Below are 57,671 nucleotides of genomic sequence, written 5' to 3'. Positions count from 1 at the left end.
CTACGACACCCTGGCCAAGCAGGGCCTGGACGAACCCTTCACTGAATATGGCCTGGTCGCCGAAAAAATCGAGAAAGCCCCGGATAACGCTTGGGTACGTTTCTACCTGCGCCCCGAAGCCCGCTTCAACGACGGCCATCCGATGCGCGCCGAAGACGTGGTGTTCAGCTTCCAGACGTTGACCAAGGACGGCGCGCCGATGTTCCGTGGCTATTACAACGACGTCGCCGAAGTCATCGCCGAAGACCCACTCAAGGTGCTGTTCAAGTTCAAGCACACCAACAACCGGGAATTGCCGTTGATCCTCGGCCAATTGCCGGTATTGCCCAAGCATTGGTGGGCCAGCCGCGACTTCAGCAAGGGCAACCTGGAAATCCCCCTGGGCAGCGGCCCGTACAAGGTCGCCGAAGTGAAGGCCGGACGCTCGATCCGCTACGAGCGGGTCAAGGATTACTGGGGCAAGGACTTGCCGGTCAATCGCGGCTTCTACAATTTCGATGTGCTGGTCACCGACTACTACCGCGACAACACCGTGGCAGTCGAGGCGTTGAAAGCCGGGCAGTTCGATTACTGGCTGGAAATGACTGCCAAGAACTGGGCCAACGCCTACAACATCCCGGCCGTGACCGAAGGCCGGCTGATCAAGGAACAGATCCCCAACGGCAATCCTACCGGCATGCAGGGTTTTATTTACAACCTGCGCCGGCCGGTCTTCCAGGACATACGAGTGCGCAAGGCCCTGAGCCTGCTGTTTGACTTCGAATGGACCAACAAGCAGCTGTTCAACGGTGCCTACGCCCGCACCCGCAGTTATTTCGAAAATTCTGAGATGGCCGCCACCGGCCTGCCTGGCGAAGATGAACTGAAGATTCTCGAACCCCTGCGCGGCAAGATTCCCGAGCAGGTGTTCACTGAAGCCTTCCAGGCTCCGATCTGCGACGGCAGCGGTATGATCCGCGACCAACAGCGCAAGGCCTATCAACTGCTGCAAGAAGCCGGCTGGCGCATCGTCGACGACAAGATGGTCGATGCCCAAGGCAAACCGGTGGTGCTCGAATTTTTGCTGGCTCAAACCGACTTCGAGCGGGTCTTGCTGCCGTTCAAGCGCAACCTGAGTGACTTGGGCATCGAACTGGTGATCCGCCGCGTCGATGTATCCCAGTACATCAACCGTGTACGCTCCCGGGATTTCGACCTGGTGGTGGGCAGCTTTCCGCAATCCAGTTCGCCGGGTAATGAACAGCGCGAATTCTGGATGTCTGCCGCGGCCGACAAGCCAGGCAGCCGCAACACCATGGGCCTGAAGGACCCGGCCGTGGATCAATTGGTGGAACAACTGATCAACGCCGACTCGCGCAAGAGCCTGGTGGCGAACGCCCGGGCACTCGACCGGGTGCTGCAGTGGGGCTACTACGTGATTCCCAACTGGCACATCAAGACGTGGCGCGTCGCCTACTGGAACCACATTGGTCATCCGAAAATCACGCCGACCTATGACATCGGCACGACCACCTGGTGGGTCAAGCCGGAGGTCAAGCCGGCCGATGAAGTAGAGAGGCAGGTCATCGAGCAGCAAATCGCCGCCCCTGCGAGCGTGGAGTAACGAAATGCTGGCTTACATTTTTCGGCGACTGTTGCTGATCATCCCGACCCTGTTCGGCATTCTGTTGATCAACTTCGTGATCATCCAGGCCGCGCCCGGCGGGCCGGTCGAGCAGATGATCGCCAAGCTCGAAGGCTTCGAAGGCGCCACCAGCCGAATCGCTGGCGGCGGCGCCGAAGTGTCGGTGGCCGGTTCCTCCTACCGTGGCGCCCAGGGCCTGGATCCGGCGCTGGTCAAGGAAATCGAACGTATGTACGGCTTCGACAAGTCGGCCCCCGAACGCCTGTGGATCATGATCAAGAATTACGCCCACCTGGATTTCGGCGACAGTTTCTTCCGCGACGCCAAAGTCATCGACCTGATCAAGGAAAAGATGCCGGTGTCCATCTCCCTCGGGCTGTGGAGCACGCTGATCATGTACCTGGTGTCGATTCCGCTGGGGATCGCCAAGGCGACGCGCCACGGCAGTCATTTTGATGTGTGGACTAGCTCGGCGATCATTGTCGGCTACGCCATCCCATCGTTCCTGTTCGCCATCCTGCTGATCGTGGTGTTTGCCGGGGGAAGCTATTTCGACTGGTTTCCCCTGCGAGGACTGACCTCCAACAATTTCGACGAGCTGACCCTGGGCGGCAAGATCCTCGATTATTTCTGGCACCTGGCGTTGCCCGTGACAGCGCTGGTGATCGGCAACTTCGCCACCATGACCTTGCTGACCAAGAACAGCTTCCTTGATGAGATCAACAAACAGTACGTGGTCACAGCCAAGGCCAAGGGCCTCACGCGCAACCGAGTGCTGTACGGCCATGTGTTTCGCAACGCAATGCTGCTGGTGATCGCCGGGTTCCCCTCGGCGTTCATCGGGATTTTCTTTACCGGCTCGCTGCTGGTGGAAGTGATCTTCTCCCTCGACGGCCTCGGCCTGATGAGTTTCGAAGCGGCCATCAACCGCGACTACCCGGTGGTGTTCGGCACCCTGTTCATCTTCACCCTGCTGGGGCTGGTGGTGAAGCTGGTCGGCGACCTGACCTACACCCTTGTCGATCCCCGCATCGACTTCGAAAGCCGGGAGCATTGAGATGAACCTGTCCCCACTCAATCGCCGCCGTTTCGAACTGTTCAAGGCCAACAAGCGTGGCTGGTGGTCGCTGTGGCTGTTCCTGATCCTGTTCGGGCTGAGCCTGGGCGCCGAGTTGATCGCCAACGACAAGCCGCTGGTGGTGCATTACGACGGCGGCTGGTACTTCCCGGCCCTCAAGCGCTACCCCGAGACCACCTTCGGCGGTGAGTTCCCGCTGGAGGCCAACTACAAGAGCCCGTACATTCGTGAGTTGCTCGCTGCCAAGGATGCCTGGGTGGTGTGGGCGCCGATTCCGTTCAGCTACCAGAGCATCAACTACGACTTGAAAGTCCCGGCCCCGGCGCCGCCCTCCTCGGTGAACTGGCTCGGCACCGACGACCAGGGCCGCGATGTGCTGGCGCGAGTCATCTATGGCTTTCGTATCTCGGTGCTGTTCGCGCTGACGTTGACGATACTCAGCTCGATCATCGGCGTGATCGCCGGAGCCCTGCAGGGTTTCTATGGCGGCTGGGTGGACCTGGCCGGCCAGCGTTTCCTGGAGATCTGGTCCGGGTTGCCGGTGCTGTACCTGCTGATCATCCTCGCCAGTTTCGTCCAGCCCAATTTCTGGTGGCTGCTGGGCATCATGCTGCTGTTTTCCTGGATGAGCCTGGTGGACGTGGTCCGCGCCGAGTTCCTGCGCGGGCGCAACCTGGAATACGTGCGCGCCGCACGGGCGCTGGGCATGCAGAACGGTGCGATCATGTTCCGCCACATCCTGCCCAACGCCATGGTCTCGACCATGACGTTCATGCCGTTCATCCTCACCGGCGCCATCGGCACCCTCACCGCCCTGGATTTCCTCGGCTTCGGCCTGCCGGCGGGCGCGCCCTCCCTGGGCGAGCTGGTGGCCCAGGGCAAGTCCAACCTCCAGGCGCCGTGGCTGGGCATCAGCGCGTTCGCCGTGCTGGCGGTCATGCTGAGCCTGCTGGTGTTCATCGGCGAGTCCGCTCGCGATGCCTTCGATCCGAGGAAGTGATATGAACCAGGACAATCTGATCGAAGTGCGCGACCTGGCGGTGGAATTCATCGTCGGCGAACGCCGCCAGCGGGTGGTCGAGGGCGTCAGTTTCGACATCAAGCGCGGCGAAACCCTGGCCCTGGTGGGCGAAAGCGGCTCCGGCAAGTCCGTGACGGCCCACTCGATACTGCGTTTGCTGCCCTACCCGCTGGCCCACCACCCCACCGGGACCATCCAGTATGCCGGCCAGAACATGTTGGGCCTGAAGGAAAAAACCATCCGCCACATCCGCGGCAACCGGATCGCGATGATTTTCCAGGAACCGATGACCTCCCTTAATCCGCTGCACTCCATTGAAAAACAGATCAATGAGGTGCTCGGCATCCACAAGGGCCTGACCGGCAAAGTCGCCACTCGGCGGACGCTGGAGCTGTTGGAGCTGGTCGGGATTCCCGAACCTCACAAGCGCCTCAAGGCCCTGCCCCATGAGCTGTCCGGTGGCCAGCGGCAACGGGTGATGATCGCCATGGCCCTGGCCAACGAGCCGGAACTGTTGATCGCCGACGAACCGACCACGGCACTGGACGTCACCGTGCAGCTGAAAATCCTCGACCTGCTCAAGGATTTGCAGGCGCGGCTGGGCATGTCGCTGCTGCTGATCAGCCACGATTTGAACCTGGTGCGAAGAATTGCGCATCGGGTATGTGTCATGCAGCGCGGTTGCATCGTCGAACAGGCATCGTGCGTAGAGTTGTTCCGCGCGCCGCAACATCCGTACACTCGGGAATTGCTGGCCGCCGAGCCCAGCGGCAACCCGGCAGACAACATCGTCGGCCCGCCGCTGTTGCAGGTCGAGGACTTGAAAGTCTGGTTTCCGATCAAGAAAGGCCTGTTCAAGCGCACGGTCGATTACATCAAGGCCGTGGACGGCATCCGCTTCAACCTGCCCCAGGGCCAGACCCAGGGCATCGTTGGCGAAAGCGGTTCCGGCAAGTCCACGTTGGGCCTGGCGATTCTGCGGTTGATCGGCAGCCAGGGTGGGATCCGCTTCGAAGGCAAGGATCTGGACAGCCTGACGCAACAGCAGGTCCGGCCGCTGCGCCGGGAAATGCAAGTGGTGTTCCAGGACCCGTTCGGCAGCCTGAGCCCACGGATGTGTGTGAGCCAGATCGTCGGCGAAGGGTTGCGGATCCATAAGATCGGCACCCCGGCCGAACAGGAACAAGCGATAATCGCGGTATTGAAGGAGGTAGGCCTGGACCCGGAAACCCGGAACCGCTACCCCCATGAATTTTCCGGAGGGCAACGGCAGCGTATCGCCATTGCCCGGGCCCTGGTGCTCAAGCCGGCGTTGATTCTATTGGATGAACCGACGTCGGCCCTGGACCGTACCGTGCAACGCCAAGTGGTGGAGCTGTTGCGGTCGCTGCAAACCAAGTACAACCTGACGTACCTGTTTATCAGCCATGACCTGGCTGTCGTCAAAGCGCTGAGCCACCAGCTGATGGTGGTCAAGCATGGCCAAGTGGTCGAACAAGGTGATGCCCGCAGCATATTCGCCGCGCCGCAACACCCCTATACACAGCAGTTGCTGGAGGCCGCCTTCCTGGCCCCAACAACTGCCGAATAACCTGAAAGAGGAGCAACACATGGGTTTTCTCGCCGGTAAGCGCGTACTGATCGTCGGTGTCGCCAGCAAGCTGTCCATCGCATCCGGCATCGCCGCCGCCATGCATCGCGAGGGCGCTGAGCTTGCCTTCACTTATCAGAACGACAAACTCAAGGGTCGTGTCGAAGAGTTCGCGCAAGGCTGGGGTTCGAGCCCTGAGCTGTGCTTCCCGTGCGACGTGGCCAGCGATGAAGAAATCGCCAAGGTCTTCGAAGAACTGAGCAAGAAGTGGGACGGCCTGGACTGCATCGTGCACTCCGTGGGCTTCGCCCCGGGCGACCAGTTGGACGGCGACTTCACCGAAGCCACCACCCGTGAAGGTTTCCGCATTGCCCACGACATCAGCGCCTACAGCTTCGTGGCCCTGGCCAAGGCCGGTCGCGAAATGATGAAAGGCCGCAACGGCAGCCTGCTGACCCTGTCGTACCTGGGCGCCGAGCGCACCATGCCGAACTACAACGTCATGGGCATGGCCAAGGCTTCCCTGGAAGCCGGCGTTCGCTACCTGGCCGGCTCCCTGGGCCCGGATGGCACCCGCGTGAACTGCGTATCGGCCGGCCCGATCCGCACCCTCGCCGCCTCCGGCATCAAGAACTTCCGCAAGATGCTGGCCGCCAACGAAGCGCAAACCCCGCTGCGTCGCAACGTCACCATCGAAGAAGTCGGCAACGCCGGCGCCTTCCTGTGCTCGGACCTCGCGTCGGGCATCAGCGGTGAAATCATGTACGTGGACGGCGGCTTCAACACCACCGCCATGGGTAATATCGAAGAGTAATCTTCGCGCTTCAACAAAAACGCCGCTTGCCCTGAAAGGGACAAGCGGCGTTTTTAGTTTGCCTTGTGTGGAATGGCTAACAACACCCCGACGAAAGAGAGTAAAAACAACAACGCCGCCAGTACTCCCGAAATACTGTCATACATATAGGCCACTGAAACCAACATCCCTAGAAGTGAAGTTATAACAAACGGAGCATTGGAAAATACATACAGACCTATATGCAGCCTGAACGAGCCGTGCTTGAGAAGCTTACGCGCAATACTACCTAATCCCGTCAGAGCCACTGATGTCACGGCCAGTATGATCAATACGACCAAATAGATCGAAACAGGGGGCAACCCATAGGTGTCATTGAGATCTCCACGATTCTCCACCACACCGTCTGACGGAAAGAAAAACAGCATTGCACAGGCTGCCAGAATGCTAATAACAGCCGCTACCAACCTCTTCTCTCTGCGAATCATAGTGGGTTACCTTGAAAAATTGATGGGGAGCTCACCCGTAATCCGTATCTCATAATCCTGTGCTCGGGCCACGCGTCCCACTTGACGCAGCGCGCTGGTCGCGCCCTCGTCAAATATCGCACGATGGTTGCTGGCATTGGCGTCATAGCGATCCGAAAAAGCCTTGGCGGTACCGGCAAATTTCAGGCTACCCGATGTATTGCGGATTACCTCACCGGTAATTTGAAGCGTGATATTTCCAAGATATATTCTCGCGATGTTCGAGTCCTGAGCTGTGGAGTAGGGAACCCTTAGATTAACGGTGGTTACGCCAATTCCAGCCGTGTTGATAATCGCCATCAAGTCAGGAATTTTTTTCGGCGCTGGGCTGATCCCAGTTCTGTCGAGTCGAACGCTGACAGCGTTTGCCCTTCCCCAGCAGCCAATGACCGATAGCCCTGAAAGGGGTAAAAATACCTCCAGAAAATTCCTGTTCGACTGCCAGTTGTTCAGTATTTTTTATTTTGGCTCCTTCTTTTATTCCAAGTTTCCAAGCGTTAGCGGTATCAAGCTTGGGATTTTTTAGCATTAGCAGATCTGCTCCGTGTGCAACCTTCAAATCACCTATGATGAAGCCATCCAACCCATAACGGATGGGTCGATTATTACGCATGGCTTCAAGGTGACGCCCGAGCATTTGCGGCCAATGACCTCGTTCGTAAGCCACGTTGCGCTCTTGGATCATTTTTCCAATCATCGCCATTGGAGCGGGAGATGGGAGACCTCCTCCGCTTCCGCGGGACGTACCATATGTTTCGGGATAAACATATGTCAGGGGAAGTTCGTTGTTCATGGGGACACCTAATCAAGTCAAATAGGTGTAACGCTGCGGTTGTGACTCAGCATTACGGGATGCAAAACCCATCTTGCATATTCCCCGTGCCCATCGTGCGGTACATATTTATAGCGTTGCACCTATTATCAAATTGGCACGTTGCGCAAAACTCGCCGTCCTACGTTGCGGTCTTTGAAATGAGTCAAGATTTCCGTTGCAAATGCCCCCTTGGATTTAGCGCCTATAATTGATCTTCAGGTTGCAGAAAAACGCCGCTTGCCCAGGAAAGGACAAGCGGCGTTTTTTTGCCCTGCACAATACTTGTGGGAGCGGGCTTGCTCGCGATTGCGGCGGATCAGCCGATGGTGATGAGCGCCAACTGACCCACCGCTTTCGCGAGCAAGCTCGCTCCCACAGGGTACTGTGGCCAGGGCTATCGGCGCTGTGCCTGCTTCTGCCGGTACATCGCCGCATCCGCCTCCGCCAGCAGGCTGTCGATCGATGCATGCCGCTCGGGGTCGTATTCGATCTGGCCAACGCTGAAACCGATGTCGTAGCCGCGCTGCAACGTCGCGTTGCGCTCGTCGAGAATTTCCCTGAGCCGCGCCATGATCGCGGTCGTCTCGACATGGGAGGACCCGGTGAGCAACGCCACGAACTCATCACCGCCAAGACGGCCGATGACGTCACTTTCGCGGAAGGCGATGCGCAGCACGTCGGCAAAGGTCTTCAGCGCGCAATCGCCCTCGGCATGCCCGAAGCGATCGTTGATGGGTTTGAAATCGTTGAGATCAAAAAACAGCAGCGTGGCCGGCCGTGAAAGCCGATCGCAAACGTTCAGCGCATGCTGGGCCAACGTCTTGAAGCCGCGCCGATTCGACAACAGCGTCAGTTCATCCATGCTGGCCATCTGCACGGCGATCAATTCCTGCTCGGCCATGCTCGCCAGATCCCGCAGCAGCTCGCGCTCTTCGTCATTGAGCTTGCGCGGCTTGGTGTCCAGCAGGCACAAGGTGCCCATCTTGCTGCCATCGCCCAGGCCCAACGGGTGTCCGGCATAAAAGCGGATGCCGGGCTGGTCGGTAACCAGCGGGTTGTCATGAAACCGCTCATCCTGCTCCGCGTCGCAAATCTCCAGGAGCTCGTCTTGCAGAATGGCGTGCCCGCAGAACGATATCTCTCTCGGGGTTTCACTGGCATCCAGGCCGGCGCTGGACTTGAACCATTGCCGGTTGGCATCCACCAGTGAAACCAGGGCAAAAGGCACGTTGAACAGGCGTCGGGCGAGACGGGTGAGGCGGTCAAACCGCTCCTCGGGGGCGGTATCGAGCAACTTCAGCGATTGCAGGTTTTTCAGCCGGACGGCTTCGTTGTCAGGTTTGCCGGGCGCAAGCATCGGAAACTCCGTTGGCGAGAGTCCTTGCATTCTAGTCCAGGCCCGTGCCGAACTCGAACGGGCATTTTGCGGCACAGGCGAATACACTCAAGCAGCCAACAAAAACAGGACACTCATCGATGAAGCCCGCCAACCACGACGCCGCCCCACGCTTCTGGCGCGACGCGGCGCTGCCCTTTATCGAGGCCCGATCCATCGCCGATGGCCGCAAGGTCTGTTATTCGCGCCACGCCCACGACCATTTTTCCATTGGCGCGATCACGGGCGGACGCAGTACCTATCTGCACGAACAGTCGCGCTTCCAGGTCCAGAGCGGCACGGTGGTGCTGATGAACCCGGGCGATGTCCACGCCTGCAACCCGATCAACGATCAACCCTGGTCCTACGTGATGCTGTATGTCGACACGCAGTGGCTGCGGGACCTGCAACGGCGGATCGGCTTTGATCCGACGTTGGACTTCCAGGCATTCGACACGACGCACAGCCGGGACGTCGTGCTCTATTCCGGCCTGTGCGCGCTTTACGAAGTATTGGTGGACGAGCAGATCGATGCCGATGACAAGACAGGCGCCGCCATGGCGTTTTTCACTGACCTGCAGCATCGGCTCAACCCGGCGGGACGCCCGGATCGGGGCAGTCATCCGGCGCTGATGCGGGCCGCGCAGTTCATTCATGATCATTGCACCGAAGCCCTCAAGCTTGAAGACATCTGCGCCTTCGCCCAGCTTTCCCCATCCTATTTGAGCCGGGCGTTCAAACGTCACTACGGCATGACGCCCCATGCCTTCCTGATCAACCGGCGAATCCAGTTCGCCCGACGCCAATTGCGCGAGGGCAAGTTGATCGCCGACGTGGCGCTGGAGAGTGGGTTTGCCGACCAGGCGCATTTCCAGCGGGCCTTCAAGCAACACCTGGCGGCGACGCCCGGGCAGTATCGCGGCTGATGCCTGCGGTAGGAATCGTGGCGAGGGGATTTATCCCCGCTGGGCTGCGCAGCGGCCCCTATGAAGCTGTGGTTAGACCAATAGAAACCGGAATCAGCTTTTCAAAGGGATGCTGCGCATCCCAGCGGGGATAAATCCCCTCGCCACAACAGCGTTTCAACCGCAAGGATGGGTCGCTCAAGGCAACAACAGATACACCGCACTCGCCACCAGCAACGCCGCCATCGCCCGATTGAACAGGCGCATGGTCGCCGGATTCCCCAGCCAGGCACGTAGGAAGCTGCCGGCGTACGCCCAGCAGCCCACGGACAGGTAACAGATCACCAGGTAAATCGCCGCGAACTGCCACACCAGCGATGCCTCGCCATCGGCCACAAAAGCGCCCATCCCCGCGACGCAGGCCAGCCAGGCCTTGGGGTTGAGCCACTGCATCAGCGCGCCATGGAACATCGACGGCGCGCGCCCCTCGTCCCGGTCCCCCAGCGCGCCGTCGTCCATCGCCAGTTTCCAGGCCATGTACAACAGGAACGCCACACCCGCCAGTTGCACCACTCGCGTGAGGCCCGGCCAGCGCTGCAATACTTCGTGCAACCCCAACCCCATCAACACCAGCAGCAGGACAAACCCCAGGGTCGCACCAGCGACATGACGCAAGGTGGCGCGAAACCCATAGCGGGCCCCGGCGCTGAGGGCCACGATATTGACCGGCCCCGGGGTAATGGAAGCCACCAGCGCGAAGGTTGCCATGGAAAATATCAAGCTCATCACATAATCTTCTTCAGTTCAGGAAAGAGGCCCCAAAGGTAAACGGGCCTGCTCCGGGGGTATTGAAGAAAACTGCCTTGTCATCGAGCGCCACCGCTCATTTTTTTACGCAAACTTTACGCGGTAGGCGATTCACCAAAATCGATACTGTGCGGCTCATTGGATCAGGCGTTTCTCATGTCAATTGCGGTTCTGCGTCTCATCGGTTTCATCCTTGGTATTTTCCTGATCACCCTCGCGATCAGCATGGCGATTCCGCTGTTCACGCTGATGTTCTACGACCGCAACGATGACTTGTCGGCGTTTCTCTGGTCGAGCCTGATCACCTTCGTCTGCGGCATCGCACTGGTCGCCCGTGGCCGTCCGGAACACGCCCAGATGCGCCCCCGGGAAATGTACCTGCTGACCACCGCGAGTTGGATGTTCGTCTGCGCGTTCGCCGCCCTGCCCATGGTGTTCATCCAGCACATCAGCTACACCGATGCCTTCTTCGAGACCATGTCGGGCATCACCACCACGGGCTCGACCATCCTGACCGGGCTGGACACTGCATCCCCGGGCTTGCTGATCTGGCGCTCGATGTTGCACTGGCTCGGCGGAATCGGTTTTATCGGCATGGCCGTGGCGGTCCTGCCGTTGCTGCGGGTCGGCGGCATGCGGCTGTTCCAGACCGAATCATCGGACTGGTCGGAGAAAGTCACGCCGCGCTCTCACGTCGCGGCCAACTACATCCTGTGGATCTATGTCGGCTTGACCGCCCTCTCGACCCTGGCGCTGTGGCTGGCTGGCATGACGCCCTTCGAAGCGATCAACCATGCGATGTCGCTGATTTCCACCGGCGGCTTCTCCACCTCCGATGCATCACTTGCACACTGGCCGCAACCGGCGGTTCATTGGGTGTCGGTGGTCGTCATGATGGCCGGATCGCTGCCCTTCACGCTGTACGTAGCGACGCTGCGAGGCCACCGGCGCGCCTTGCTCAAGGATCAGCAAGTCAGGGGGTTCGTCGGGTTCCTGGTAGTCACCTGGCTGGTGGTCGGTACCTGGCTGAGCCTGAACAGCGACAACAGCTGGTGGGACGCGGTCCGTATCGTAGCGGTCAACGTCACGTCTGTTGTCACCACCACAGGCGTGGCACTGGGTGACTACACGCTGTGGGGCAGTTTCGCCCTGTTGCTGTTCTTTTACCTGACCTTCGTCGGCGGTTGTTCAGGGTCTACGGCCGGGGGCCTGAAGATTTTTCGCTTTCAGGTCGCCAAGGTCCTGCTGATGGGCAGCTTGAAGCAACTGATCCACCCCCGGGCGGTGATCCAGAAGAAATACAACAACCACCCCATCGACGAGGAAATCGTTCGCTCGCTGCTGACCTTCTCGTTCTTCTTCACCATCACGATCGGCGCCATTGCCCTGGGCCTCGCGCTGATCGGCCTGGACTGGACGACCGCCTTGACCGGCGCAGCCACTGCCGTGTGCAATGTGGGCCCGGGCTTGGGCAATATCATCGGCCCGGCCGGCAATTTTTCGACCTTGCCCGATTCGGCAAAATGGCTGCTGACCATCGGCATGCTCTTGGGGCGATTGGAAATCCTGACGGTGCTGGTGCTGTTCACGCCGGTGTTCTGGAAATACTGACCCTTCGCCACGGCCGATTGGCAGACGAAAAAAAGCCGCGATACCTGCAAACAGGCATCGCGGCTTCCTTCAAGCAATCAGCGGTCGTTCTTTATCGAAGAGCGGGTCGCGTTGGTCAGGCCCTTGGTGTTGTGAGTGCCTGGCGTGGCAGTGGAAATTGCCGACGCCTTGGTCAGGCCGCGCGCATCACGATCCTTGGCAATGGCTGAGGTCACGGAAGACTTGCTGGCACGATCGGTGCGGGTGGTACCGGTGTGCTTGCCGCTCAGGCCATGATCGCGGGTGCGGGTGCCGGTGTGGTCGCTGGCCAGTCCCTTGCCATGACCGCTGGAATCGCCCGACTTGTCATGGCCCTGGCCACCGCCAATGCCGCCCCCCATGCCACCACCGTGGCCGCCACCATTGCCGCCGCCGTTTCCGCCGCCGTTACCACCCCCACCCCCATTGCCACCGCCTGCGGCGTAGCTCGAACCGATTGGCGACAGGTCGGCAGGCAACAATGCCGAGGCACCGAACGCCAAGGCACAGACAGCGACGGCAATCAGGGTTTTCTTATGTTTGGACATGATGTCTCCGAAAGACAAAAACAGCGGGTGAACCTCTAAGACTCAAAGGTTCAATTTTTGTTCGTGAGCGTCCGACCAAATGACAGGAAAATTCCCTGTCGATTTTTCGGTGGAGTCGTCCCGGACGCGGTTCTATGCTCTGCCACATGAACCTACATGACTCGCTGCTCCCGCCCCACGCCGAGATGGTCCGCGCCATGCTCGAACGAGACACCGCCTATGAGGGGGTGTTTTTCACTGCGGTCAAGACCACCGGCATCTTCTGTCGCCCCAGTTGCACCGCGCGCAAGCCGAAACCGGAGAACGTGGAATTCTTTGCCCACGCCGACGAAGCCATGTCCGCCGGTTATCGAGCCTGCCTGCGCTGCAAGCCGCTGGACGCCGCGGCCATTGCGCCGCACTGGATCCAGGCGCTGCTCAAGGCCGTGGACGCCGAACCCGACCTGCGCTGGACCGACGCCCTACTACTGGAACAAGGCATCGAACCGCTGACATTGCGCCGCTGGTTCAAGCAGCATTTCGGCATGACGTTTCACGCCTACCTGCGCACCCGACGCCTGGGCATTGCCTTGGGCGGCATCAAGGACGGCGCTTCGATCGACAACGCAGCGTTCGATTCCGGCTATGAATCCCTGAGCGGTTTTCGTGATGCCTTCGTGAAATCCTTCCATATCACGCCCGGCCGGGCCGGCCTGAGTGAACCCTTGTTGTTCACTCGCCTGACCACGCCGCTGGGACCAATGCTGGCAATGGCCGAGCGCCGAGGCCTGGTGCTGTTGGAATTCCTCGACCGCCCGGCCCTGACCAAGGAGCTGGAGGAATTGCAGCAACGCTACGGCTACACGGTCGCACCGGGGCACAACGCTCATCTGCAACAGATCGAAACCGAACTGGCGGAGTATTTCGCCGGCAAACTCACGGTGTTCAACGTCCCGCTGCACATGCCCGGCAGTGCGTTCGCGGTCCGGGTCTGGGCCGAACTGCAGACAATCCCCTACGGTGAAACCCGCAGCTACGGTGCAGTCGCCTCCGCCCTGGGCAGCCCTGGCGCCAGCCGCGCCGTGGGCCTGGCCAACGGGCAGAATCGCCTGGCCATCGTCATCCCCTGCCACCGGGTGATTGGTGCCGATGGCTCGCTGACCGGCTACGGTGGCGGCCAGCCACGCAAGGCTTTTCTGTTGCGGCTGGAAAAAGCCAAGGTGCAGGTTTCACTGCCGCTGGCGTTTTGAACGTTCCGGAGGACCATCACCGGATGCCTGCGCCCTACCACGACGCCAGTGTCTTCCTGGCGAATCTCGACGAAGACTGGCGACGGCACGTCGAGGCGATTGGCCCTTGCCTGCTGCTGCCCAAGCCGGCCCGTGATCCCTATGAAGCCCTGGTCAGGGCGATCGCCTACCAGCAACTGCATGCCAAGGCAGGCGATGCGATCCTCGGTCGCCTCCGGGCGTTGTTCCCGGCGCAGGCGTTTCCCCGCCCCGAGCAGATCCTGGCGACAGACGTGGCGCAACTGCGCGGTTGCGGATTTTCCGCCAGCAAGATCACAACCCTCCAAGGCATCGCCCAGGCGACACTGGACGGCATCGTTCCCGATTACGCCACGGCGCGAGACATGGACGACGAAGCGCTGATCGAACGCCTGGTCAGCTTGCGCGGCGTCGGGCGTTGGACCGTGGAGATGCTCTTGATCTATAGCCTGGAGCGGCCCGATGTGCTGCCGGCGGATGACTTTGGGGTTCGCGAGGGGTATCGGCGGCTCAAGGGACTGGAGGCTCAGCCAAACCGCCGACAGATGATCGCTATCGGCCAGGCCTGGAGCCCTTATCGTACGGTGGCAGCGTGGTATTTGTGGCGGGTGCCGAAGTGATGCTGGCTGTACCGGCCTCTTCGCGAGCAAGCTCGCGAAGGCGTCCGCACATTCAACATAAATCCAACCGGCAAAAAACGCCGACCGTCTAGGCTGTACTGAACCATTTCCAATCCACTGGAGGTTCCCATGCACCTCGAAGGATCTTGCCACTGCGGCGCCGTGTCATTCAGCCTGGACAGCCGCCATCCCTACCCTTATCAGCGCTGCTATTGCTCGATCTGCCGCAAGACCCAGGGCGGCGGCGGTTTTGCGATCAACCTGGGGGGCGACGCGAAGAGCCTGAAGGTGCAAGGCCGCAAGCACATCACGGTCTATCACGCGCGACTGAAGGATGAAGGCGATAAACGCGCCCACCGCAGCAGCGCCGAACGACACTTTTGCTCGTTATGCGGCTCGGGGCTGTGGCTGTTCAGCCCGGAATGGCCGGAGCTGATTCATCCATTTGCCTCAGCCATCGACACGCCGTTGCCGGTACCGCCGGAGCACACTCATCTGATGCTGGGCTCCAAGGCCCCTTGGGTTGAGGTCGAGGCGCATCCGGGCGACCAACAGTTCGAGGTGTATCCCGAAGAGTCGATTGCCCAATGGCATGAGCGGTTGGGTTTGAGCCGTTAGGCCGGCACCCCACTGTGGAACCGGAATTCCACGTCCGGCGACTCGATCAGCTCCCGCTCGGCGGCGCGCACCTTGTCGATCACCTGGGCGATGTCCTTGGCGTCGCCGTACTGATAGGCCAGCTTCAAGTAACCCTGGAAATGCCGGGCCTCGCTTTTCAACAGGCCGAAGTAGAACTTACCGAGCTCCTCGTCCAGATGCGGTACCAAGGCCTCGAAACGCTCGCAGCTGCGGGCTTCGATAAAGGCGCCAACCACCAGGGTATCCACCAGTTTCACCGGCTCATGGCTGCGCACCACTTTGCGCAGGCCCGAGGCGTAGCGCCCGGCGGAAAGCTGGCGCAGGCCGACCTTGCGCTTTTTCATCAGGCGCATGACCTGTTCGTGATGCACCAGTTCTTCCCGGGCCAGGCGCGACATCATATTGATCAAGTCAACATGGGAATGGTACTTGGCGATCAGGCTCAGGGCAGTGCTGGCGGCCTTGAACTCGCAGTTCTTGTGGTCGATCAGCAAGGTTTCCTGATCGGCCAGCGCAGCCTGGACCCAGGCATCGGGCGTGCGGCAGCCAAGGAATTCGTGGATTTCGGGAAGGATCATGGGGCTCACGGGAAAAGGTAGTCGAGCAAAGGGCGCCGATTATACCGGGCTGCCTCCAGACCACCAGCCACCGCCGTTGATATGCATCAAGTCGACGGGCCATCCACAGCAACTATAGTTGAGCAACGCCATGCCTCTTTATTGCTGGAGACGCCGATCATGCAAGCCATTCGCAGCATCCTGGTGGTCATCGAACCCGAACATTCGGAAAGCCTGGCGCTCAAGCGCGCCAAGCTGATCGCCGGAGTGACCCAAGCCCACCTGCACTTGCTGGTGTGCGACAAGCACCATGACCACGCGGGCTTGCTCAGCGTGCTCAAGAGCGCGCTGCTGTCGGACGGCTACAGCGTCACCACCGAGCAAGCCTGGAACGATAGCCTCCACGAAACCATCATCGACGTGCAACAAGCCGAAGGCTGTGGCCTGGTCATCAAGCAACATTTCCCCGACAGCCCGTTGAAAAAAGCCCTGCTGACCCCGGCGGACTGGAAACTGCTGCGCCATTGCCCGACCCCGGTGCTGCTGGTCAAGACTACCGGTTCCTGGAAAGACAGGGTCATCCTCGCCGCTGTCGACGTCGGCAATGCCGATGGCGAGCACCGGCACCTGCACTCGACCATCATCGACCATGGCTATGACATCGCCCTCCTGGCCAAGGCGCATCTGCATGTCATCAGCGCCCACCCGTCACCCATGCTCTCGTCGGCCGACCCGACGTTCCAGCTCAAGGAAACCATCGAGGCCCGTTATCGCGAACAGTGCCGGGCGTTCCAGGCCGAATTCGACATTGACGACCAGCACCTGCACATTCAGGAAGGCCCGGCGGACGTGTTGATTCCCTACATGGCCCACAAGCTCCAGGCCGCGGTCACGGTGATCGGCACCGTGGCGCGCTCCGGTTTGTCAGGCGTGTTGATTGGCAACACCGCCGAAGCCGTGCTCGATGCGCTGGAAAGCGACGTGCTGGTACTCAAGCCGCAGGAGGTCGAGGATCACCTGGTGGAATTGGCGGTCAAGGAGTGAGGTTGTTGTCCTTAAGATCGCCATCGCGAGCAAGCTCGCTCCCACAGGGGTGTGGACTCCCAAGTCCAGTGTGGGAGCGAGCTTGCTCGCGATGGCCTTTAAGGCTCAGCCGCCAATCGCATCCTTCAGGAACCCCGGCGCGATATAGCGCTGGTAATGCGCTTCGGACAGCAGGAAAAATTCCCGATCAATGGCATCGCGCAGGTCCGGCAGCTCCCAATCGCGGAATTCGGGCAGCAGCACCATGCCGTAGGCTTCCAGATTGTTGATCACCCGCGCACCACGGGCGATCAACTGGTAGGCCCAGCAATATTCGGACTGGTGCGGCACGAAGCGGATCTTGCGCGCTTCCAGTTGCTGGCGCAGCAGCGCCGGGTCGAAAACCTCCAGCTTCGCCACAATCACCTGCACCAGCAGTTGCTCGAGCCGCATCCATACCGCGCGTTTTTCGTCCTCGTTGTAGCCGTTCCAGTGAATCACTTCATGGTGGAACCGCTTGCAGCCACGGCACACCAGGTCACCATAGACAGTGGAACAGAGGCCGACGCAGGGCGTCTTGATGAGCTGGTTGGGCATAAGGCAACGCACACGCAAAAACAGGACAGGCGGGCATGTTAGCCCTTTGTCTAAGATTGATCACCCCTCAAACCTGGAAGCCCAACTTACCTTTAATTTTTTTTTCCCGTAGAATCAGCCAGCCTTTTAAGGCGCCAATGTCCGTTAGAAGCTGTTTTCAAAGCGTCACGAGCACAGTCGTTCCTTCAGAGCGGTGTTGGCGAAGGGTCTTTCCAGCGGGGAAAGCCCAACGCCAACCCTCATCAGCTCCCGTTCTGCAGGCGTAAAACTTTGAAAGCAGCTTCTGTGAGGAACTCCGGCCATCCTGGCGCGGCGGCTCAAAAAGCCCCCTGCGCGCATGAATGCCGTGAGTTTCTGGATGAGCGTCCCGGACACCCATTTGGGACCACTGATGAGGGTAATAACTGTGCTTGAAGCCTACCGCAAACATATCAAAGAGCGCGCAGCACTGGGTATCGTTCCCCAGCCGCTTAACGCCGAACAAACCGCAGGCCTGATCGAGCTGCTGAAGAATCCTCCGGCTGGCGAAGAAGCTTTCCTCGTTGACCTGATCACCAATCGCGTTCCGCCTGGAGTCGACGAAGCCGCCTACGTCAAGGCCGGCTTCCTGTCCGCCCTGGCCAAGGGCCAGGCCCAATCCCCTCTGCTGGACAAGAAGCGCGCCGTCGAACTGCTCGGCACCATGCAGGGCGGCTACAACATCGTGACCCTGGTCGAGCTGCTGGACGACGCCGAACTGGCGCCAGTCGCCGCCGAAGAACTCAAGCACACCCTGCTGATGTTCGATGCCTTCCACGACGTGGCGGAAAAAGCCAAGAACGGTAACGTCCACGCCAAGGCCGTGCTGCAATCCTGGGCTGACGGCGAGTGGTTCAAGAAGCGCCCGGTACTGGCCGACAAGATCAGCCTGCGCGTGTTCAAGGTCACCGGCGAAACCAACACCGACGACCTGTCCCCTGCCCCGGATGCCTGGTCGCGTCCTGACATCCCGCTGCACGCCCTCGCCATGCTGAAAATGGCCCGTGACGGCATCGTTCCGGACGAGCAAGGCAAGACCGGCCCGATGAAGCAGATCGAAGAAATGCGCGGCCAAGGCTTCCCGATCGCCTACGTCGGTGACGTGGTTGGTACCGGTTCCTCGCGTAAATCGGCCACCAACTCGGTGTTGTGGTTCTTCGGCGACGATATCCCGTACGTGCCGAACAAGCGCGCTGGCGGTTTCTGCTTCGGCAGCAAGATCGCCCCGATCTTCTACAACACCATGGAAGATGCCGGCGCACTGCCGATCGAGTTCGACGTGTCGAACATGAACATGGGCGACGTGATCGACCTGTACCCGCACGCTGGCAAGGTCTGCAAGCACGGTACCGACGAAGTCATCACCACCTTCGAAATGAAGACCCCGGTGCTGTTGGACGAAGTCCGCGCTGGCGGCCGTATTCCGCTGATCATCGGCCGTGGCCTGACCGAGAAGGCTCGCGCCGAACTGGGCCTGCCACCGTTCGACCTGTTCAAGAAGCCTGAAGCGCCAGCCGAAAGCACCAAGGGTTTCACCCTGGCGCAGAAAATGGTCGGCAAGGCTTGCGGCCTGGCAGAAGGCCAAGGCGTTCGTCCTGGCACCTACTGCGAACCGAAAATGACCACCGTAGGCTCCCAGGACACCACCGGTCCAATGACCCGTGACGAACTGAAAGACCTGGCGTGCCTGGGCTTCTCGGCTGACCTGGTGATGCAGTCCTTCTGCCACACCGCGGCCTATCCGAAGCCGATCGACGTGACCACCCACCACACCCTGCCTGACTTCATCATGACCCGCGGCGGCGTTTCCCTGCGTCCGGGCGACGGCATCATCCACTCGTGGCTGAACCGCATGCTGCTGCCAGACACCGTGGGTACCGGTGGTGACTCGCACACCCGTTTCCCGATGGGCATCTCGTTCCCGGCCGGTTCCGGCCTGGTCGCGTTCGCCGCTGCCACCGGCGTCATGCCGCTGGACATGCCGGAATCGATCCTGGTGCGCTTCAAAGGCAAGATGAAACCTGGCATCACCCTGCGTGACCTGGTTCATGCCATTCCGTACTTCGCCATCCAGAACGGTCTGCTGACCGTCGAGAAGAAAGGCAAGAAGAACGCCTTCTCCGGCCGCATCCTGGAAATCGAAGGCCTGGAAGGCTTGACCCTGGAACAGGCGTTCGAACTGTCCGACGCCTCGGCCGAACGTTCGGCTGCCGGTTGCACCATCAAGCTGTCGAAAGAGTCGATCACCGAGTACCTGCAGTCGAACATCACCCTGCTGCGCTGGATGATCGGCGAAGGCTACGGCGATGCACGTACCCTGGAACGTCGCGCCCAAGCGATGGAAGCCTGGATCGCCGATCCGCAACTGATGGAAGCCGATGACGACGCCGAATACGCCGAAGTCATCGAGATCGACCTGGCCGACATCAGCGAGCCTGTGCTCTGCGCGCCGAACGACCCGGACGACGCCCGCCTGCTGTCCAGCGTTGCTGGCGAGAAGATCGACGAAGTGTTCATCGGCTCGTGCATGACCAACATCGGTCACTTCCGCGCCGCCGGTAAACTGCTGGATCAGGTCAAGGGTCAGCTGCCAACCCGTCTGTGGCTGTCGCCGCCGACCAAGATGGACGCTCACCAACTGACCGAAGAAGGCTACTACGGCATCTACGGCAAGGCCGGTGCACGGATGGAAATGCCCGGCTGCTCGCTGTGCATGGGTAACCAGGCACGCGTCGAGCCGAACTCCACCGTGGTCTCGACTTCGACTCGTAACTTCCCGAACCGTCTGGGTGACGGCGCGAATGTCTACCTGGCTTCGGCCGAACTGGCATCCGTAGCGTCCATCCTGGGTCGCCTGCCGACCGTCGAGGAGTACATGGAATACGCCGGCAAGATCGATAGCATGGCAGCGGACGTGTACCGCTACCTGAGCTTCGACCAGATCGCCGAGTTCCGTGAAGCGGCTGCAAACGCCAACATCCCGGTCGTCCAAGCCTAACGCTTAAGACGCCCAACTAAAAACGCCGCCCTTCTTGCGAGGGGCGGCGTTTTTTTATGCCTGGGATTTCACTGTCGGATGAAACTGTGGGAGCGGGCTTGCTCCCACAGGGATTGAGCATGAACACAAATTTTGAGAACACCCCAAAACCAATGTGGGAGCGAGCTTGCTCGCGATGGCGGCGGCACAGCCAACATCCCTGCCGACTGACCCACCGCTTTCGCGAGCAAGCTCGCTCCCACAGGGTTTATGCCGGACGCAATGCCATAAACACCCACAAAAACGCAGGTCAGGCCAGGAGGGAATAGACCAACGCAGTGATCGCCACCAACCCCACCAACACCACAAAGACATTCGACGCCTGGCCTCGATAGCGGGCCATGGCCGGGACCTTGCGAATGGCGTACATCGGCATCAGGAACAGGATCGCCGCGATCACCGGACCGCCCAAGGTTTCGATCATCCCTAGGATGCTCGGGTTGAGCGTGGCGACGACCCAGCACACCACCAGCATGAACGCCGCAGTCAGGCGATCGAGGGTCTTGGGGGCTGGGCGGCGGCCGCTCTTGACGATCAGGCCCTTGAGGCCTTCGCTGGCGCCGATGTAGTGCCCCAGGAACGACTTGGAGATGGCGACAAACGCGATCAACGGCGCGGCAAAGGCGATGGTCGGGTTGCTGAAATGGTTGGCCAGGTACGACAGGATCGACAGGTTCTGCGCCTTGGCCTCGGCCAGTTGTGCCGGGGACAAGGTCAGCACGCAACTGAACACGAAAAACAGCACCATCACCACCATCAGCACATGGGCACGCGACAGGATTTGTGAGCTGCGCTCTTCGGCATTGTTGCCGTAGCGCCGTTTCTGGTCCACCGCGAATGCCGAGATGATCGGCGAATGGTTGAACGAAAACACCATCACCGGAATCGCCAACCACAAGGTCTGCAGCAACGCCGAAGGCTGCGGCAGCGTCGACGCGGTGCTCAGGATGCCGCCGTTCCAATGGGGCACGAGGAATACCGCGAGGAACAGCAGCGCCACGATAAACGGATAAACCATCAGGCTCATGGCCTTGACGATCGCCTGCTCGCCGCAACGGACCACGGCCAACAAGCCGAGGATAAGCATCAACGACAACACAACCCGAGGAGGCGGCTGCAAATGCAACTGATGTTCCAGGAAGCTGCCCACCGTATTGGTCAGCGCCACGCTGTAAATCAACAGAATCGGGAAGATCGCAAAGAAGTACAACAGCGTGATCAGCGCGCCAGCCTTGATACCGAAATGCTCCTCCACCACCTCGGTGATGTCCGCCCCTTCGCGACCGGACAGCACGAAACGGGTCAGGCCCCGGTGCGCATAGAACGTCATGGGAAATGCCAGCACCGCCAGGACCAGCAGCGGCCAGAAACCGCCAAGGCCAGCATTGATCGGTAAAAACAGCGTGCCAGCGCCAATGGCGGTACCAAACAGGCCCAGCATCCACGTCGTGTCGTGGCGACTCCATTGGCTGAGGGTGGCTGGGGCTGTCGTTTCAAAGCGCTCTTCGACGCTGTTGGCCTGATCATTCATCCGGTCGGATCTCCGCTTTCCGGTCACATGCACCCGGCCGGGACGAGTCGGAAAACCCCGACAGGCAGCGCCCTGGCCGAAACAGGGGCGCGATTGTCCGGGATTAGCGAGCAGAAGCAAAGGCTTAGCTGAGGAGTGGTTTTGCGGAGCAGGCTTTGGATATACCGCATTCGCCGGATTTACGGCTGCTTCGCAGCCGAGCGGGAGCAAGCTCCCTCGCCACGGGGTCGTCGTTTTTCTTGAGTGAACTGCATTACCATAAAGCATTGTATTTTCAACAATACGAACCCACGCCAATTACGAAGAAACTCGACCTGTTTAATTGTTGTAAACATGCCTCGCACAGACACGTTTAAATACATTCCAAAATACGCGCTAAAGGCTACGAAACCTTGCGTCCTTACTTACGCATGCTTCAGAATCCGCTGGCTTGTGCGCTTTGCCCCCGGCCTCTATCGTTGACCTGCCACTGCTCATCAGTGGTCGGGTTTAGTCGCCTGGATGGTTTTAGTAGGTGCATAAGCACCATTCAGTCAGGGCATTTCTATGTCTGCACTTGATGGTGGTTGTGCGCAGGGCGCCCTTGGGCGCGCCGGGCTTGCTAATTCCACCGGTCGACTAACCTGCGCACAGCCGCCACCCTTCTTTTAGTCGAGAACGGTTGCGGCCCTAGCTGAGGGAATTAGTTATATGTTCAAGGTTACTCCCAACCCCCCGGATATCTATTCGGTACTCTACGACGACGCTTTCGATCCCGATAAGCTGAAAGAGGCGGCAGACCGCGCACTTAAGTTCTACCTCAACCCCGGGACGCCGAAAACGCAGATACGGCCCTACAAACCCGGCTCGATCTTCACCATCGACCCAGCGGTGGATGACGAAACGTTGCTCGTTGAGGCGTGCGAAAACCTGGCATCCGCCAATGTGCTGATCAGCGAACTCGCCGACATCACGGACGGCCCTCGACGCCAGACGATGCTGGTGCTGCAGCGGGTCATCATGTTGGGGGAGTTAGCGGTCAATCGAGTACTGGATAACCACAAGCCTGGGTAGTTGCCAGGTAGTTGTGGGGGCGCCGCAAGCGCCCTCACAACAAACAAGCCAGCAAACGCTACAGCGTCTCTTGCTTATTCTGTTCAGCAGCCCAAGAACAACCGATCTCAAAATACCCCTAAAAAGCCCAAGCTACCCCTCCCTTCGGCTCCTACAATCAGGTTGAATACCTGAGATCAAAAAATCGCCCACAGGAGCCCAGCATGACCGCAACCGTTCTGGTACTGGTTGAAACCGTCAACGAATACCTGCCGATCCTCGAGCGCCAGGGCTATCACCTGGAGTTGGCGCCCACGCCCGCCGAACGCAAGGCAGCGATCTTCGAACACGGCGACCGATTCAGCGCGGTGTTGACCCGTGGCCCGCTGGGTTTGACTTCTGAAGAAATGGCGGCCCTGCCCAACTTGAAGATCATCTGCGTGATCGGCGCCGGTTATGAACAAGTGGACCTGCAAGCCGCCAGCGACCGAGGCATCGTTGTCACCAACGGTGCCGGGGTCAACGCCTCGTCGGTGGCCGACCATGCCATGGCGCTGTTGCTGGCATTGGTGCGCGATGTGCCTCGATCCGACGCCGCCCTGCGCCGGGGCGAATGGCCGCGAAGCACGCGCCCTTCCCTCGCCGGCAAGCACCTGGGCGTGCTGGGACTCGGCGCCGTGGGCATGGCGATTGCCAAGCGGGCCGCCCTCGGTTTCGACATGAGCGTCAGCTACCACAATCGCCGCGTGCGCACCGACGTGCCCTACACCTTCTGCGCCACGCCCACGGAACTGGCGCGGGTTTCCGATTTCTTGATCGTTGCGACGCCTGGCGGCCTGGATACCCGGCAACTGATCAACAAACAGGCCCTCGATGCGCTGGGACCCAACGGCTTCCTGGTGAATATCGCCCGGGGCAGCGTGGTCGCCACCGCCGACCTGATCAGCGCTCTTGAACATCGGCGAATTGCCGGGGCTGCGCTGGACGTATTCGACCATGAGCCCGAAGTACCCGACGCCCTCAAGCATCTACCCAACGTCGTACTGACCCCCCACGTCGCCGGGCTGTCGCCGGAAGCGACACGCGCCATGGTGGAGCTGGTCGGCGATAACCTGAACGCGTTCTTTTCCGGCAAACCGGTACTGACGCCGGTGGGGCGGCCCGACGCACAGCATTAAAGCACCCCGAGCAGTGTCCACAGCCGTCGGGACTCGGCATCGGCGCTGATCAGTTCGCCCAGCAGTTCGCTCAGCGGTTTGTTGCCCCACTCCACACCGCGCCGGATCAGATAGGGCACGGGACTGTGGGGTTCGGTGCGCGCCAGATAACCGGCGATGACCAATAGTTGTCGATAGGCCTCTTCCCGATTGGCCGGCTCCAGGAAGACCTGGGCAGGTGCCGCCGTCGGCTGGGTCATCGGCGTCGCTGCCACCGCGGACGTTTGCGCGGGCGCGACAGCGGGTTGCTGTGGATGCATCGCGATGAACTCCTCTACCAATGCCAACATGGCTTGCATCACGTCCTGCAAGGATTTGTAGCCCGGGGCCAGGTTGCCCAGGTACGCGTCGCTCCAGGCTTCGAGTCGTTGCAGATGCTGCAGGCTCAACATCAGGCTGCCCTGGCGATGCAACCAGAAAGACAAGGGCGTGCCGCGAATCAGTTCGCTGAGTTTCTTTTGCTCGTTGCGCGCCGCCTCCGCCGAGGCCTTGGCGTTCTTGCTGTCGTTGCCCTGCACTTGCTGGCGCTGCAGGCGCTGCCAATCGTCCAGGCTGAAACCGGCGAAGGTCGGATCGCGGCCATCAAGCAAAGGCACCCGCGTCAGCAACACTTCGCTGTAGCGACGGGCCAGCCATTCCAGCGGAATCACCCGCCACGACTGATCGCCGTCCTCGGCAAGGGGATGCAGCTGTTCCGGATAGCGTTCGCACAGCCCCGCCACCAGCGCCAGGCTGCCCGGCAAGCCGTCCAATCCGACCAGGTGCAGCCAGGCCTCCCCCAGCCAGGCGCTGATCATCAGGTCCTTGCTGCGCTCAAGCAGCAACGTGGTCGCGAGCCGCTCCAGGTCCGGCCAGAGCGCGCGCTTGATTGAAGACTGCCACACGCCGGTGGGTAGGCTGGTGTCGTCTTCCCGGCGCAGTTCGCGTAGCTGGTCGTACTCTGTTTCGTAGCGCAGGTCCTGGCCACAGGGCGACTCGGCGCTGATCGGTTCGAGCAGTTGGCTGACCAATTCGGGCAACGGGGTTATCGGCAAACTCACAGGCCCTCCTCACGGGTGGCAATGGCAGGCCTCGACGCAGGCGCGAGGAAAGGTGAACGAGGCGCCTGTGTCGGCAGCGGCGGGATCGACAGCGGCAATTTGGAACCCTGGCTCATCAACGACAGGCGCACGAACATCAAGGTCTGTTGCGCCGTGCGTGCCTGGGTCTGGGCGGTCACCGGCAGTTGCAGGGCCAGGGGGAAATCGGTGTAGTCGACATTCGGCTGGCGTTGGGCCGACACCAGCGAACGCATCAGGCGCAACAATGACCACGGCCCCTGGTATTCCCAGCCGGCTTCGAGGTCGCGCACCACCAGGTTCGGCTGCAACGGATCGTTGGCCGGACGCTGGTAGCCGTTGCGGGCCCAGCGCAAGGTCAGGCGCACGGGCTGGCCGACCATCCAGCGCAGGTTCTGCTGGCCTTCACCGGGGTAGTTGATCTGCTGGTTGCCGGCGTCCAGGCTCCAGGCGATCACTTGGTCGGCGCCACGCTCCTCATCGCGATCGGTACGCCAGCGCACGTCCATCTCCACGCCCAGGATGCCGCTCTTGTCCCGCACGAACAGCGGCCCGAGCCAGACACCGGCCTGCTTCAAGCGGTTGAGGAAATCCGCGGCCGCCAAGCGCTCGGGCGTCTGGCTCAGCGTCAGCCCGGCCTGGGCCAGGGGCACGCGCGTCTCGATCAATTCCAACAGGTGCTGCACCCGCGCCGGGTCAGCATCGCTGGCCCGCACGTCCTGGGAAAACGGAAAGCGTCCCGCCAAGTACTGATTGAAATAATTGGCCAGGTCATTCCAGGCCATCGCCGCCTGGTTCTGTTGCAGGTACAAGCAACGCTGCAGCGCACCCTGCTGCAACGCGACGGCGCGCCGAGCCAGGTCGCCGCGCCCACCGGACAGGCTGGAGGTCTGCAAGATCTGCGCGCAGGACGCGATGTCCATCGCATTGAAATCCCGACTTACCAATTGCTCCAACTGGGCAGCCGAGCTGGCCGGGTTCTGATTCTTGTACTTGAGCAATTCGTCGTTGAGGGCCATGAACCGCGCCACCTGGTCATGCTCCAAGGCGGACAGGTCGTCCTGTTGGACGATCAGCCATTCCAGGGCAGGCATGCGCTGTTCGGCGATCTGCAGCATGGCGCTGAATTGCTGGTTCAGGTTCAGCTTCAGTTCCTGTGGATCGTTGGCGCCATACAGCTGCAAGCCGAAGTTCTTCGAACCGTCCCAACGCTCGATATCGGCGCGCTGGCTGAATAACGGCTGGGCATCAATTTCGGCCAGGCCACTGTTGATCTGCGCCAATGCCCGGCGATTGAGCAGGCGCTGGAAACGTATCGCCAGGTCGCCCCGGTTCACATCCATGAAGGCTTTTTGCAGTGCAACCGCCTGGGTCGTTTGCACATTGAAGCCGGTGCCGGGCAGCGGCTGGTCATTTTCGTCCAGGCTCAACCACATGGCCCGCGCCGCAGCGTTTTCGGCGGCCTGCATCAGCGCGTCACGGTAATCCGGCGGAATCCGCGACAGCTCTTCGCTGGCATAGCTTTTGTAGCTGGCGAAATAATTCAGGGCGACGCTGAAATCATCACCGCCATCGCCCCGGCCGATTGAATCCGGATTGCCGGGCGACGGATCCTTCTGCATCGCCAACGCCACGAAATCGCGCTTGAACAGCGCTTGCACCGCACCGTCCAGGGCCGTGACATGGTCCTGCAATATCAGCAAACCGCTGCCCTGCTGCACCAGCAGATTGTCTCGGGAACCACTCTGGACGATCCACTGGTCGCGAAAGTTCTGCTGCAACTTCGCCGCCTGGCTCTCCAGGTCCTGCGTAATGTCCGGGCCGAGCAAAGTGCTGTGGCTGACTTTGTCCAGCATCTGGGTGTAGCCGGGCACCAGGTCCTGGCCCTTGCCCCGGCCCCAGGCGGAGTTGGTCAGGCTGACCAGCGTCTGCAGGTCATCGATCAGCGCCGTCAGGTCTTCCAGTTCACTCAATGAATTGCCGCTGCCGGCCTCCAGTCGTTGCAGGTGCAACTTGAGATAACCAGCCTGGCGAACGAAGTTGTCCGCCAGGAAGTAATGGTCCAGCCAACGTTGCATCAGGCCGGTGAAATTATCGGCGATCACCGGGCGCGCGGCGTTCAGGTCCAGCCCTTGCAAATCACTGTTACGCGCATCGAACAGGACCCGGTTGTAAAACTGTGGGCGACTCAAAGTCCCGGTGTTGAGGCCCAAGGACAACGCGGCGTTGCTCAACTGCACCAGTTCGTCCAGTGGCGCCTTGGGGTCGTTCACCACTTGGCTGAACATCTGGTTGTGCTGCTCGAGGCGTGCCGCCAGATCCACCAGCGCCTTGGCCTTCAGGTAGCTTTGCCACTGCGCCGGGTCGTCGTTCTCGACGTTGCCCCGCCGCTCGGTGTTGCGGATGGACTTGAGTTGTTCCAGGTCGGAATTGAGCAAGTCTCGCAGCGGTAATATCCAATGGTGCCGGGCGGTCAGGCGCAAGCCATCCTCCAACTGCGTGTCCACGGAGGAAAACCAGGATGTGGGGAAGACGACCGAGACATAACGCCAGCGCGGGGCTTTTTCCAAGACGTTCCAATAGTTCTGCACGTTATGCCGGGTCGGTTCCAGTTGCGGCTGGTCCGGGTCGACGACGATGTGGTTCTTGTGGGCGCTGAGGACCAACCGCGACAGCTCCTCGGCGTTTTCCACCGAATCGCGCCAGACCCAGAGCATGCTCCCGAGCCAGACCAGGCCCACCACCAACGCCACCGCTCCGGCCAGCCGATGCCCGCGTTGGCGCACGCGCAGCAAGCGAGGCACCGGCTGGGCCAGGCCGCGTTCGGCTATCAGACGTCGCGACCACAATTGCCGGGCGAACACCGTTTGCCGCTGGCCATTGTGATGGGCGTTCAAACTGTCGCCGCTGATGGCCGGTGCTTGACTGGCGGTGAAGTACACGCCGCGAAATCGCGGCGCTTCACCTTGGGCGTTGCCCTGGAACACCGGCTCCAACAATATCTGCAAGGCTCGTCGCAAGCCTTCGAAGCGTTCCGGCAGGCCATAGAGATCGGTGCTCAGTTGCCCCGACAGCGCGCCGATCTCGATGATCGATTGGGCCAGCGCGGCGTTGATCTCATCCAACGCCTGGTCACTCCAGTGCGACTGCCACGCCGCGTCCGGCAAGTAAGGCGACGACCAGCCCAGCATCGACTCTCGCGCCTTGGCAGGCAGCGCGCCGACCAATTCCTGGAACCCGGGCAACTCTTCCATCCCGGTGATCACCACGTACACCGGCAGGCTAAGGCCAAACCGTTGCAGCAGGTCAATAAAAACCCGCCGGACCTTGAGGCTCAGCTCAGTGGTGTGCTCGATGTCATCGAGCTTGCTGAACGGTACTGTCCAGATCACTCCGTCCAACGGCCGCTTGCTGCGCAGCCGCAACAGCAGGCCCAGCAGTCGCCACCAATTGCCCCGTTGCCGGCTCATGCCTTCATCGGGCAGGAACAACGCCTGGGGCACCACCAGTACGGCGCCTTCGGCATCGCAAAACCAGCGCCCGAACCAGCCCGCCTTGTCCGTGGGTTGCAAACGCCATTGGCTGCACAGCTGGGCACCGTCGGTTTCGTTGCCGAGCATCATCAACCAAGGCGTCTGATAGCGGTCGCGGGTGCCCTGCTCCTGCTCCATTTGGCGCACCGCGCCGTAGAAATTGCGAATCGCCGCCCCGCCCTGGGTTCGCAACCACCAGACCGCTGCCGCGATCACCAGCACCCCGACAATGGCGAGCAGCACCAAGGCGACGATGCTCAGGGTGTTCATGAATCCTGCTCCTGGACTGACGACTCGTTCAATTGCAACACCGGTTCGAGCTCCAGGCGGATGTCACGCCAGAGGACTTGCCCCAAGCCAGTCAACAACAGCACCATCGCCACGATCGCCAACCCCAGGCGAAAGCCGTCCGGCAAGGATTGCTGCGCTGGCATCCGCGCGGGCGTCGCCGCCGCAGACATCGCCAGGCGCTGGCTGACATCGACGTAATCGGGTTCGTGCTGCCAGGCAAAGGTGAACAACGCCACACGCCATTTTTCGTGCTGGACCTGGCCAGGCTCGCCGCGCAAGCGCCCTTGGAACCCCAGGATCAGGCATTGCAGGTAGACATTCGCCAGATCCCGAGTACCGGGCATCTGCTCATCCAGCAATTTCTTGATCGCTGCGGGCAAGCGCTCGCCGGCCTGGCGGCTGGCGTACATGCGTGACTCGAGGGGATGCTGCTGCCAAGCCAGTTGGCCGGGCCAGGTGCAGAACAGCAACGTCTCGTCCACCAGCGCGACGAAGGCATAGACCAGCGCCTTGACCTGCTCGGAAGCGGCATCGCCGACGGTGGCGTAGGCCACCCGCCAGAGACGCTGGGCACCGCGACCGGAAAACTCCACGACCCGATTGAGCACGATTGCCGGATCACTGTCCTTGGGCAGGTCTTGCCACTCCTGGGACCACTTCAACCAGGCTTGACGAAACGCGCTGCTCAGCGGCGCCTCGTGCAGACTCCGAACCACCCCGCCACTTCCGTCAGGCATACAGCTCCCCTTTTGCGATCAGGCACTTTCACTGGCTTGCGCCACGAACAACACCACTTGCCACGGACTGCTGGCCTGGGCCGAAGCCGGCGCCACGATGTGCAGCGGCAGTTGGCCGTCGAACCATTGCCCGCTCGCGGCCACCACAAACAAACGGGTGTCGTCACCGACGCTGTAGGCCACCTGCTCGTTGCGGCTCATGGCCTGGTGCGGCAAACCGCTCATGCGTTGGCGGCTCAGCAGCGCAATGTGGGGCGCCGACGCGATGATCGCGCCGCGCAACCATTCGGCCGCCGCTTGTTCGCCGGCGCCGTTGGGCATGCGCAAACCGATCACCAGGCGTTGATTCGGCTGGTCGTCAGGCAACTGGATCGAGAAGACCTGCTCGTTGCGCTCGAACGCCAGGCTTCGGTAACCGGCGCGGACCAGTTCCAGGGTGGTTTCCAGCCAGTCGAGCAGCGGCTCGTAGCCGCGCTGCAACTCGACAAAATCCAACGGTGCGAAAGCCGGGACGCCCGCCAGCGGATCCAGCGCCGACCAGCTCCCCGCCAGCCCCAGCAACAAACCGTAGAGCGCCTGGGGCGTCGCCACCCGGGTATTCAACATGCCTTCGACCTCCGGCAAGCGCGCCCACAGGGCCGTCAACTGCCGACGGATCTCCATGGCATCGTCCTGATTGCCAGCCGCCTGGGCCTGACGCAAGCGACCGGCGAGGAACATGCACTTTTCCCTGGCCCTCGCGCACACCCCGGCCACCCGCCGACCAAGGGCCGACTCCGGCAGCAGGATCGGCGTTGGCGGCGTATACGGCACGCGCCAGAAACCGCCGCCCTCCTTGCGGATACGCAGTAATGGCAGGCAGATCGAATCAGCCTTGCTCAGTTGCGTGCACAGCCTCGGGTTGGGGCGCCAAACCGTGATCGATTCGGGGAATTCGCCGCTGGTGAGGTCTGGCAAAGCCTCGCCGACCACCGATTGCAAGCGCCCCTTGAGCGGTAGTAATTGCCCGGCGCGCCACAGCGGGCTCACCGCGAGGTACACGGTCACCGTGGCGTCGTCGGTCTTGTCGATCGCCTCGCTGACGTCCAGTTCCAGCATTGGCCCGATACCAGCTTGCAGATTGACCGGCAAGCCGTCCGGCAAGGTGCCTTGCAATTGAAGCAGGCGTACCTGGCCGGCACTCAGGGCCGAAGGATCGACTTCCAACTGGCTGACGCCCCAGAACCAAGGGTTGCAAGCCCCGGCAAAATGCGCGGCGAGTGCCTCGGCGCGCAGCCCTTGCAACTGAAAATGCTGGGGCAACAGTTGCATGCCCTCGTGCCAGCACACCGCGTCAGGTAACAGGCTCATACGACTCCCTTCGACATCCCAAATCGCCGCGCGAGGCGGCCCGCGGTCACTCAAGGCTGCTTGTGCCGGTCGTCATTCACGAGGGTCATCTCGCGGCTGTCGAACTTCAGCCAGGCCTCGTGCTGATCGTCCAGCCGAAGCCGGTGGGCTCCCGGAGTGTTATAGCTGGCGAAGACCAAAAGTCCAGCGGCGCGCCGGCCCTCCAGCGGGAAGGGTTGGCGGTCGATGAATTGCCCCGGGACCAGCTCCAGCCCCCACACCGACAGGAGCTGGCGATAGTCGCGCTGGAATTGTTCGCGCTCGGCAAACCACTGGCTGGCGGTGATGCCCGACAGCTGCTTGAGCAGGTCCGGGTCGTTCACCGCGATGAAATCCACGGCGATCGGCGTGTCGTCGTTGGCCCGAGGCGCGACGTCCAGGGTCAGGCTGTCGAGGTCGACGCTGGGGGCGAACAACGAACAACCGGTGAGCGCCAGGCTGAAAAAAAATCCATAAAAAAACGCACGCAAAATGAATCTTCCTTTTCTCAGCGGTCAAAAATTGTTTTTGCTTGCATTTTTATAGACCTGTTCTAGCGTCTTGGATAGTTCGACCCACACAGTCGAATGGACCAGGTTCGTCAAGGGAATGACAGGTTTTCTGCCGTCCATTTGCAACCTGCGGATCAGCAAGGGAATGCGATGAGCGGGACTCCCGATGCATTGCTTCCACACCTGCATCGGAGTCGGCCGCCATGGCAGAAAGTACCCAGCACAAGCTCGACAGAGTCCGTCCTCCCCGCGTCCAGATCACCTATGACGTGGAAATCGGCAACGCTATCGAGAAAAAAGAACTGCCACTGGTCGTCGGCATTCTGGCCGACCTCTCGGGCAAGCCATTGGAGCCGCTGCCCAAGCTCAACGAGCGGCGCTTCACCGAGATCGATCGGGATAATTTCAACGAGGTGCTCGCCTCCATCTCCCCCCGCGCCACGCTCCAGGTGAACAACACCCTCAGCGGCGACGACAGCAAGCTCAACATCGAACTCAACTTCCGTCACATCGACGACTTCGACCCGGTCAAGGTTGTCGAGCAAGTCACGCCGTTGCGCCGCTTGTTCGAAGCGCGGCAGCGCCTGCGGGACTTGCTGACCAAGCTCGACGGTAACGATGACCTGGACAAGCTGCTGCGTGACGTGATCGCCAACACCGAAGGCCTGCAGGAGATCAAGTCGGCCCGGCCCCAGGACGCGACGCAAGAACTGCCGACCGTCGCCGCCAACGATGACCCTGCCCCAGCCGAACCACAGGCCTGATCGCGCGCCTCATTCAAGGGAGATAAAGCCATGCCTGCTTCATCCAGCGCTCAAACCAGCGAGAGCACGACCCAGACCCTGTCCCTGTTGGACAAGATCATCGCCGAAGGCCGCATGGCCCACGACGACAGCCAGCAAGACTACGCCCGCGACATGCTGGCCGAATTCGCCACCCAGGTCCTCGACGAAGGCATGGCCATCGACAAAGACACCGTGGCCATGATCAACGACCGCATCAGTCAGATCGACGAGTTGATCAGCGCCCAACTCAACGAAGTCCTGCACCACCCCGACCTGCAGAAACTCGAAGCCTCCTGGCGCGGCCTGCACCTGCTGGTGCGGAACACCGAAACCAGCACCCGCCTTAAATTGCGCCTGCTCAACGTCACCCAGAAAGAACTGCAGAACGACTTGGAAAAAGCCGTCGAATTCGACCAGAGCGCCTTGTTCAAGAAAATCTACGAAGAAGAATACGGCACCTTCGGCGGGCACCCGTTCAGCTTGCTGGTGGGCGACTACACCTTCGGCCGGCACCCGCAGGACATCGGCCTGTTGGAAAAACTCTCGAACGTCGCCGCCGCCGCGCACGCGCCGTTCATTGCCGCCGCCAGCCCACGTTTGTTCGACATGACCAGCTTCACCGAACTGGCGATCCCCCGAGACCTGTCGAAAATCTTCGAAAGCCAGGAGCTGATCAAGTGGCGCGCCTTCCGTGAAAGTGAAGACTCGCGCTACGTGTCCCTGGTGCTGCCGCACTTCCTGCTGCGCCTGCCATACGGCCCGGACACGCTGCCGGTGGAGGGCATCAACTACGTCGAGGACGTCAACGGCACCGACCACAGCAAATACCTGTGGGGCAACGCTGCCTGGACCCTGGCGCAACGCATCACCGAAGCCTTCGCAAAATATGGCTGGTGCGCGGCCATTCGCGGAGCCGAGGGCGGTGGCGCGGTCGAAGGCCTGCCGGCCCATACCTTCCGCACCAGTTCCGGGGATCTGTCGCTCAAATGCCCGACCGAAGTGGCGATCACCGACCGTCGTGAAAAGGAACTCAACGACCTGGGCTTCATCTCCCTGTGCCACAAGAAAAACAGCGACGTGGCGGTGTTCTTCGGCGGCCAGACCACCAACAAGGCCAAGCTCTACAACACCAACGAGGCCAACGCCAATGCGCGAATCTCGGCGATGTTGCCGTACGTGCTGGCGGCCTCGCGTTTCGCCCATTACCTGAAGGTGATCATGCGCGACAAGGTCGGCAGTTTCATGACCCGCGACAATGTGCAGACGTACCTCAACAACTGGATCGCCGACTACGTGCTGATCAACGACAACGCGCCGCAAGAGATCAAGGCGCAGTACCCGTTGCGCGAAGCCCGGGTGGACGTGACGGAGGTGGCGGGCAAGCCAGGCGCCTACAAGGCCACTGTGTTCTTGCGGCCGCACTTCCAACTGGAGGAGTTGACTGCCTCGATCCGTTTGGTGGCGACGCTGCCGCCGCCCGTCGCTGCCTGACCAATAAAACCTGTGGCGAGAACGCTCGTTGTGGCGAGGGGATTTATCCCCGTTGGGCTGCGCAGCAGCCCCCTAAGCGGTCAACTCAATCTGCCTGACACACCGGGTTGTCAGGTTTAGGGCCGCTTCGCGCCCCAACGGGGATAAATCCCCTCGCCACAGGTTTTGCGTTGAACAACCCACTCGAATTCAGGAGTTCCACACAATGGATGCAATCATTCTCGACCTCGGCGGCGACATCAAGGGCGACAGCCTGCTGGAGGGTTTCACGGACAAGATCGAGGTCATGTCCTACAGCCATAACGTGGCCATGCAGGTCACCAACGACGTCAGCAACTCGGAGCGTACCTCTGGCCGGCCGCACATCGGCGAATTCACCCTGACCAAATTCGTCGACAGCTCCACCCCGTCGCTCAATGAGTATTGCTGCGCCGGCAAGCCGATCCCGCAAGCCGTCGTCACCGTCGGCCGCAACGCCGCCGAGGGCAGCGGCAAACTCATGCCGTTCATCATCTACACCCTGACCAACGTCGTGCTGTCCAACGTCAGTGTCAGCGGCGGCACCGGTGGCAAACCGGTGGAAACCCTGTCGCTGAACTTCACCAAGATCAAATGGGAGCTCACCGCGCAGAAAGACGACGGCACCAAGGAAGGCACGGCAGGCACGACCTGGGACCTGGCCGCCAACAAAATGACCAAGTAAGGAGCCGCGCCCATGGCAGGCTTAGGGCTGCGCCCGCCCCTGTTCGAACGCCTGGCCAGCCCGGCGGACGACAGCGGGCGGGCGTTCGACCGGCAGGCATTGCAAGACTCGGTGCATGCCGAACTGTCGCGCCTGTTCAATACCCGCCGCGGCCCACGGGCGCTGACCGAGCCACCGAGCATCCTCGACTACGGCATCGCCGACTGGACCGCGCTGCAACAGCAGCGCAGCGATGACCGTCGCCAGCTGACCCGGGAGATCCGCCAGGCCATCACCCACTTCGAACCGCGCCTGCGCCTGGGCGAGGTCGAGGTCTGCCCGGTGCCGGGCCATCCGCAGCAACTGTGCATACGGCTGCTGGGCGAGCTGCGGGGCGACCTGCATGCCTGGCCCGTGGCCTTTGTCATCGAGCACGCCGGCGACGGCCTTGAGGTGCGCCATGAGCGACTCGATTGACCCGCAACTGTTGGACTATTACCAACGCGAACTGACCTGGTTGCGGCATGCCGGGAGCCTGTTCGCCGAGCGCTACCCCAAGGTCGCCCGGCGCCTGGAGTTGTCCCCCGGCGAATGCCCCGATCCGCATGTCGAGCGCCTGCTGGAGGGTTTCGCCCTGTTGGCTGCACGCTTGCAACGCCGGCTGGACGACGACTACGCCGAATTCAGTGATGCCCTGCTCGAACAGCTTTATCCGTTGGCCATGCGACCCCTGCCGTCGTGCGCCATCGTGCAGTTCGAGCCCGACCCGAGCAAAGGCAATTTGAACGAGGGCTACCCCCTGCCCCGCGACACGCCGTTGTTCGTCACCACGGACAAAGGCCAGAGCATTCATTTTCGGACCACCGCCGCCGTGCATTTGTGGCCGGTGGAAATCAGCGAGGCATTGCTGCTGGGCAGCGACGAAACCCAGGCGCTGACCGGAGTGGTCCGGGGCCGCTCGGCCTTGCGCCTGGAGCTGCGGTGCCTGGGCGAAAGCCAGTGGTCGACACTGGGAATCGACTCGCTGCGGGTACACCTGGCAGCGTCACCGATCATCAACGCCGGGCTGTGCGATTTGCTGGGCGCGCACGCCATCGAGGTCCTGGCCGGTGCGCCGGGCAGCGCGCCGGAGTCGCTGACAGGCTTGCCACAGATCGTCGGCTTCGCCAGTGACCAGGTCTTGCTGCCGGATGAAGACGGCGTGCATCCTGGCATGCGTCTGCTGGCCGAGTACTTTGCCTTCCCGGATAAATTCGGCTTCTTCGACCTGCCACTGGCCGGTGCCACCAGCGACGGCCCGTCGTTGTACCTGTACATCGTTTTCGACCGCCCTCCCACCAGCCGCCTGCCACTCCAGGCCAGCGACATCGCCCTGGGCTGCACGCCCGTGATCAACCTGTTTCCCAGGACTTCCGAGCCGCTGCGCCCGGATGGCACTCGCAGCGAGTACCGGCTGGTGGCCGACAGTCATCGGGAAAACAGCGTCGAGATCCACAGCATCCGTGGCATGCGCGCCATGTCCAGCCAGGGCGTGCGCAAAGTGCCGGCCTATTACGGCAGCCAGCATGGCAGCGACCAAACCTGCTATTGGCATGCACGACGGGTCAGTGGCATGAGCCCGAACCGATTGGGCACCGACTTGATGGTCAGCCTGGTGGACACCCAGTTCGACCCGCTGGCCGAAACCCGCGACTACAGCCTCACCGCCGAACTGCTGTGCACCAATCGCCACCTGGCCCAGAGCCTGCCGGCCGGCACCCCGCTGGGTTTCGAGCGTCCGGGGCCGGTGGCCTGGGCGCGCCTGCGCAACCCACCCAGCCCGCAAAGCCTGCCGCGCCTGGACGGTGAATCGCGCTGGCGGCTGGTGTCGCAACTGACCCTCAACCATCTGTCACTGGTTGAAGGCCCCCAGGCACTGGACGCACTGCGGGAGATTCTTCAATTGCACAACCTGCGGGACGAGGCCAGCGCCCATCGCCAGATCGAAGGGGTATCGGGGCTGAGTTGCGAGCGGGTCATCGCCCACGTCGGCGAAGACGCCTGGCGCGGCTGGCGCAACGGCCTGGAGGTGCGCCTGCAACTGGATCCGCAACACTTCGTCGGCAGCAGCGCGGTGCTGTTTTCCGGGGTGCTGGCGCAGTTCTTTTCCCTTTACGCCACCGCCAATCGCTTCGTGCGCACCGTGCTGGTCCAGTCCGACAAGGAGGTGAAGACATGGCAACCCCAAGCCGGCAAACCCCTGGTGCTCTGAACCTGAGCGAGCGACTGCGGCGCGACCCGCAACGCTTCGAATGGCTCCAGGCCTTGCTGTTGCTCGAACGTGAACATCCCCAGGCCGAGCCCCTGGGCAGCGGCACCGCGCCGCACGCCGAAGCCTTGCGTCTGCGCGGGCCGTTGACGCCGCTGTTCGCCGCCAGTGAAGTCGAGAGTCTGAGCCAGGAACCCGGCCTGCCGCCAACCCTGGCCACGCCGATCTTCGGCCTCGGCGGCCCGGACGGTCCGCTGCCCTACGCCTACCAGGAATGGCTGCAACAACGGGCGCGGGCGAAGGACCATGCGCCAGCGGAATTCCTCGACCTGTTCCAGCATCGCTTGCTCAGCCTGCTCTACAAGGTGATGCGCAAACACCGCATCGCCCTGGGGTTCACGGCCCCAGGCGCATCGGCCGTACACGCGCAAATGCGTGCATTGACCGGCTTGCTGCCCAAGGCCTTGCAGGAACGCCAGGCCGCACCCGACTCGTCCGTCCTGGCCTGCACCGCGTTGTATGCCGATGGCCGCCGCTCCCTGGCTGGATTCGCAGCGATTGTCCGTGAGCAGTTCGGCTTGCCGGTAGAGTTAAGCGCCTATGAAGGTGGCTGGCGGGAAATCCCGCCCGCCAGCCGCAGTCGCTTGCAGCCAGGCGGACGCAACCTGCGCCTGGGCCGCAACGCGGTGGCCGGCACTCGGGTCTGGGACGAACACGCCGGCGTGCGCCTGACGCTGGGACCGCTGAGCGCGACCCAGGCCAACGGCTTGCTGCCCAACGGCGAAACCCATCCGCTGCTCGCCAGCCTTTATGCGCTGTATTTCGGCCCTGACCTGGATTGCACCCTGGTGCTGCTGGTCCGTGGTGCCGGGCCGCTGCAACTGGGCCGCCAGGCAGCGCCACGGTTGAACTGGAACGGCGGCCTGCAACGCCAGCCGAGCCTGGCCATGCAACGCATCGAAACCCGCCTTCGTCAGCTGGAGATTGCCTGAAATGGAACTGGCCAGCCTGATCGGACGCCTCAACCCGGACAATCGCCGAGCCCTGGAAAGGGCCGCGCAACGTTGCCTGCAACGCAGCCACCACTACGTGGAAATCGAACACCTGCTGTTGGAATTGCTGGACATCGAAGGCGGTGACTTCGCCTGCCTGTTGCCGCGCTTCGGTCTTGAACGTGATGCGGTGGCGGCGGAAACCAACAAGGCGCTGGACTTGTTCAAATCCGGCAGCACCCGCACGCCTGCCCTGTCGGCGCAAACCATCGGCCTGTTGGAAGATGCCGTGGTCCAGGCCAGCGTGTTGGGCCTGGACAGCATCCGCTCCGGGCTTTTACTGCTGGCACTGCTGGACCGTGATGAGCGCCGCAGCCTGCTGCTCAACAGCGCCTCGTCCCTGCTGCGCATCCCCCGCGATGCCCTGCGCACCCACCTATTGGAATGGACCGAAAGCTCCCGTGAGCATGTCGCTGGCATGCGCCCGGCCAAACCCGGCGAGCCTCCCCAGAAACAGGACCCGGTCCTGGACCAGTACACCCAGGACCTGACCGCAGACGCAAGGGCCGGGCGCATCGACCCCATCGTCGGCCGCGACGGCGAGATCCGCCAATGCATCGACATCCTGCTCCGACGTCGGCAGAACAACCCGATCCTGGTGGGCGCGCCGGGTGTCGGCAAGACCGCCGTGGTGGAGGGCCTGGCCCTGCGCATCGCTGCCGGGGATGTGCCGCCGTCGTTGCAGGAAGTCACGCTGCGGGTCCTCGACCTCGGCCTGTTGCAAGCCGGCGCGGGCGTCAAGGGCGAGTTCGAACAGCGCCTCAAGGGCGTGATCGATGCGGTCCGCAGCGCGGAAAAACCGATCATCCTGTTCATCGACGAAGCCCATACGCTGATTGGCGCGGGCGGTGCCGAGGGTGGCAGCGACGCGGCCAATTTGCTCAAGCCAGCCTTGGCCCGGGGCGAGTTGCGCACCCTGGCCGCCACAACCTGGCTGGAGTACAAGAAGTACTTCGAGAAAGACCCGGCCCTGGCCCGCCGCTTCCAGTTGGTCCAGGTCGAAGAGCCGGACGAGCTCACCGCCGTTGAAATGCTCCGTGGCGTGGCGAGCAAACTGGAACAGCACCACGGCGTGCAGGTGCTGGACGCAGCCATCCATGAGGCAGTGAAGCTGTCCCACCGCTATATCTCCGGGCGCCAGTTGCCGGACAAAGCCATCAGCGTGCTGGACACCGCCTGCGCCCGGGTCGCCCTCGGCCAGCACGACGTACCGCCGCCGCTGGAAAGCCTGCGCCATCGGCAGAACAGCCTCAAGGATGAAGTCGAACGCCTGCGCCGGGAACAGGCCACCGGACTGGACCATCGCGAGCGCATCACCCTGCTGGAGGGCGAGTCGGCCAGCAACGTGCAGGCCATCCGCGAACTGGAAACCCGTTGGGGCGAAGAACGCGAGGCCGTGCGCGAACTGCTCGACACCCGCCGCGAACTGCTCGCCTTGAGCGAGCGCGCCGACAGTGAAAAAGCCGACACCGAGATTGATAACCGAATCGACCACCTGGCCGCCGAACTGCTGCGCCTGGAGGCCGGCCTCGATGCCATTCGCCAGGACGACCCGCTGGTGCCCGAACAGGTGGACAGCAAGACCGTCGCCGCGGTGATCGCCGGCTGGACCGGCATCCCGGTCGGCAAGATGCTCGCCGACGAAGCCCACGCCGTGCGCACCCTCGGCCAACGCATGGGCCAGCGAGTCATGGGCCAGGGCACCGCGCTGAACACCATCGCCCAACGCCTGCAAGCCTACCGCGCCGGCCTCACCGACCCGCAGAAACCGGTCGGCGTGTTTTTGTTGGTGGGCCCCACCGGCGTGGGCAAGACCGAAACCGCCTACGCCCTGGCCGATGCCTTGTACGGCGGCGAACGCAACCTGATCAGCATCAACCTCTCGGAGTACCAGGAAGCCCACACCGTCAGCCAACTCAAGGGCGCCCCGCCCGGCTACGTCGGCTATGGCAGCGGCGGCGTGCTCACCGAAGCGGTGCGGCGCAAGCCCTATTCCGTGGTGCTACTGGATGAAATCGAAAAGGCCCACCCGGACGTGCTCGAAGCCTTCTACAACGTTTTCGACAAAGGCCTGATGGAAGACGGCACCGGCCTGGTGGTGGACTTCAAGAACACGGTGATGCTCGCCACCAGCAACGTCGGTGCCGAACTGCTGCTGGATACGCCGGTCGCGCAGTTGGGCAGCGATGCCTTCAACGAAGCGTTGCACAAGGTGTTGCTGCAAGCGTTCCGTCCGGCGTTTTTGGCGCGGATGACGGTGGTGGCGTACCGGCCGCTGGATGAAGCGACGCTGGAAGGGATCGTGCTGGCGAAGCTGGAGAAATTGCGCGGGCGCTACAAGGCCGCGACGGGCAAGCAGTTCGAGTTCGACGCCGGGATCGTCAAGGCGGTATTGGCCAAGTGCAGCGCCGCCGGGGCGCGGGATGTCGAGAACGTGCTGATGACGCAGGTGACGGGGAAGTTGGCGGAGTGGGTGTTGGAGTAAGGATCGACAAAAAACGGTTTGCAAATAACCCAAAGGGCATAGAGGGAACGCATGATGGCCAACACAGTATTTGCTAACGCGGCAGAAGCCGAAGTCAGTTTAAGAGCCAACAACTTTCGCTTTACCAAATTCGCAAACGGCGAGCGTAAAACGGCTCCGGCGCCGCTGGATGACGCTCTTTTCTATACTGCCTACTCACATATCGCGGCTTTCCTTTGCAATGACCTTCATTTCCAAACCAGTCTGACCGAGGTCTCTGCAAAGATCTGGGAACATTATCGAAGACTAACCCCGATGACGCCGAACAAGTTTACCCGGGCAATGGGGCTGGTCGCCGCCCAGTATGGATTTCAGTACCACGAAGGTTTACGTAACGATACCTCGGAGCGAGGGCTGCCCATCGCCGTGCGCCTGATCGGGGGCGATCGCTTCCTTGGCCAACTGCTACGCGCCAGTCTGTTCTGGAAAGACAGTATGGATGGCCGACATGGCGAACATACCCACAGCTTGCAATGGCTGGCCATTGCCAACGGTCTATTGGGCACAGTGGCGGAGATCCCACGCCTGTATAGCTACACCGCCGATTATCGAGCACCTTCGCAAAGCGATAAACCGGGTAAGCCGTCCCTGTTTCTCTGGCAATGGCTGGCGGATTGCTTTCCAACTGACTTGAATGGATATGCCACCGAGAAGTTCATTAACGATGAAACCCTCGAATCGCAAAGCTACCGGGCGCCGCAAGTCATCAGTGATTACTTGTTCGGGAGACATCCCAGGACCGAACAGCCGATTCCAGGGCATTTTGTTTCCAATTATCTATTTCACCGTTATAGAAATCGGGAATGGCTGCAGACCAAGGAACAGTTCAACGCCGCCAGCGGAGAAAACGAGACAGTCATCACGAAGTGGTTTACCGGTTCCATACAGACTGATGCCAAAGCTAGCGCGCCGGCTCATCGGTGGGGGCCAGCATACAAAAATGACGCGCGCCTAGTTCGTAATGCCGCAGCGGAAATAGACAAATTAAAAGAAAAAAAGCCACAGGCCATCAATAGTTTTTTTCATGGGAAGTCGGGAAAGCTCTGGTTTGGTTAGTTAAATATCGTCTAGCCAGGAATCTAGTCTATGCCTTGAGGCTGCTCCATGCCCCGTACCGTCGACATCAACACCACCCTATCCCTCACCGCCAGCTCGCTGTCGGCGCTCTACCCTGACTCATTGTCCGGCGAAGAGCGCCTCAACGCGCTGGGCTCGCACATCCTCAACGGTCTCAACGACGGCGCCTCGCTTGACCTCACCACGGCTGTCGCCAGCCATGTGACCACCACGTTGCACAAGGACGCCTTGCTGCGCCCGCTGGATTGGCTGGTAGCCGAGATCCGCCAACTGCCAGCCGACGCCACCGCCGAGCGATATCAACTCCTGCTGCGTCCATGGCTCTGGTGGTTGAGCCTGGCCAGCAACAATCGGGTGTTCCAGAACCTCGCCACGTCGGACATCGTCACCACGATTTTCAAGGCCCACGGCTTCACGGACTTCCAGCTCAAGCTCACCGGCAGCTACGCACCCCGTGAGTACTGCGTGCAATACGGCGAAACCGACCTGGCCTTCGTGTCGCGCCTGCTGGAAGAGGACGGGATTTTCTGGTTCTTCAGCCATGAAGACGGCAAGCACACCCTGGTCCTGGCCGACAGCAACGACGCCTTCGCGCCCATCCCCAATGGGCCGACGGTGAATTATCTCGGGCAGAAACTGGGGGAACGCGAGCTGCACGGCATCCGCTCAGGCCAGGTCTGCCTGCAAGCGGTGGCCGGGGTTTACCAGGCCACCGATTATGAGTTCACCACGCCGACAACATCGCTCTTCAGCCAGGCCGAAGCCGTGGCCGGGCCGAGTTCGATGTACGAACATCCGGGCAGCTATACCGCCAAGGCCCAGGGCGACGCGTTGACCAAACAGCGGGTGGACGGCCTGCGCAGCCAAGAGAAACGCTTCGTCGGCGAAAGCGATTGTCGCTGGCTGGTGCCGGGCTATTGGTTCACCCTCGCCGGTCATGAAGATGCGACGTTGAATATCGATTGGCTGGTGACGGCGGTCAGCCATGAGGCCAGCCACGACAGCTACCGCAACCGCTTCGAAGCGATCCCCAAGGCCACCGCCTACCGACCGGCTCGCATCACGCCCAAACCGCGCATGCACACCCAGACGGCGCTGGTGGTGGGCAAGGCCGGCGAAGAAATCTGGACAGACGAATATGGCCGGATCAAATTGCAGTTCCCCTGGGATCGCACCGGCAAGAACGACGAGGCCTCCTCCTGCTGGGTGCGCGTGGTCCTGCCCTGGAGTGGCAAGGGCTTTGGCATGCAATTCGTACCGCGTATCGGCCAGGAAGTCATCGTCACCTTCATCGACGGCGACCCGGACCGCCCCTTGGTCACCGGTTGCGTCTACAACGGCGACAATGCCCTGCCCTACGCGCTCCCAGCGAACCAGACCCAGTCCGGGATCAAGACGAACTCGTCCAAGGGCGGTGGCGGTTTCAACGAGCTGCGGTTTGAAGACAAGAAGGACGCCGAAGAGGTGTTTCTCCAGGCGCAAAAGGACTTCAACATCAACGTGCTCAACGACACCACCGCCACCGTCGGCCACGATGAAACCCTCACGGTGCAGAACGCCCGAACTCGCACGGTGAAGGACGGCGACGAAACCGTCACGCTGGAGAAAGGCAAGCGCAGCGTGACCATCCAGACCGGCAGCGACAGCCTCGACGTGAAGGACACCCGCACCGTGACCGTGGGCTCGGACCAGACCCACAGCACTGGCGGCAACTACGATCACAAGGTCACCGGCAATTACAGCCTGACGGTGGATGGCAACCTGACCATCAAGGTCAGCGGCACCCTCACCCTGCAAAGCGGCGGCAGCTTCGCCATCAAGAGCGGCGCGGACCTGGCCGCCCAGGCCAGCACGTCCATCAGCCAGAAGGCCGGCACCGCCTTGAGCAACCAGGCGGGGACATCCTTGGAAAACAAGGCCGGCACCACCCTGACCAACGACGCCGGCATCAGCCTGGTGAACAAGGCCGCCGCCGAACAGACCGTGGACGGTGGCGGCATGCTGACCATCAAGGGCGGCCTGGTGAAGGTCAACTGAGGAAGCGCGGCCATGGCCTCGAAGAAACTGGACGTGGAACGTGACGACAGCCAACTGAAGGGGCAACTGATCGATGGCAAGCTCGACGGCCCGTTGCAAATTGAAGAAGCACAGCGCCCGCAAGCGACACTCAACTACAGCCAGGGTGAACTGGAAGGCACCAGCACGTTGTATCACCCCAATGGCAAGGTCTCGGCCGTATTGCCGTTCGTGAAGGGCAAACTGCACGGCGTGGCGAGCTTCCATGCGGCCGAGGGCGGCTTGCAACGCCAGGCCACGTACCGCCGTGGGTTGTTGCACGGTGAGGCGAGCAACTACTTTCCAGACGGGCAACTGGCCGAGGCCGAGTTCTATCGCGACGGCGTGCGTGACGGTCATTATCGGCGCCTGCACCCCAACGGCAGCCCGGCAGTAGAAGCCCGTTACCTCAACGGCCAACTGCTGGAACCGGCCCAGGCCTATGCCGAAGACGGCCGGCCATTGGATGCCGGGGGCAAGCCGATCTCCCGGGTGCGCTGGTGGTTCAGGCGCTGGAATGATCCGGCGCAGGCATAACGATTGTCTTGCCTCTCCCCCTGTGGGAGCGAGCTTGCTCGCGATGACGCCAACACATCCAACATCACCACCCACTGACCCACCACTATCGCGAGCAAGCTCGCTCCCACAGGGGGCGGTGCAATGCCTGCAAGATTGCCGATCAGGGGATGAGCATCTGCACCTGCCCTGGCACGACGATCTTGATCACCCCGGCCCAGGTACACATCAAGGTGCTGTTGGCATCGATGGCCGGCATGTTGCCGAGCAACAGGGTCGGGGCGCCGCCGGGGATCCATGGGGCCGCGGTGGCCGGGATGCAGGGCATGGGGGTCAGCACGCCGAGTGCCGCCGCGGTGGCGGCGGCCACGGTCGGGTTCGCCAAGCTCTGGCACATACCGAACGTGGTGACGTTCACCAAGGGTATGTGATCCATGATATTCGCCGCGGGCATTCCGCCGGTCAGCAGGCGATTGACCGGGAGCACATTGAGCACCGCCGGGGCTGCGCCGAAGCTGCATTGCAAGGTCGCGGTGCCACAGACTTGCGGGCATCCCATCGCGGTTGCTCCTTTGAAAGCGACAGACTCCAAAACCTTAGCTCGCCCCTACCCGACGCGCACGGCGCGATGCATCAAGCCCGCTGATTATCCAGCAACACGCTAACCTATAAGACCCCGGCGTGCTTGTGACGCCTCCCACGCGCCATTAGATTAGCCAATGATCGATGGCCTCCAAAATAAGCAGAAGGGATAAGCATGGCAGTGACTGATCAGTCCACCCACGTGCGCGACGGTGAAGAACTCGATGCCAACCTGATCGACCCGTACCTCAAGGCCCACATTCCTGGCTTGACCGGTACGCCGGTGATCAGCCAGTTTCCCGGTGGCGCGTCGAACCTGACGTACCTGCTGGAATACCGCGAGCAGGAGTTCGTCCTGCGCCGGCCACCGTTCGGCCACAAGGCCAAGTCGGCCCACGACATGGGCCGTGAGTTCCGCATCCTCAATCAACTGCGCGAAGGTTTCCCGTACTGCCCCAAAGCCTACGTGCACTGCACCGACGAGTCGGTGATGGGCGCCGAGTTCTACGTGATGGAACGGGTCAAGGGCATCATCCTGCGCGCCGAGCTGCCGCCGGAACTGGGCTTCGACGCCGTCCGCACCGAAGCACTGTGCAAGAGCTTCATTGACCGGCTCGTCGAGCTGCACCGCGTCGACTACAACGCCTGTGGCCTGGCTGACCTGGGCAAGCCCGAAGGCTACGTGGCGCGGCAGATCCGTGGCTGGAGCGAGCGCTACGAAAAAGCCCTGACCCCCGATGCGCCCAAGTGGGAGGCGGTCAAGGCCTGGCTCAACGACAAGATGCCCGCCGATCATCCGACATCCAGCATCGTCCACAACGACTACCGCTTCGACAATGTCATCCTCGACCCGGACAACCCGATGCAGATCATCGGTGTGCTGGATTGGGAACTGACCACCCTCGGCGATCCGCTGATGGACCTGGGCAACAGCCTGGCCTACTGGATCGAGGCCAACGACCCGGCACCGGTGCAACTGATGCGCCGTCAGCCAAGCCACGCGCCGGGCATGCTGACCCGCCGCGAATTCGTCGATTACTACGCCGAGCGCGCCGGAATCCGCATCGACAACTTCGACTTCTACTACACCTACGGACTGTTCCGCCTGGCCGGTATTGTCCAACAGATCTACTACCGCTTCTTCCATGGCCAGACCCAGGACAAACGCTTCGCGCAGTTCGTTCAGATGAACAAACTGCTGGAGCAGATGAGCCTGCAGGTCATCAGCAAATCCACGCTCTGAGCGCACCTATAACAAGGAAACAGCATGTCCAAGACCCAGTTGTTCGACCTCGACGGTAAAATCGCTTTCGTTTCCGGCGCCAGCCGTGGCATCGGCGAGGCCATCGCCAAACTGCTGGCCCAGCAAGGCGCCCACGTGATCGTTTCGAGCCGCAAGCTCGACGGTTGCCAGCACGTCGCCGATGCGATTATCGCCGCTGGCGGCAAGGCCACCGCCATCGCCTGCCACATCGGCGAGATGGAACAGATCAGCCAAGTGTTCGCCGGTATCCGCGAGCAGTTCGGGCGCCTGGACATCCTCGTGAACAACGCCGCCACCAACCCGCAGTTCTGCAACGTGCTGGACACCGACCTGGGTGCGTTCCAGAAAACCGTCGACGTGAACATCCGCGGTTACTTCTTCATGTCGGTGGAAGCCGGCAAGCTGATGCGCGAGAACGGCGGCGGCAGCATCATCAACGTGGCGTCGATCAACGGCATCTCGCCGGGCATCTTCCAGGGCATCTACTCGGTGACCAAGGCCGCGGTGATCAACATGACCAAGGTCTTTGCCAAGGAGTGCGCGCAGTTCGGCATCCGTTGCAACGCCCTGTTGCCGGGCCTGACCGACACCAAGTTCGCCTCGGCGCTGGTGAAGAACGACGCCATCCTGAAGACCGCCCTGGCGCAAATCCCCCTCAAGCGCGTGGCCGACCCGAGCGAAATGGCCGGCGCGGTGCTGTACCTGGCCAGCGATGCGTCGAGCTACACCACGGGCGTGGCGTTGAATGTGGATGGTGGGTTCCTTTCCTGACAGTGAGCCCTGTGAAAGACCCTGTGGGAGCGAGCTTGCTCGCGATAGCGCTGCATCAGTCAGCACTTGTGTAACTGATGCAGCGCTATCGCGAGCAAGCTCGCTCCCACAGGGGATCTTCAATGCTCGCACATTGAATATTTATTCCAATATTTGCAATTAGAGAATATTTATTCCATAAAGAGCCCTTCTGACAATAAAAACTCAAAGGGCTCTTCTCATGCGTGAACTCGGCATCGGTCTGATTGGCACCGGCTTCATGGGCCGCGCCCATGCCTTGGCGTTCCATAATGCCAAGGCGGTGTTCGACCTTCCCCTGAACCTGACGCTCGCGGCCTTGGCCGACGCCGATCCGCAGCGTGCCCGCCAGTGCGCCCAGAGCTGGGGATTCGAAACGGCCCACAGCGACTGGCAACGGCTGATCGACGACCCGAAGGTTCATCTGGTCGCCATCACCACCCCCAACCACCTGCATTTCCCGATGGCCATGGCCGCGCTAGCGGCGGGCAAACCGGTGTACTGCGAAAAGCCCCTGGCGGTCTCCCTGGAACAGGCCGAGCAGATGCGCCAGGCAGCCAAGGCTGCTGGCGTGGTAACACGGGTCGGTTACAACTACCAGCACAACCCGATCATCCAGTTGGCGCGTGACATGATCCAACGCGGCGAACTGGGGCGGATCATCAGTTTCCAGGGCGAATTCAGCGAAGATTTCATGGCCGAACCGACCTCACCGTGGTCATGGCGTTGCGAAGCGAGCCATGCCGGCGGCGCACTGGCGGACCTGGGCAGCCACTTGCTGGCCATGGCCCGGCACTTGTTGGGCGATGTCGAAGCGGTGTGCGCCGACAGCCAGACCGTGCACAACCAACGCCCTGCCAGCGTAGGCAATGCCGAACAACGCGCCATTGCGGTCGATGACCAGGTCCACGCGCTGCTGCGTTTCGCCAACGGTGCCCGGGGCACGGTGAGCAGCAGTTGGCTCAAGCATGGCTACAAGAATCACCTGAGTTTCGAGATCAGCGGCACCCTCGGCACCCTGGCGTTCGATCAGGAACGACTGAACGAACTGCGCGTCTGCCGCGCCGGCCAGCCCGGCTTCCAGCGTTTGCTGGCCGGCCCGGATCTGCCCGGCTATGCCGCGTTCAGCCCAGCCGCCGGGCACCAGTTGGGCTACAACGAATTGAAGACATTGGAAGTGCAGGAACTGATCATGGCGCTCGCCGGCGAAGGCGCCAGCGGGACGGACTTCGAAGAGGCCTGGGAAGTGGAGCGGCTGGCGGCGGCGATTCGCCTGGCGGCACTGGAACAGCGTTGGGTGAGGGTGAGCGAATAGTCACGGCCCGCCGCTGACCTGCTTTTGTGGCGAGGGGATTTATCCCCGTTGGGCCGCGGAGCGGCCCTGAAATATACCTGACACACCGAGGCGTCAGGTCTTAGGGGCGCTTCGCACCCCAGCGGGGATAAATCCCCTCGCCACAGGATGTGTATTGCTTCAACGCTGGGCTTGGAGTTCAGCCAACCGTGCCGCCAACGCCTTGGCCTGGCTCGCCACATCAGTCACCGCCGTGCTCTCCCACCACATCCCCCGCAATGGCGGGCCCATGGCGAACAAGCGGTCGGCCGGCTCGCCCTGGATATCCAGCACCGCGCCATCAGCGCGCGCGGCGATACCCAGTGCCAACGGCCCCGGTCGGATCAGCCCCCGCGCCAACAACTGCTGCGGCAACGGCCGGGCAACCCGACGCCAGTCATATTCAATGCCGCTGGAGTTGATCAACGCGGCGCCCTGCACCACTTCCAGTCCAGCCTCGCCCCGTCGGCGAATGTTGATTGCCACCGACCCTTCGCCAGACGATACAAGCCCCTTGTACGAAGCCGCCTGAATCCGCAGCCGCCCTTCCCCATGCAAACGCGCCACCAGTTCCGCGCTCAACGGCGGCGAGCGATGATGATGACTCTCCCACCACGGCCGCACATGCCGCACGAACTGCCGGCGCTGTACATCGCTGGCCTGATTCCACAAACGCCCGATATGGGCGCGCACCGTGTCCAGCGGCGCCTGCCAATCGATGCCCTGGGCTTGGGCCTGGCGGCATTGCTCACGCAGGGCTCGCATCAACTGGCGTGGCGAACGCAGGGTGTGATCTTCGGCGAGGAAATCCACCCAGGCCGGTGGTTGGCGGCGCACATGGGGCAGCAGGCCGTGGCGGGAAAACACTTCGATCGGCCCGCGATGCCCAGCCTGTTCCAAAGACACCACGGCATCGACCATGGTCAGCCCCGAGCCGATGATCAACACCGTGGACTGCGGATCGAGCTGGCGCATGGCGGCTACATCCCAGGGATCCAGCGCCGCCGCGTTCAAGCCGCTCGATTCAGTTTGTGGGGTTCGCGCCGCCGGAAACATGCCGGTGGCGAGCACGGCAAAGCGTCCCTGCAGGACTTGTCCGTCGCCGAGTGTCACTCGTACGGCATCATCGATGACCTGCAAATCGACGGCCTCTGCGCGCACGTGCTCCGCCACCGAACCATTACGCGCGCCAAGCGCACGAGCCTCGGCCAACCGTTGTTGTGCGTAGAGGCCGAATATTCCACGGGGCGGGAACAACTCGCTGATGGGCACGTGTTGCTGATCCGACTCGGGCCAGCCTCCGGCCTTGATGAACGCGGTGAGCCATTGGGTCAAGTCATCGGCGTTGTCCGGGTCGACACTCATGCGGGCCGCGTTTCCATTCAAGGTATGGCCCAGTTCCACGGCACTGTACGCCTCGCCCCGGCCCAACTCGCTACGCGGCTCGACAATCAGCACTTCGCGCCGGCCCGGCAAGCGCAGCAATTGCGCAGCGAGCATGGCACCACTCAAGCCACCGCCGATGATCAAGACATCGGCGGAACGGGAAATCGAGGTTGGCACTTCAGTCATCGAACGCTTCCGCCGTGAAAACAGCCTGCACCCAGGTCGGTTATCGTTCGCGTCTCATGGGACCAGGGGCGCCAAGCAACGAAACGACGAGACGCTACCTTACTGCCATCGCCTGATGCTCCGGAAGCGTTCTTTGGTAGCAAACGAGTGACAGCTGTTTATAACTCGGCCAGCAGCCGATGACGGAGGGATAACCTGCGCGTTGGACTTTCAAGTCACAACGGCATATTCCCGCAACGGAGAGTCGTACAGATCATTGTTTTGGATCTGAACCACGTACTTCAACCGTACCCAACTTCCTGGCGCCAAGGAGTAGTCCCAACAAAGCATGTGCCAACACACCTCCCTCTCCTCCAGCAAGTCCTGAGTGATGACCATTGGCGAGCTGAAGAACTCGCCCAAGGGTGTATAGAGATGAAAGTTGATTCTATCCCCCGGCTCGGCGGTCCCTGGAATGGGTGCGATAACCTTGCAGTCGTCGAGAAGATCGCAAGGCACGCATCCGTTCAAGGCTCGCTTTATTCGAGGCGGTAGAAACATTGGATCTACCTGCGCAAACGCCACCCCGTCTTTGGTTTCCATCGTAAGAATTTCGGTGTATTGATCGGCTTTTGATAATAAAAAACCTGTCCACAAGCAGCTACTGTCAGATCTGACAGGTACATGCAATGGGAACTTAGATCACCACATTGCGCACAAACCGCGCCGCCACCGGACCATCGTTGCGATAGGCATGGGGCTGGTTGCTGGCAAACATGAAGAACTCACCGACGCCTATGCGGCGCTCCTCGCTGCCCAGCAGCAACGTCAGGCAGCCTTCGAATACATAAAGCTGTTCGCTCCATCCATCTGCGTCGCACTCGGAATGGTAATGCTCGCCCGGCTCCAGCCGCCATTCCCAGAGTTCTACCTCACGGCTGGCGGTGGCCTTGGCGAGCAACACAGCTTTGCTGCCCGGGATCACACCGGCCCAGACCAGTTCGTTGATTCGGCTCGGATCGCGGGCTTCGGGGGCCTGGATCAAATCGCTGAAAGCCACATCCAAGGCTTCGGCAACCCGGTCCAGCGTCGTCAAGCTGACGTTCTTTTCGCCGGCCTCGATGGCCACCAGCATCCGTCGGCTGACTCCCGACAGTTCGGCCAGCGCCGTCTGGCTGAGTTCGGCCGCATGCCGCAGACGACGGACGTTTTGGCTGACGTGTTGCAGGACGGAGGCCCGTTGGCCGGATTCTTTGTGCACTATATTGCTCACATGGCTAGGTTGCGCATTATACTGCCCAACTTCGGGCGCATTGTGCGTCCGCCTCAAGTAGCGCGCAAGGTCATGGCATCGTTGAATTCCCCGCAAGCATCCTCCCGCCTCCCAAGGTTCAGCAAGGCCGAATGCGTGCTGGTGCTGATCACCATGATCTGGGGCGGAACGTTCCTGTTGGTGCAGCACGCCATGACGGTCAGCGGACCGATGTTCTTCGTAGGCTTGCGCTTCGCCGCGGCGGCGGCGTTTGTCGCGTTGTTCTCCTGGCGGCATCTTCGCGCGCTGACGCTGTTCGAACTCAAGGCTGGATGTTTCATCGGCGTAGCAATCATGCTCGGCTATGGCCTGCAGACGGTTGGCCTGCAAACCATCCCCAGCAGCCAATCGGCGTTCATCACAGCACTTTACGTGCCGTTCGTGCCGTTGCTGCAATGGCTGGTGCTGGGCCGGCGGCCAGGACTGATGCCAAGCATCGGCATCATGCTGGCGTTCACCGGGCTCATGTTGTTGTCGGGCCCCGCCGGTGCATCACTTAATTTCAGTTCCGGTGAAATAGCCACGCTGATCAGCGCCATCGCGATCGCAGCCGAGATCATCCTGATCAGTACCTACGCCGGCCAGGTCGATGTACGCCGGGTGACGGTGGTGCAACTGGCCAGCACGGCGGTGCTGGCCTTCCTGATGGTGGTGCCGACCCAGGAAATGATCCCTAGCTTTTCCTGGCTGCTGCTGGTCAGCGCCGTCGGCCTGGGCGCCGCCAGCGCGGCGATCCAGGTGGCGATGAACTGGGCCCAGAAAAGCGTCTCGCCGACCCGCGCCACGCTGATCTATGCCGGCGAACCGGTATGGGCCGGCATCGCGGGGCGGCTGGCGGGTGAGCGGTTGCCGGCGATTGCGTTGCTCGGGGCAGGCTTGATTGTGGCGGCGGTGATTGTCAGTGAGTTGAAGACTCGGAACAAAGGTGTTGTCGAGGTGGATGAGGGGCTTGAGCGGGAGGGCTGAGCCGCTCATGCCCAAGCCGTCCGGTTTCAATATTTAATAATCAGGTTATCGAGATCGTAGACGCCACCGCCCTGTGTGACGTCGACGCGGTGCAGAATGCGCAGCGCACGGTTGTCTTCAGGCAACTCACTGCGGGGCGCCAAACCGCTGAGTAGCAACGCCCTGTTGTCGATGTTGAATTGGGCGTTCAACGCCGGCACGGCCGCAACGGCCTTCCAGAATGCACGCTTGAACAGATCGAAACGCTCGAAGACTTGCCCGCGCAATGGGTCGGCAACCGATGCAGGGACCGAAGCGCCCTGGCTGCTCAAGGCCTGCGTTTGCCAGTCGTCAGCCTCCGCGTGCCCTTCTCCGCTCACGACCCCCGGACAATCCCGACGGTCATTGAACAGCACATAGACCGGCTCCAGGCCGGAATCCGGCGGGAACACCACGACATAGTCATCGAATCGCACCTCTTCGGCGGAGTCGAACAAGGCCAATTCCGGCACCGGTGACGAGCGGGCAAAACCAGTGGAATCGAGCCTATCCGGCTTTGGCGCCACCGACGCTTCCAGGCCATCATGTAGTTCTGTCCACTCAATAACGGAAGGCTGCGGGCCATCGCTCGTGAATCGATAGGCCCTCTCGCCTTCCTGCCAAACTGCGGGCCTGACACGAACCTTCGCAGGCACCCCTCCGGCACTGGGCGTGATATAGACCTCAAAAAGCTCGCGTATCTCTTTTAGCCCATACGACAGGCTGCCATGTTTCACGGCAGCCGTCGTGGTACTCATCCGCAGCGGTAACTCCACGTTGCCATGCTGGGCGGCAAGTACCTGCCAATCGGGATCGATCAGAGCAAGTTCGGTCAACGCAGCGCAGAAGCCAAAACGCACGGCCTTCGCTCGGCTGGCGAACCTGAAGCTCAGCACGCCGGCGTATTGCCCTGAATGTTCCGGCGCTCCGTCACTCAACGACCAATTGAACTCGGCGACTGCGGAACGGAGCGCCTTTTGCAGGGCCGTTCGCTGGAGGGGGACCAAAGGCTGCGCGTTACTGACCAATAGTTTCGGGCATTCCAGATTGTCGGCTGCGGACACACGAAATAAAACGGCGCCAAGATCCGCTGCCCGCGAACGCACCAAGTGCTCCCAAGCGTTATCCAGCGCGGTTTCGGCCTTGAGATGTAGTTCAGCATGACGCTGGGAGATAAGCGCCAAACGTGCGACATAATGACTGTGGTTGGCGATGGCCTGCTGCAAATTGGCTTGCCAGATGGTCTTATCCGCCTGGTTGTGGGCGAGATTCTGCTGGGCCCAATTCTTGGCGAATTCAACGGTCATCTTATCGCGCTCAAATGTACGTACGGCCATGAGCAGCTCATGTTGAGCGTGCTCGATATGACGAATGTCTTTCTCCATAGGGCCCAGCGTCGCGTTCGGACTCTGCTCCGCCAGCGACCGGATGGCGCTCCCAAGCAGCGTGAAGGCCGATTCTATCTTCTGCTCCGCAGCGGCAATTTCCCCAGCTATCCGCCGCGCCTTGGCAAGTTCTTGCGTGGCTCTCGCCGTGGCGCGTCCAACATGGCTCAACGTGGGCGCAGGCTTGACCGGCGCGGGAAGCGCTCCGCCCTTGAACGCAATGATGTTTTTCTCGTGGTGCCAGTGTTTAACCTCATGGACAACGCCTGCCGGGGAGTTGCGGTTCGTCGTGTCCTGCGGATAAAAAAGCAGATCCGCGCCCTTGGGATGACCTACGATACGGTCAAAATGATTGATTAGTTGATCGTGCGTTTCCTTGCGCATGTCGGCGTTCCATATTTTTTCGACAAACGTTTGAAACTCGGACTCGGTGTAATCCTGGAGTTTGGGTTTAAGTTCCATCTTTGGTTTTTCCTTTTTTAAGCATGCGCCCTTGATGACGCACCTACTCGCGGGGGGATTGAGCAGGTGCGTTCAGAGGATGATTTATTTGTATTTAACGCCGAGTTTGTTATGCCGGGCGCGCCAGTGTTGCTGCCTCGGCGCAACGATCACACTATTGCCCCTGGCATATACAGCTTCTCCGGCTGCTTGGTCCATCTCTATGCCACAAAATAAACCAGCAACAACGTCACCCATCAGAAATGCCCTTTATCGATTAAAGTGAAGACCAAGGTCTTCACTCTCATATCCTGGGTATATTGAAAAATAACCTTTTTACCCGGATACCGTTCTGGGTCCAATGGGTACGAATCCCACCCCCCGGTCATCCCTATCGGCACGGGCATTTTTATGGGGCCTTTCGATGCCATCGGCTTCCCGAACATGGCATGAACATCAGACTGCGTCATTTGTGCCATATAGAGAGCAGGGAGCTCGCCTTTATACTCCTTCGTCGAAGGTGTAGTTCGTATGAGGGTAACGAAAAGCGTCTCGAGCCTCCTCGTCTCCCGCCAGAACTCCAACTCAATACCCGGTTCCAGTTCAAGCTCAAGACGATCTCGCCCCTCATACATTTCGGTCAATGTTTGGTCGGGAAGTACGCCCTGCCCTACCAGTACCTCGTGCGAAGTTCCGATACGTTCGATGAGCACTTCAAATTCAAAAACATTCATCAATACCACCCCTGTTTTTTATGCAAATCGTGCAACAACTTTAGGGCCGCTTCTATATCTGACTCTGATGCACCAGACTCCACAAGACCCGGTTTTAGTGCTGCTAGGTTACTGTTCACTGCTATTTCCAAATCTGCAGCATCATTCATGCTCTTCTCCAAACTGTTGCGTCCACCATACGTATCACTGAATGTGCGATGGACACTTGAAGGAACGGCAATGCACGGTGCCCGTCGGATCGCTTCCCGGATTTCGAAGGGGCTCATATCGTAACCGTTCATACGAATATGAAACTCCAACGCCTTCCTAGACGGTATGTGATCAATATCCAACCCATCCCCCCTACTCCGACCACTGAGTTCGTTATACGGCCCCACCTCCAAGGGTTCCACAGGAGGCCCGACAAACACCAACCCTGGCGAGGGCAACTCCATATCCCCCGGGTACCCGGGAATACTCGCACCGGCTTGCCCTTCGTCAACAGCCGAAAACGTTCAATCTTACGGAGGCAGAGGGACGATCAGCTATCTCAAATATGACGACTCTCTTTGGTCATTCCTGGTCGGCCGGATAAGTTCTCCCTTGTCCATACAAGCTAAGTTACCTCAAGAGTGACCTGTATCTAGCAAGGTAAAAACCAAGGTATTTACTTTCATATCAACGCCATATTGAAATACAACCTTTTTACCAAAATACCGCTCTGGATCCAGTTGGTAGGACTCCCACCCTCCTGTCTGCCCGATCGGTAGCGGCATTTTAATGGGACCTTTTGATACCATCGGCTCGCCAAAAATCGCGTGCACATCAGCTTGTGTCATCTCCCGAACATAGGGGGCGGGAAGCTCGCCCTGATATGCAGATGTTGAAGGTGTGGTTTTTCTGAGCGTAATGAAAAGGGTTTCAAGTTTTTTCGTCTCTCGCCAGAAGTCCATATTGATACCAAGCTCTGGCTTAAACCCCAATCGATCCCGACCTTCATACATTTCAATCAACTGCCAATCCGGCAGGAGCCCCCGACTTATCAAGGTCTCATGACTACTTCCAATACTTCCAATAAGCTCTTCAAGCTCAACTTTCTTCATTAATACCATCCTTGTTTTTTATGAAGGTCATGTAGTGATTTCTGAGCTGCATTTAGCTCCGCCTCCGAAAAACCTGACTGGACAAGTCCCGGTTTAAGCGCTGCGGAAAAAGTGATGCAACGCACTCATCACCTGATCAAAGGTGCCCTTTATCTATCAAAGTGAAGACCAAGGTTTTCACTCTCACATCCTGGGTATATTGAAAAACAACCTTTTTACCGGGATACAGTTCTGGGTCCAACGGGTACGAATCCCACCCCCCGGTCATCCCTATCGGCACTGGCATTTGTATGGGGCCTTTCGATGCCATCGGCTCCCCGAAAATCGCATGAACATCCGCCTGGGTCATTTCCGACACATAGGGAGCAGGAAGCTCGCCTTTATACTCCTTCGTCGAGGGTGTGGTTCGTATGAGTGAAACGAAAAGCGTCTCGAACCTGCCCGTCTCCCGCCAGAAACCCAGATCTATACCCGGTTCGGGTTCAAGCCAAAGTTGATCGTCCCCTTCAAAAATTTCGGTCAATGATTGATCGGGCAATATGCCCTCGTTTACCAACATCTCGTGTTGACGTCCAATACGTTCAATTAGCACTTCAAGTTCAAAAGCTTTCATCAATACCACCCTTGTTTTTTATGCAGTTCATGCAACGATTTCAGGGCGGCATCTATATCTGACTCTGACGCTCCAGACTCAATAAGCCCCGGCTTAAGCGCTGCCAAATTACTGTTCACCGCCGCCTCCAGATCCGCAGCGTCATTCATGCTTTTCTCCAAACTGTTGCGCCCACCATACGTCTCACTGAATTTCCGATGAACACTTGAAGGAACGGCAATACACGGCGCCTGTCGGAGGGCATCCCGGATTTCCAAGGGCCTCATATCTTTATAGTTCATATGAATATAGGCCTTCAGCGCCTTCCTAGACGGTATGTGATCAATATCCAACCCATCCCCTCTGCTTCGGCCACTGAGCTCGTTATACGGCCCCACCTCCAAGGGTTCCACTGGAGGGCCGGCAAACACCAACCCCGGCGAGGGCAACTCCATATCCCCCGGGTACCCGGGAATACTCGCACCGGCCTGCACCGGATCGACAGCCGGAAACGTCTCGTTTTCCGGTAGGACGGGGACTACGGGTTTGCCGGGATATTCCTGCGAAAGCGGTGGCGTGACCGGCAGAGTGGTCGGGCCGAGCTGTTCGATGCCCGGCGGAACCAAAGGCGTTCGGGTACCGTGGCCGATGGGAGGCGCCGGCCAGGGGATGACCGCCGGGACGATGCCCGGCCTGCCATGCAGGCTGTTGGGCGTGGTAACGCTGATGCGGTCGAGGTTGAATGGGTTTTCGCCCAGCTCCGCCCGCTCCTGGTAACGCAGTTCGAATTCGCGACGCTCACCCACCCATGTGCTTTTCGGCGCATAGGGCGCAAAGCCGCGTTCGATGCGTTTCTGGTTGATCTCGTCTGTGTTTGCCCACCGCGTCGGATGCTCGGCGAGCGTGCGCCATAACGCCTGGTCGAAGGCGCTGAACGACTTGATCTCCTGCGCCCGCATCGAGTGGCCGATGGGCTCGGGGATGGCCGCGCCTTGTGCCTGGCTAGCACCGTTCCACCAATCGTTCGCTGCCGGTTTGCCAGTGCCGGTGACGATCCCCGAGCCCAACGGTGGCGCTTCGAAAGAGAAGTAGGTCGGCGGCATGCCAGGCACGCAGACGATGCAGTCCTGGATGCGCAGGTCCACGCCCACGGGCAGGGTTTGTACCTGGACCGCCGGCAACGTCATCCCAGGCGGGCTTTCGGGGGCAGCCTGCGTAATCGTGTCGGCAGTGAATTGCAAATGCCGTGTTGGAAAGCCGGGCACTTCAGCGTTGTACAGACCGGTCAACGGGTCGAGCGCGGCGTTGATGACCGGCACCCGCGCGCCAATGCCCTCGCCAACGCTGGCGGCATGGATAGCGGTACCTTGCGCCGTGGTTTCAGGCTTGAGCCTGTAGGCCACTTCAACCGAGCCACCGGCATCGGCCGCGCGCTGCAACGCCTGGTCGTCTGCAAGGCCCAA

The 57,671-nt window shown here is 61.0% G+C and carries 51 protein-coding genes (2 of these 51 only partly in view); 28 read left to right on the top strand and 23 right to left on the bottom strand.

Annotated features, from left to right (window positions below; translation table 11 throughout):
* The 5 genes in view from Q7C33_RS13190 to fabI are tightly spaced (at most 19 nt apart) and all read left to right on the top strand, a layout consistent with a single transcriptional unit that may run on beyond the window.
* Positions 1–1,603: the 3' portion of an extracellular solute-binding protein gene (locus Q7C33_RS13190; RefSeq protein ID WP_407683515.1), read on the top strand. Its footprint begins 251 nt before the window's first position; 1,603 of the gene's 1,854 nt are visible here — the last part of the coding sequence; its start codon lies off the left edge, out of view; its stop codon occupies positions 1,601–1,603.
* Between the two features lie 4 nt (positions 1,604–1,607).
* Positions 1,608–2,681: a microcin C ABC transporter permease YejB gene (locus Q7C33_RS13185; RefSeq protein ID WP_258650643.1), complete on the top strand. Its 1,074-nt coding sequence runs from the start codon at positions 1,608–1,610 to the stop codon at positions 2,679–2,681.
* 1 nt (position 2,682) lies between these two features.
* Positions 2,683–3,702 carry an ABC transporter permease gene (locus Q7C33_RS13180; protein ID WP_217861752.1) on the top strand — a complete coding sequence of 340 codons (1,020 nt, stop codon included), beginning with the start codon at positions 2,683–2,685 and terminating at the stop codon, positions 3,700–3,702.
* A 1-nt stretch (position 3,703) separates the two neighbouring features.
* Positions 3,704–5,314, top strand: a complete 1,611-nt coding sequence (locus Q7C33_RS13175) for an ABC transporter ATP-binding protein (protein ID WP_407683514.1) — start codon at positions 3,704–3,706, stop codon at positions 5,312–5,314.
* A gap of 19 nt (positions 5,315–5,333) precedes the next feature.
* A complete protein-coding gene (gene fabI / locus Q7C33_RS13170; protein ID WP_003202751.1) occupies positions 5,334–6,128 on the top strand; it encodes an enoyl-ACP reductase FabI in 795 nt (264 codons plus the stop codon).
* A gap of 53 nt (positions 6,129–6,181) precedes the next feature.
* Here the strand turns inward: fabI and Q7C33_RS13165 are convergent, their stop codons facing one another.
* The 4 genes from Q7C33_RS13165 to Q7C33_RS13150 form a co-directional block, all read right to left on the bottom strand.
* On the bottom strand, positions 6,182–6,595 hold the full coding sequence (locus tag Q7C33_RS13165) for a hypothetical protein (protein ID WP_334597438.1): 414 nt from the start codon (positions 6,593–6,595) through the stop codon (positions 6,182–6,184).
* Between the two features lie 6 nt (positions 6,596–6,601).
* Complete coding sequence (locus Q7C33_RS13160; RefSeq protein WP_258650976.1) at positions 6,602–6,967, bottom strand: lipid II-degrading bacteriocin; 366 nt, start codon at positions 6,965–6,967, stop codon at positions 6,602–6,604.
* Positions 6,939–7,427, bottom strand: a complete 489-nt coding sequence (locus tag Q7C33_RS13155) for a lipid II-degrading bacteriocin (protein ID WP_407683513.1) — start codon at positions 7,425–7,427, stop codon at positions 6,939–6,941. Before Q7C33_RS13155 ends, Q7C33_RS13160 begins: the two co-directional genes overlap by 29 nt.
* A 415-nt stretch (positions 7,428–7,842) precedes the next feature.
* A complete protein-coding gene (locus Q7C33_RS13150) occupies positions 7,843–8,805 on the bottom strand; it encodes a GGDEF domain-containing protein (protein WP_258650636.1) in 963 nt (320 codons plus the stop codon).
* 119 nt (positions 8,806–8,924) lie between these two features.
* Here Q7C33_RS13150 and Q7C33_RS13145 point away from each other — a divergent pair, with 119 nt between their 5' ends.
* Positions 8,925–9,749, top strand: a complete 825-nt coding sequence (locus Q7C33_RS13145) for a helix-turn-helix transcriptional regulator (protein WP_030142641.1) — start codon at positions 8,925–8,927, stop codon at positions 9,747–9,749.
* 177 nt (positions 9,750–9,926) lie between these two features.
* On the opposite strand, the gene Q7C33_RS13140 is transcribed toward Q7C33_RS13145, so the two are convergent.
* Positions 9,927–10,514 (bottom strand): LysE family translocator, encoded by a 588-nt coding sequence (locus Q7C33_RS13140; protein ID WP_407683512.1) that lies wholly within the window; start codon positions 10,512–10,514, stop codon positions 9,927–9,929.
* Between the two features lie 177 nt (positions 10,515–10,691).
* Between Q7C33_RS13140 and Q7C33_RS13135 the strand changes: the two genes are divergently transcribed.
* Positions 10,692–12,146: a TrkH family potassium uptake protein gene (locus Q7C33_RS13135; RefSeq protein ID WP_407683511.1), complete on the top strand. Its 1,455-nt coding sequence runs from the start codon at positions 10,692–10,694 to the stop codon at positions 12,144–12,146.
* A 77-nt stretch (positions 12,147–12,223) separates the two neighbouring features.
* On the opposite strand, the gene Q7C33_RS13130 is transcribed toward Q7C33_RS13135, so the two are convergent.
* Positions 12,224–12,712, bottom strand: coding sequence for a hypothetical protein (locus Q7C33_RS13130; protein ID WP_198797478.1), 489 nt, complete (start codon positions 12,710–12,712; stop codon positions 12,224–12,226).
* Positions 12,713–12,858: 146 nt separating this feature from the next.
* On the opposite strand from Q7C33_RS13130, the gene Q7C33_RS13125 reads away from it, so the two are divergent.
* The 3 genes from Q7C33_RS13125 (at position 12,859) to Q7C33_RS13115 (ending at position 15,197) form a co-directional block, all read left to right on the top strand.
* Entirely contained in the window at positions 12,859–13,941 is a 1,083-nt protein-coding gene (locus Q7C33_RS13125; protein ID WP_030142644.1) for a bifunctional transcriptional activator/DNA repair enzyme AdaA, read from the top strand.
* 23 nt (positions 13,942–13,964) lie between these two features.
* The gene (locus Q7C33_RS13120) at positions 13,965–14,579 is read left to right on the top strand and encodes a DNA-3-methyladenine glycosylase family protein (RefSeq protein ID WP_030142645.1); all 615 of its coding nucleotides are present in this window, start codon (positions 13,965–13,967) and stop codon (positions 14,577–14,579) included.
* Positions 14,580–14,708: 129 nt separating this feature from the next.
* Positions 14,709–15,197, top strand: coding sequence for a GFA family protein (locus Q7C33_RS13115; RefSeq protein WP_407683510.1), 489 nt, complete (start codon positions 14,709–14,711; stop codon positions 15,195–15,197).
* Here the strand turns inward: Q7C33_RS13115 and Q7C33_RS13110 are convergent.
* Entirely contained in the window at positions 15,194–15,796 is a 603-nt protein-coding gene (locus Q7C33_RS13110; protein WP_198797475.1) for a tRNA-(ms[2]io[6]A)-hydroxylase, read from the bottom strand. The two genes, Q7C33_RS13115 and Q7C33_RS13110, sit on opposite strands and share 4 nt — an antisense overlap.
* Positions 15,797–15,955: 159 nt before the next feature.
* On the opposite strand from Q7C33_RS13110, the gene Q7C33_RS13105 reads away from it, so the two are divergent.
* Positions 15,956–16,819 carry a universal stress protein gene (locus Q7C33_RS13105; protein WP_030142648.1) on the top strand — a complete coding sequence of 288 codons (864 nt, stop codon included), beginning with the start codon at positions 15,956–15,958 and terminating at the stop codon, positions 16,817–16,819.
* 105 nt (positions 16,820–16,924) lie between these two features.
* On the opposite strand, the gene Q7C33_RS13100 is transcribed toward Q7C33_RS13105, so the two are convergent.
* A complete protein-coding gene (locus Q7C33_RS13100; RefSeq protein WP_407683509.1) occupies positions 16,925–17,395 on the bottom strand; it encodes a DUF1289 domain-containing protein in 471 nt (156 codons plus the stop codon).
* Positions 17,396–17,801: 406 nt separating this feature from the next.
* Between Q7C33_RS13100 and acnB the strand changes: the two genes are divergently transcribed.
* On the top strand, positions 17,802–20,411 hold the full coding sequence (gene acnB / locus Q7C33_RS13095) for a bifunctional aconitate hydratase 2/2-methylisocitrate dehydratase (RefSeq protein ID WP_407683595.1): 2,610 nt from the start codon (positions 17,802–17,804) through the stop codon (positions 20,409–20,411).
* A 289-nt stretch (positions 20,412–20,700) separates the two neighbouring features.
* On the opposite strand, the gene Q7C33_RS13090 is transcribed toward acnB, so the two are convergent.
* Positions 20,701–21,981, bottom strand: coding sequence for a serine/threonine transporter (locus tag Q7C33_RS13090; RefSeq protein ID WP_030142651.1), 1,281 nt, complete (start codon positions 21,979–21,981; stop codon positions 20,701–20,703).
* Between the two features lie 690 nt (positions 21,982–22,671).
* Here Q7C33_RS13090 and Q7C33_RS13085 point away from each other — a divergent pair.
* On the top strand, positions 22,672–23,034 hold the full coding sequence (locus tag Q7C33_RS13085) for a DUF6124 family protein (protein WP_264431291.1): 363 nt from the start codon (positions 22,672–22,674) through the stop codon (positions 23,032–23,034).
* A gap of 203 nt (positions 23,035–23,237) precedes the next feature.
* Positions 23,238–24,191 (top strand): 2-hydroxyacid dehydrogenase, encoded by a 954-nt coding sequence (locus Q7C33_RS13080; protein WP_407683508.1) that lies wholly within the window; start codon positions 23,238–23,240, stop codon positions 24,189–24,191.
* Here the strand turns inward: Q7C33_RS13080 and tssA are convergent.
* Genes tssA through Q7C33_RS13055 form a run of 5 tightly spaced genes read right to left on the bottom strand, consistent with a single transcriptional unit; the run spans position 24,188 to position 31,708 of the window.
* The gene (tssA, locus tag Q7C33_RS13075; protein ID WP_407683507.1) at positions 24,188–25,270 is read right to left on the bottom strand and encodes a type VI secretion system protein TssA; all 1,083 of its coding nucleotides are present in this window, start codon (positions 25,268–25,270) and stop codon (positions 24,188–24,190) included. The two genes, Q7C33_RS13080 and tssA, sit on opposite strands and share 4 nt — an antisense overlap.
* Positions 25,267–29,091 carry a type VI secretion system protein gene (locus Q7C33_RS13070; protein ID WP_407683506.1) on the bottom strand — a complete coding sequence of 1,275 codons (3,825 nt, stop codon included), beginning with the start codon at positions 29,089–29,091 and terminating at the stop codon, positions 25,267–25,269. Before Q7C33_RS13070 ends, tssA begins: the two co-directional genes overlap by 4 nt.
* Positions 29,088–29,849 (bottom strand): DotU family type IV/VI secretion system protein, encoded by a 762-nt coding sequence (locus Q7C33_RS13065; RefSeq protein WP_198797468.1) that lies wholly within the window; start codon positions 29,847–29,849, stop codon positions 29,088–29,090. The genes Q7C33_RS13070 and Q7C33_RS13065 overlap by 4 nt, the downstream gene beginning before the upstream one ends.
* Positions 29,850–29,867: 18 nt before the next feature.
* The gene (gene tssK, locus Q7C33_RS13060) at positions 29,868–31,199 is read right to left on the bottom strand and encodes a type VI secretion system baseplate subunit TssK (RefSeq protein WP_030142657.1); all 1,332 of its coding nucleotides are present in this window, start codon (positions 31,197–31,199) and stop codon (positions 29,868–29,870) included.
* A gap of 50 nt (positions 31,200–31,249) precedes the next feature.
* Positions 31,250–31,708, bottom strand: a complete 459-nt coding sequence (locus tag Q7C33_RS13055; RefSeq protein ID WP_030142658.1) for a hypothetical protein — start codon at positions 31,706–31,708, stop codon at positions 31,250–31,252.
* Between the two features lie 224 nt (positions 31,709–31,932).
* Here Q7C33_RS13055 and tssB point away from each other — a divergent pair, with 224 nt between their 5' ends.
* The 10 genes from tssB to Q7C33_RS13005 all read left to right on the top strand — a co-directional run bounded on the left by tssB (position 31,933) and on the right by Q7C33_RS13005 (position 44,180).
* The gene (gene tssB, locus Q7C33_RS13050) at positions 31,933–32,493 is read left to right on the top strand and encodes a type VI secretion system contractile sheath small subunit (RefSeq protein ID WP_030142659.1); all 561 of its coding nucleotides are present in this window, start codon (positions 31,933–31,935) and stop codon (positions 32,491–32,493) included.
* A gap of 30 nt (positions 32,494–32,523) precedes the next feature.
* Entirely contained in the window at positions 32,524–34,005 is a 1,482-nt protein-coding gene (gene tssC, locus Q7C33_RS13045; protein ID WP_407683505.1) for a type VI secretion system contractile sheath large subunit, read from the top strand.
* Between the two features lie 205 nt (positions 34,006–34,210).
* Positions 34,211–34,708 carry an Hcp family type VI secretion system effector gene (locus Q7C33_RS13040; protein ID WP_030142661.1) on the top strand — a complete coding sequence of 166 codons (498 nt, stop codon included), beginning with the start codon at positions 34,211–34,213 and terminating at the stop codon, positions 34,706–34,708.
* Positions 34,709–34,720: 12 nt separating this feature from the next.
* On the top strand, positions 34,721–35,164 hold the full coding sequence (tssE, locus tag Q7C33_RS13035) for a type VI secretion system baseplate subunit TssE (protein ID WP_407683504.1): 444 nt from the start codon (positions 34,721–34,723) through the stop codon (positions 35,162–35,164).
* Positions 35,148–36,938, top strand: coding sequence for a type VI secretion system baseplate subunit TssF (gene tssF / locus Q7C33_RS13030; RefSeq protein ID WP_198797465.1), 1,791 nt, complete (start codon positions 35,148–35,150; stop codon positions 36,936–36,938). Before tssE ends, tssF begins: the two co-directional genes overlap by 17 nt.
* Positions 36,902–37,927 carry a type VI secretion system baseplate subunit TssG gene (gene tssG, locus Q7C33_RS13025; RefSeq protein WP_217861738.1) on the top strand — a complete coding sequence of 342 codons (1,026 nt, stop codon included), beginning with the start codon at positions 36,902–36,904 and terminating at the stop codon, positions 37,925–37,927. The genes tssF and tssG overlap by 37 nt, the downstream gene beginning before the upstream one ends.
* A 1-nt stretch (position 37,928) precedes the next feature.
* Entirely contained in the window at positions 37,929–40,472 is a 2,544-nt protein-coding gene (gene tssH, locus Q7C33_RS13020) for a type VI secretion system ATPase TssH (RefSeq protein ID WP_030142665.1), read from the top strand.
* 54 nt (positions 40,473–40,526) lie between these two features.
* Positions 40,527–41,567 (top strand): LirA/MavJ family T4SS effector, encoded by a 1,041-nt coding sequence (locus Q7C33_RS13015; protein ID WP_030142666.1) that lies wholly within the window; start codon positions 40,527–40,529, stop codon positions 41,565–41,567.
* Between the two features lie 48 nt (positions 41,568–41,615).
* Entirely contained in the window at positions 41,616–43,625 is a 2,010-nt protein-coding gene (tssI, locus tag Q7C33_RS13010) for a type VI secretion system Vgr family protein (protein WP_030142667.1), read from the top strand.
* A gap of 12 nt (positions 43,626–43,637) precedes the next feature.
* Complete coding sequence (locus Q7C33_RS13005) at positions 43,638–44,180, top strand: toxin-antitoxin system YwqK family antitoxin (RefSeq protein WP_030142668.1); 543 nt, start codon at positions 43,638–43,640, stop codon at positions 44,178–44,180.
* 142 nt (positions 44,181–44,322) lie between these two features.
* Here the strand turns inward: Q7C33_RS13005 and Q7C33_RS13000 are convergent, their stop codons facing one another.
* Positions 44,323–44,718, bottom strand: a complete 396-nt coding sequence (locus Q7C33_RS13000) for a DUF4280 domain-containing protein (RefSeq protein WP_030142669.1) — start codon at positions 44,716–44,718, stop codon at positions 44,323–44,325.
* Between the two features lie 198 nt (positions 44,719–44,916).
* Between Q7C33_RS13000 and Q7C33_RS12995 the strand changes: the two genes are divergently transcribed.
* The 3 genes from Q7C33_RS12995 (at position 44,917) to Q7C33_RS12985 (ending at position 48,109) form a co-directional block, all read left to right on the top strand.
* Positions 44,917–45,984: a phosphotransferase family protein gene (locus Q7C33_RS12995; RefSeq protein WP_407683503.1), complete on the top strand. Its 1,068-nt coding sequence runs from the start codon at positions 44,917–44,919 to the stop codon at positions 45,982–45,984.
* 24 nt (positions 45,985–46,008) lie between these two features.
* Entirely contained in the window at positions 46,009–46,776 is a 768-nt protein-coding gene (locus Q7C33_RS12990) for an SDR family oxidoreductase (protein ID WP_003180553.1), read from the top strand.
* Positions 46,777–46,996: 220 nt separating this feature from the next.
* Positions 46,997–48,109, top strand: coding sequence for a Gfo/Idh/MocA family protein (locus Q7C33_RS12985; RefSeq protein WP_030141302.1), 1,113 nt, complete (start codon positions 46,997–46,999; stop codon positions 48,107–48,109).
* Positions 48,110–48,268: 159 nt separating this feature from the next.
* Here the strand turns inward: Q7C33_RS12985 and Q7C33_RS12980 are convergent, their stop codons facing one another.
* Both Q7C33_RS12980 and Q7C33_RS12975 read right to left on the bottom strand, forming a co-directional pair.
* Entirely contained in the window at positions 48,269–49,699 is a 1,431-nt protein-coding gene (locus tag Q7C33_RS12980) for an FAD/NAD(P)-binding protein (protein ID WP_030141301.1), read from the bottom strand.
* A gap of 676 nt (positions 49,700–50,375) precedes the next feature.
* Positions 50,376–50,939 carry a helix-turn-helix domain-containing protein gene (locus Q7C33_RS12975; RefSeq protein WP_018612737.1) on the bottom strand — a complete coding sequence of 188 codons (564 nt, stop codon included), beginning with the start codon at positions 50,937–50,939 and terminating at the stop codon, positions 50,376–50,378.
* 12 nt (positions 50,940–50,951) lie between these two features.
* On the opposite strand from Q7C33_RS12975, the gene Q7C33_RS12970 reads away from it, so the two are divergent.
* Positions 50,952–51,956 (top strand): DMT family transporter, encoded by a 1,005-nt coding sequence (locus tag Q7C33_RS12970; RefSeq protein ID WP_407683502.1) that lies wholly within the window; start codon positions 50,952–50,954, stop codon positions 51,954–51,956.
* 26 nt (positions 51,957–51,982) lie between these two features.
* On the opposite strand, the gene Q7C33_RS12965 is transcribed toward Q7C33_RS12970, so the two are convergent.
* The 6 genes from Q7C33_RS12965 to Q7C33_RS12940 form a co-directional block, all read right to left on the bottom strand.
* On the bottom strand, positions 51,983–53,821 hold the full coding sequence (locus tag Q7C33_RS12965) for a bacteriocin immunity protein (RefSeq protein WP_407683501.1): 1,839 nt from the start codon (positions 53,819–53,821) through the stop codon (positions 51,983–51,985).
* 236 nt (positions 53,822–54,057) lie between these two features.
* Positions 54,058–54,534: a DUF6392 family protein gene (locus Q7C33_RS12960; RefSeq protein ID WP_323154727.1), complete on the bottom strand. Its 477-nt coding sequence runs from the start codon at positions 54,532–54,534 to the stop codon at positions 54,058–54,060.
* Positions 54,534–54,683 carry a hypothetical protein gene (locus Q7C33_RS12955; protein ID WP_187293344.1) on the bottom strand — a complete coding sequence of 50 codons (150 nt, stop codon included), beginning with the start codon at positions 54,681–54,683 and terminating at the stop codon, positions 54,534–54,536. Before Q7C33_RS12955 ends, Q7C33_RS12960 begins: the two co-directional genes overlap by 1 nt.
* Positions 54,684–55,139: 456 nt before the next feature.
* Positions 55,140–55,616, bottom strand: coding sequence for a DUF6392 family protein (locus Q7C33_RS12950; protein WP_198797456.1), 477 nt, complete (start codon positions 55,614–55,616; stop codon positions 55,140–55,142).
* A 136-nt stretch (positions 55,617–55,752) separates the two neighbouring features.
* Entirely contained in the window at positions 55,753–56,229 is a 477-nt protein-coding gene (locus tag Q7C33_RS12945) for a DUF6392 family protein (protein WP_198797455.1), read from the bottom strand.
* Positions 56,229–57,671: the 3' portion of an S-type pyocin domain-containing protein gene (locus tag Q7C33_RS12940; RefSeq protein ID WP_407683500.1), read on the bottom strand. Its footprint extends 1,131 nt past the window's final position; only the last 1,443 of its 2,574 coding nucleotides appear in the window; its start codon lies off the right edge, out of view — the gene reads right to left on this strand; its stop codon occupies positions 56,229–56,231. Before Q7C33_RS12940 ends, Q7C33_RS12945 begins: the two co-directional genes overlap by 1 nt.

It is taken from the genome of Pseudomonas sp. BP11-1-1 (assembly GCF_052112105.1).
Taxonomy (GTDB): Bacteria; Pseudomonadota; Gammaproteobacteria; order Pseudomonadales; family Pseudomonadaceae; genus Aquipseudomonas; species Aquipseudomonas alvandae.
Note: the sequence above shows the minus strand (reverse complement) of the source record. Positions and strands in the feature narration are given on the sequence as shown.

Excerpts from the sequence above, each read along its gene's own strand:
- tssE (WP_407683504.1), top strand. The coding sequence starts at position 34,721 with ATGGCAGGCTTAGGGCTGCGCCCGCCCCTGTTCGAACGCCTGGCCAGC.
- tssH (WP_030142665.1), top strand. The coding sequence starts at position 37,929 with ATGGAACTGGCCAGCCTGATCGGACGCCTCAACCCGGACAATCGCCGA.
- Q7C33_RS13070 (WP_407683506.1), bottom strand. The coding sequence starts at position 29,091 with ATGAACACCCTGAGCATCGTCGCCTTGGTGCTGCTCGCCATTGTCGGG.
- Q7C33_RS12985 (WP_030141302.1), top strand. The coding sequence starts at position 46,997 with ATGCGTGAACTCGGCATCGGTCTGATTGGCACCGGCTTCATGGGCCGC.
- Q7C33_RS13155 (WP_407683513.1), bottom strand. The coding sequence starts at position 7,427 with ATGAACAACGAACTTCCCCTGACATATGTTTATCCCGAAACATATGGT.
- Q7C33_RS13110 (WP_198797475.1), bottom strand. The coding sequence starts at position 15,796 with ATGATCCTTCCCGAAATCCACGAATTCCTTGGCTGCCGCACGCCCGAT.
- tssK (WP_030142657.1), bottom strand. The coding sequence starts at position 31,199 with ATGAGCCTGTTACCTGACGCGGTGTGCTGGCACGAGGGCATGCAACTG.
- Q7C33_RS13130 (WP_198797478.1), bottom strand. The coding sequence starts at position 12,712 with ATGTCCAAACATAAGAAAACCCTGATTGCCGTCGCTGTCTGTGCCTTG.
- tssG (WP_217861738.1), top strand. The coding sequence starts at position 36,902 with ATGGCAACCCCAAGCCGGCAAACCCCTGGTGCTCTGAACCTGAGCGAG.
- tssB (WP_030142659.1), top strand. The coding sequence starts at position 31,933 with ATGGCAGAAAGTACCCAGCACAAGCTCGACAGAGTCCGTCCTCCCCGC.
- Q7C33_RS13140 (WP_407683512.1), bottom strand. The coding sequence starts at position 10,514 with ATGAGCTTGATATTTTCCATGGCAACCTTCGCGCTGGTGGCTTCCATT.
- Q7C33_RS13185 (WP_258650643.1), top strand. The coding sequence starts at position 1,608 with ATGCTGGCTTACATTTTTCGGCGACTGTTGCTGATCATCCCGACCCTG.
- Q7C33_RS13180 (WP_217861752.1), top strand. The coding sequence starts at position 2,683 with ATGAACCTGTCCCCACTCAATCGCCGCCGTTTCGAACTGTTCAAGGCC.
- Q7C33_RS12990 (WP_003180553.1), top strand. The coding sequence starts at position 46,009 with ATGTCCAAGACCCAGTTGTTCGACCTCGACGGTAAAATCGCTTTCGTT.
- Q7C33_RS13125 (WP_030142644.1), top strand. The coding sequence starts at position 12,859 with ATGAACCTACATGACTCGCTGCTCCCGCCCCACGCCGAGATGGTCCGC.
- Q7C33_RS13165 (WP_334597438.1), bottom strand. The coding sequence starts at position 6,595 with ATGATTCGCAGAGAGAAGAGGTTGGTAGCGGCTGTTATTAGCATTCTG.
- Q7C33_RS12950 (WP_198797456.1), bottom strand. The coding sequence starts at position 55,616 with ATGAAGAAAGTTGAGCTTGAAGAGCTTATTGGAAGTATTGGAAGTAGT.
- Q7C33_RS13135 (WP_407683511.1), top strand. The coding sequence starts at position 10,692 with ATGTCAATTGCGGTTCTGCGTCTCATCGGTTTCATCCTTGGTATTTTC.
- Q7C33_RS13150 (WP_258650636.1), bottom strand. The coding sequence starts at position 8,805 with ATGCTTGCGCCCGGCAAACCTGACAACGAAGCCGTCCGGCTGAAAAAC.
- Q7C33_RS13080 (WP_407683508.1), top strand. The coding sequence starts at position 23,238 with ATGACCGCAACCGTTCTGGTACTGGTTGAAACCGTCAACGAATACCTG.
- Q7C33_RS12995 (WP_407683503.1), top strand. The coding sequence starts at position 44,917 with ATGGCAGTGACTGATCAGTCCACCCACGTGCGCGACGGTGAAGAACTC.
- Q7C33_RS13100 (WP_407683509.1), bottom strand. The coding sequence starts at position 17,395 with ATGCCCAACCAGCTCATCAAGACGCCCTGCGTCGGCCTCTGTTCCACT.
- Q7C33_RS13040 (WP_030142661.1), top strand. The coding sequence starts at position 34,211 with ATGGATGCAATCATTCTCGACCTCGGCGGCGACATCAAGGGCGACAGC.
- Q7C33_RS13120 (WP_030142645.1), top strand. The coding sequence starts at position 13,965 with ATGCCTGCGCCCTACCACGACGCCAGTGTCTTCCTGGCGAATCTCGAC.
- Q7C33_RS13090 (WP_030142651.1), bottom strand. The coding sequence starts at position 21,981 with ATGAATGATCAGGCCAACAGCGTCGAAGAGCGCTTTGAAACGACAGCC.
- Q7C33_RS13085 (WP_264431291.1), top strand. The coding sequence starts at position 22,672 with ATGTTCAAGGTTACTCCCAACCCCCCGGATATCTATTCGGTACTCTAC.
- Q7C33_RS12960 (WP_323154727.1), bottom strand. The coding sequence starts at position 54,534 with ATGAATGTTTTTGAATTTGAAGTGCTCATCGAACGTATCGGAACTTCG.
- Q7C33_RS13175 (WP_407683514.1), top strand. The coding sequence starts at position 3,704 with ATGAACCAGGACAATCTGATCGAAGTGCGCGACCTGGCGGTGGAATTC.
- Q7C33_RS13000 (WP_030142669.1), bottom strand. The coding sequence starts at position 44,718 with ATGGGATGCCCGCAAGTCTGTGGCACCGCGACCTTGCAATGCAGCTTC.
- tssI (WP_030142667.1), top strand. The coding sequence starts at position 41,616 with ATGCCCCGTACCGTCGACATCAACACCACCCTATCCCTCACCGCCAGC.
- Q7C33_RS12980 (WP_030141301.1), bottom strand. The coding sequence starts at position 49,699 with ATGACTGAAGTGCCAACCTCGATTTCCCGTTCCGCCGATGTCTTGATC.
- Q7C33_RS12970 (WP_407683502.1), top strand. The coding sequence starts at position 50,952 with ATGGCTAGGTTGCGCATTATACTGCCCAACTTCGGGCGCATTGTGCGT.
- tssF (WP_198797465.1), top strand. The coding sequence starts at position 35,148 with ATGAGCGACTCGATTGACCCGCAACTGTTGGACTATTACCAACGCGAA.
- Q7C33_RS13145 (WP_030142641.1), top strand. The coding sequence starts at position 8,925 with ATGAAGCCCGCCAACCACGACGCCGCCCCACGCTTCTGGCGCGACGCG.
- Q7C33_RS13115 (WP_407683510.1), top strand. The coding sequence starts at position 14,709 with ATGCACCTCGAAGGATCTTGCCACTGCGGCGCCGTGTCATTCAGCCTG.
- Q7C33_RS12965 (WP_407683501.1), bottom strand. The coding sequence starts at position 53,821 with ATGGAACTTAAACCCAAACTCCAGGATTACACCGAGTCCGAGTTTCAA.
- tssC (WP_407683505.1), top strand. The coding sequence starts at position 32,524 with ATGCCTGCTTCATCCAGCGCTCAAACCAGCGAGAGCACGACCCAGACC.
- Q7C33_RS13005 (WP_030142668.1), top strand. The coding sequence starts at position 43,638 with ATGGCCTCGAAGAAACTGGACGTGGAACGTGACGACAGCCAACTGAAG.
- Q7C33_RS12945 (WP_198797455.1), bottom strand. The coding sequence starts at position 56,229 with ATGAAAGCTTTTGAACTTGAAGTGCTAATTGAACGTATTGGACGTCAA.
- Q7C33_RS13105 (WP_030142648.1), top strand. The coding sequence starts at position 15,956 with ATGCAAGCCATTCGCAGCATCCTGGTGGTCATCGAACCCGAACATTCG.
- Q7C33_RS13015 (WP_030142666.1), top strand. The coding sequence starts at position 40,527 with ATGGCCAACACAGTATTTGCTAACGCGGCAGAAGCCGAAGTCAGTTTA.
- Q7C33_RS13065 (WP_198797468.1), bottom strand. The coding sequence starts at position 29,849 with ATGCCTGACGGAAGTGGCGGGGTGGTTCGGAGTCTGCACGAGGCGCCG.
- Q7C33_RS12955 (WP_187293344.1), bottom strand. The coding sequence starts at position 54,683 with ATGAATGATGCTGCAGATTTGGAAATAGCAGTGAACAGTAACCTAGCA.
- fabI (WP_003202751.1), top strand. The coding sequence starts at position 5,334 with ATGGGTTTTCTCGCCGGTAAGCGCGTACTGATCGTCGGTGTCGCCAGC.